At 55.2% G+C, this 55,704-nt stretch carries 49 protein-coding genes and 2 tRNA genes (1 of these 51 only partly in view); 29 read left to right on the top strand and 22 right to left on the bottom strand.

Going from position 1 to position 55,704, the window contains the following annotated elements:
* A partial coding sequence (locus tag SMB34_RS04525; RefSeq protein ID WP_037987932.1) for an MCP four helix bundle domain-containing protein occupies positions 1–1,398 on the bottom strand: 1,398 nt, incomplete at its 3' end.
* A gap of 493 nt (positions 1,399–1,891) precedes the next feature.
* Here SMB34_RS04525 and SMB34_RS04520 point away from each other — a divergent pair.
* The 15 genes from SMB34_RS04520 to SMB34_RS04445 all read left to right on the top strand — a co-directional run bounded on the left by SMB34_RS04520 (position 1,892) and on the right by SMB34_RS04445 (position 16,900).
* On the top strand, positions 1,892–2,638 hold the full coding sequence (locus SMB34_RS04520; RefSeq protein WP_007092141.1) for a YebC/PmpR family DNA-binding transcriptional regulator: 747 nt from the start codon (positions 1,892–1,894) through the stop codon (positions 2,636–2,638).
* 79 nt (positions 2,639–2,717) lie between these two features.
* Positions 2,718–3,236 (top strand): crossover junction endodeoxyribonuclease RuvC, encoded by a 519-nt coding sequence (gene ruvC / locus SMB34_RS04515; protein WP_037987931.1) that lies wholly within the window; start codon positions 2,718–2,720, stop codon positions 3,234–3,236.
* Positions 3,233–3,931, top strand: a complete 699-nt coding sequence (ruvA, locus tag SMB34_RS04510) for a Holliday junction branch migration protein RuvA (protein ID WP_007092139.1) — start codon at positions 3,233–3,235, stop codon at positions 3,929–3,931. Before ruvC ends, ruvA begins: the two co-directional genes overlap by 4 nt.
* Positions 3,928–5,004 carry a Holliday junction branch migration DNA helicase RuvB gene (gene ruvB / locus SMB34_RS04505; RefSeq protein ID WP_007092138.1) on the top strand — a complete coding sequence of 359 codons (1,077 nt, stop codon included), beginning with the start codon at positions 3,928–3,930 and terminating at the stop codon, positions 5,002–5,004. Before ruvA ends, ruvB begins: the two co-directional genes overlap by 4 nt.
* The gene (locus SMB34_RS04500; RefSeq protein WP_037987930.1) at positions 5,001–5,462 is read left to right on the top strand and encodes a YbgC/FadM family acyl-CoA thioesterase; all 462 of its coding nucleotides are present in this window, start codon (positions 5,001–5,003) and stop codon (positions 5,460–5,462) included. Before ruvB ends, SMB34_RS04500 begins: the two co-directional genes overlap by 4 nt.
* A gap of 7 nt (positions 5,463–5,469) precedes the next feature.
* A complete protein-coding gene (gene tolQ / locus SMB34_RS04495; protein ID WP_007092136.1) occupies positions 5,470–6,201 on the top strand; it encodes a protein TolQ in 732 nt (243 codons plus the stop codon).
* 1 nt (position 6,202) lies between these two features.
* Positions 6,203–6,658 carry a protein TolR gene (tolR, locus tag SMB34_RS04490; protein ID WP_007092135.1) on the top strand — a complete coding sequence of 152 codons (456 nt, stop codon included), beginning with the start codon at positions 6,203–6,205 and terminating at the stop codon, positions 6,656–6,658.
* A 6-nt stretch (positions 6,659–6,664) separates the two neighbouring features.
* Positions 6,665–7,621, top strand: coding sequence for an energy transducer TonB (locus tag SMB34_RS04485; protein WP_037987928.1), 957 nt, complete (start codon positions 6,665–6,667; stop codon positions 7,619–7,621).
* A 49-nt stretch (positions 7,622–7,670) separates the two neighbouring features.
* Positions 7,671–9,041 carry a Tol-Pal system beta propeller repeat protein TolB gene (gene tolB, locus SMB34_RS04480; protein ID WP_007092133.1) on the top strand — a complete coding sequence of 457 codons (1,371 nt, stop codon included), beginning with the start codon at positions 7,671–7,673 and terminating at the stop codon, positions 9,039–9,041.
* A gap of 129 nt (positions 9,042–9,170) precedes the next feature.
* A complete protein-coding gene (pal, locus tag SMB34_RS04475; RefSeq protein WP_007092132.1) occupies positions 9,171–9,668 on the top strand; it encodes a peptidoglycan-associated lipoprotein Pal in 498 nt (165 codons plus the stop codon).
* Positions 9,669–10,080: 412 nt separating this feature from the next.
* Positions 10,081–11,211: a tol-pal system protein YbgF gene (gene ybgF, locus SMB34_RS04465; protein WP_240478742.1), complete on the top strand. Its 1,131-nt coding sequence runs from the start codon at positions 10,081–10,083 to the stop codon at positions 11,209–11,211.
* Positions 11,212–11,221: 10 nt separating this feature from the next.
* On the top strand, positions 11,222–12,694 hold the full coding sequence (gene tilS, locus SMB34_RS20595) for a tRNA lysidine(34) synthetase TilS (RefSeq protein WP_051682127.1): 1,473 nt from the start codon (positions 11,222–11,224) through the stop codon (positions 12,692–12,694).
* Positions 12,695–12,780: 86 nt separating this feature from the next.
* Positions 12,781–14,724 carry an ATP-dependent zinc metalloprotease FtsH gene (ftsH, locus tag SMB34_RS04455; RefSeq protein WP_007092129.1) on the top strand — a complete coding sequence of 648 codons (1,944 nt, stop codon included), beginning with the start codon at positions 12,781–12,783 and terminating at the stop codon, positions 14,722–14,724.
* 13 nt (positions 14,725–14,737) lie between these two features.
* Positions 14,738–15,853 carry a dihydropteroate synthase gene (gene folP, locus SMB34_RS04450; RefSeq protein ID WP_037987922.1) on the top strand — a complete coding sequence of 372 codons (1,116 nt, stop codon included), beginning with the start codon at positions 14,738–14,740 and terminating at the stop codon, positions 15,851–15,853.
* A gap of 261 nt (positions 15,854–16,114) precedes the next feature.
* The gene (locus SMB34_RS04445; protein WP_037987920.1) at positions 16,115–16,900 is read left to right on the top strand and encodes a response regulator transcription factor; all 786 of its coding nucleotides are present in this window, start codon (positions 16,115–16,117) and stop codon (positions 16,898–16,900) included.
* Between the two features lie 15 nt (positions 16,901–16,915).
* Here the strand turns inward: SMB34_RS04445 and SMB34_RS04440 are convergent, their stop codons facing one another.
* Positions 16,916–18,901 carry a sensor histidine kinase gene (locus SMB34_RS04440; RefSeq protein WP_037987919.1) on the bottom strand — a complete coding sequence of 662 codons (1,986 nt, stop codon included), beginning with the start codon at positions 18,899–18,901 and terminating at the stop codon, positions 16,916–16,918.
* The gene (locus tag SMB34_RS20590) at positions 18,898–20,904 is read right to left on the bottom strand and encodes a sensor histidine kinase (protein WP_156962639.1); all 2,007 of its coding nucleotides are present in this window, start codon (positions 20,902–20,904) and stop codon (positions 18,898–18,900) included. The genes SMB34_RS04440 and SMB34_RS20590 overlap by 4 nt, the downstream gene beginning before the upstream one ends.
* A 279-nt stretch (positions 20,905–21,183) precedes the next feature.
* Here SMB34_RS20590 and glmM point away from each other — a divergent pair, with 279 nt between their 5' ends.
* From glmM to SMB34_RS04420, 3 genes are read left to right on the top strand one after another with little or no spacing between them, the layout of a single operon-like run.
* Complete coding sequence (glmM, locus tag SMB34_RS04430) at positions 21,184–22,533, top strand: phosphoglucosamine mutase (protein WP_037987915.1); 1,350 nt, start codon at positions 21,184–21,186, stop codon at positions 22,531–22,533.
* A 50-nt stretch (positions 22,534–22,583) separates the two neighbouring features.
* Positions 22,584–23,384 (top strand): bifunctional hydroxymethylpyrimidine kinase/phosphomethylpyrimidine kinase, encoded by an 801-nt coding sequence (thiD, locus tag SMB34_RS04425; RefSeq protein ID WP_037987913.1) that lies wholly within the window; start codon positions 22,584–22,586, stop codon positions 23,382–23,384.
* A gap of 29 nt (positions 23,385–23,413) precedes the next feature.
* Positions 23,414–23,770 carry a hypothetical protein gene (locus SMB34_RS04420; protein WP_007092122.1) on the top strand — a complete coding sequence of 119 codons (357 nt, stop codon included), beginning with the start codon at positions 23,414–23,416 and terminating at the stop codon, positions 23,768–23,770.
* A gap of 10 nt (positions 23,771–23,780) precedes the next feature.
* Here the strand turns inward: SMB34_RS04420 and SMB34_RS04415 are convergent, their stop codons facing one another.
* Positions 23,781–24,656: an AEC family transporter gene (locus SMB34_RS04415; protein ID WP_007092121.1), complete on the bottom strand. Its 876-nt coding sequence runs from the start codon at positions 24,654–24,656 to the stop codon at positions 23,781–23,783.
* Positions 24,657–24,873: 217 nt separating this feature from the next.
* Between SMB34_RS04415 and SMB34_RS04410 the strand changes: the two genes are divergently transcribed.
* Entirely contained in the window at positions 24,874–25,518 is a 645-nt protein-coding gene (locus tag SMB34_RS04410) for a D-glycero-alpha-D-manno-heptose-1,7-bisphosphate 7-phosphatase (RefSeq protein WP_051682125.1), read from the top strand.
* A 13-nt stretch (positions 25,519–25,531) separates the two neighbouring features.
* Here SMB34_RS04410 and SMB34_RS04405 read toward each other — a convergent pair whose 3' ends face one another.
* Positions 25,532–27,595 (bottom strand): tetratricopeptide repeat protein, encoded by a 2,064-nt coding sequence (locus SMB34_RS04405; protein WP_037987911.1) that lies wholly within the window; start codon positions 27,593–27,595, stop codon positions 25,532–25,534.
* Positions 27,596–28,095: 500 nt separating this feature from the next.
* Between SMB34_RS04405 and ilvD the strand changes: the two genes are divergently transcribed.
* Positions 28,096–29,949: a dihydroxy-acid dehydratase gene (ilvD, locus tag SMB34_RS04400; RefSeq protein WP_037987909.1), complete on the top strand. Its 1,854-nt coding sequence runs from the start codon at positions 28,096–28,098 to the stop codon at positions 29,947–29,949.
* Between the two features lie 73 nt (positions 29,950–30,022).
* Here the strand turns inward: ilvD and SMB34_RS04395 are convergent, their stop codons facing one another.
* The 6 genes from SMB34_RS04395 to SMB34_RS04370 all read right to left on the bottom strand — a co-directional run bounded on the left by SMB34_RS04395 (position 30,023) and on the right by SMB34_RS04370 (position 35,785).
* Positions 30,023–30,688: a LysE family translocator gene (locus SMB34_RS04395; RefSeq protein WP_037987907.1), complete on the bottom strand. Its 666-nt coding sequence runs from the start codon at positions 30,686–30,688 to the stop codon at positions 30,023–30,025.
* A 187-nt stretch (positions 30,689–30,875) separates the two neighbouring features.
* Positions 30,876–32,078, bottom strand: coding sequence for a M20 metallopeptidase family protein (locus SMB34_RS04390; RefSeq protein WP_037987906.1), 1,203 nt, complete (start codon positions 32,076–32,078; stop codon positions 30,876–30,878).
* Between the two features lie 51 nt (positions 32,079–32,129).
* Positions 32,130–33,110 carry a TRAP transporter substrate-binding protein gene (locus SMB34_RS04385; protein ID WP_037987904.1) on the bottom strand — a complete coding sequence of 327 codons (981 nt, stop codon included), beginning with the start codon at positions 33,108–33,110 and terminating at the stop codon, positions 32,130–32,132.
* Between the two features lie 22 nt (positions 33,111–33,132).
* Positions 33,133–33,948 carry a creatininase family protein gene (locus SMB34_RS04380; protein ID WP_037987903.1) on the bottom strand — a complete coding sequence of 272 codons (816 nt, stop codon included), beginning with the start codon at positions 33,946–33,948 and terminating at the stop codon, positions 33,133–33,135.
* A gap of 28 nt (positions 33,949–33,976) precedes the next feature.
* The gene (locus tag SMB34_RS04375; RefSeq protein WP_007092113.1) at positions 33,977–35,254 is read right to left on the bottom strand and encodes a TRAP transporter large permease; all 1,278 of its coding nucleotides are present in this window, start codon (positions 35,252–35,254) and stop codon (positions 33,977–33,979) included.
* Positions 35,255–35,263: 9 nt separating this feature from the next.
* Positions 35,264–35,785: a TRAP transporter small permease gene (locus tag SMB34_RS04370; protein WP_037987901.1), complete on the bottom strand. Its 522-nt coding sequence runs from the start codon at positions 35,783–35,785 to the stop codon at positions 35,264–35,266.
* A gap of 126 nt (positions 35,786–35,911) precedes the next feature.
* Here SMB34_RS04370 and SMB34_RS04365 point away from each other — a divergent pair, with 126 nt between their 5' ends.
* A complete protein-coding gene (locus tag SMB34_RS04365) occupies positions 35,912–36,829 on the top strand; it encodes a LysR family transcriptional regulator (RefSeq protein WP_037987899.1) in 918 nt (305 codons plus the stop codon).
* A 55-nt stretch (positions 36,830–36,884) separates the two neighbouring features.
* Here SMB34_RS04365 and ald read toward each other — a convergent pair whose 3' ends face one another.
* The gene (gene ald, locus SMB34_RS04360) at positions 36,885–38,000 is read right to left on the bottom strand and encodes an alanine dehydrogenase (RefSeq protein WP_037987896.1); all 1,116 of its coding nucleotides are present in this window, start codon (positions 37,998–38,000) and stop codon (positions 36,885–36,887) included.
* Positions 38,001–38,168: 168 nt separating this feature from the next.
* Between ald and SMB34_RS04355 the strand changes: the two genes are divergently transcribed.
* On the top strand, positions 38,169–38,627 hold the full coding sequence (locus SMB34_RS04355; RefSeq protein ID WP_007092109.1) for an Lrp/AsnC family transcriptional regulator: 459 nt from the start codon (positions 38,169–38,171) through the stop codon (positions 38,625–38,627).
* A 50-nt stretch (positions 38,628–38,677) separates the two neighbouring features.
* On the opposite strand, the gene SMB34_RS04350 is transcribed toward SMB34_RS04355, so the two are convergent.
* Positions 38,678–39,760, bottom strand: coding sequence for a M48 family metallopeptidase (locus tag SMB34_RS04350; RefSeq protein ID WP_037987894.1), 1,083 nt, complete (start codon positions 39,758–39,760; stop codon positions 38,678–38,680).
* Positions 39,761–39,772: 12 nt separating this feature from the next.
* Positions 39,773–41,038 (bottom strand): YjgN family protein, encoded by a 1,266-nt coding sequence (locus SMB34_RS20585; protein ID WP_051682124.1) that lies wholly within the window; start codon positions 41,036–41,038, stop codon positions 39,773–39,775.
* Between the two features lie 478 nt (positions 41,039–41,516).
* Between SMB34_RS20585 and SMB34_RS04340 the strand changes: the two genes are divergently transcribed.
* Positions 41,517–42,230, top strand: coding sequence for a TetR/AcrR family transcriptional regulator (locus SMB34_RS04340; protein ID WP_007092106.1), 714 nt, complete (start codon positions 41,517–41,519; stop codon positions 42,228–42,230).
* Positions 42,231–42,319: 89 nt separating this feature from the next.
* Here SMB34_RS04340 and SMB34_RS04335 read toward each other — a convergent pair whose 3' ends face one another.
* The 5 genes from SMB34_RS04335 to SMB34_RS04315 form a co-directional block, all read right to left on the bottom strand.
* On the bottom strand, positions 42,320–43,159 hold the full coding sequence (locus SMB34_RS04335) for an ABC transporter permease subunit (protein ID WP_007091765.1): 840 nt from the start codon (positions 43,157–43,159) through the stop codon (positions 42,320–42,322).
* Positions 43,156–44,085, bottom strand: coding sequence for an ABC transporter permease subunit (locus tag SMB34_RS04330; protein ID WP_037987892.1), 930 nt, complete (start codon positions 44,083–44,085; stop codon positions 43,156–43,158). The genes SMB34_RS04335 and SMB34_RS04330 overlap by 4 nt, the downstream gene beginning before the upstream one ends.
* A complete protein-coding gene (locus SMB34_RS04325) occupies positions 44,082–45,242 on the bottom strand; it encodes an ABC transporter ATP-binding protein (protein WP_007091767.1) in 1,161 nt (386 codons plus the stop codon). The genes SMB34_RS04330 and SMB34_RS04325 overlap by 4 nt, the downstream gene beginning before the upstream one ends.
* A 413-nt stretch (positions 45,243–45,655) precedes the next feature.
* Positions 45,656–46,759, bottom strand: a complete 1,104-nt coding sequence (locus SMB34_RS04320) for a polyamine ABC transporter substrate-binding protein (protein ID WP_007091768.1) — start codon at positions 46,757–46,759, stop codon at positions 45,656–45,658.
* 204 nt (positions 46,760–46,963) lie between these two features.
* A complete protein-coding gene (locus SMB34_RS04315) occupies positions 46,964–48,313 on the bottom strand; it encodes a glutamine synthetase family protein (protein ID WP_037987890.1) in 1,350 nt (449 codons plus the stop codon).
* A 270-nt stretch (positions 48,314–48,583) separates the two neighbouring features.
* On the opposite strand from SMB34_RS04315, the gene dgcN reads away from it, so the two are divergent.
* The 3 genes from dgcN (at position 48,584) to SMB34_RS04300 (ending at position 52,147) form a co-directional block, all read left to right on the top strand.
* Complete coding sequence (gene dgcN, locus SMB34_RS04310) at positions 48,584–49,588, top strand: N-acetyltransferase DgcN (RefSeq protein WP_037987889.1); 1,005 nt, start codon at positions 48,584–48,586, stop codon at positions 49,586–49,588.
* A gap of 1 nt (position 49,589) precedes the next feature.
* Positions 49,590–50,570, top strand: coding sequence for an N-acetyl-D-Glu racemase DgcA (gene dgcA, locus SMB34_RS04305; protein WP_037987887.1), 981 nt, complete (start codon positions 49,590–49,592; stop codon positions 50,568–50,570).
* 413 nt (positions 50,571–50,983) lie between these two features.
* A complete protein-coding gene (locus SMB34_RS04300) occupies positions 50,984–52,147 on the top strand; it encodes a GGDEF domain-containing protein (protein ID WP_037987885.1) in 1,164 nt (387 codons plus the stop codon).
* A gap of 823 nt (positions 52,148–52,970) precedes the next feature.
* Here SMB34_RS04300 and SMB34_RS04295 read toward each other — a convergent pair.
* Both SMB34_RS04295 and SMB34_RS04290 read right to left on the bottom strand, forming a co-directional pair.
* Complete coding sequence (locus SMB34_RS04295; RefSeq protein WP_007091774.1) at positions 52,971–53,540, bottom strand: GNAT family N-acetyltransferase; 570 nt, start codon at positions 53,538–53,540, stop codon at positions 52,971–52,973.
* A 41-nt stretch (positions 53,541–53,581) separates the two neighbouring features.
* A complete protein-coding gene (locus tag SMB34_RS04290; RefSeq protein WP_037987882.1) occupies positions 53,582–54,448 on the bottom strand; it encodes an N-formylglutamate amidohydrolase in 867 nt (288 codons plus the stop codon).
* 206 nt (positions 54,449–54,654) lie between these two features.
* On the opposite strand from SMB34_RS04290, the gene SMB34_RS04285 reads away from it, so the two are divergent.
* The 3 genes from SMB34_RS04285 (at position 54,655) to SMB34_RS04275 (ending at position 55,299) form a co-directional block, all read left to right on the top strand.
* Positions 54,655–54,731: transfer RNA gene (locus tag SMB34_RS04285), tRNA-Val, on the top strand.
* 17 nt (positions 54,732–54,748) lie between these two features.
* A tRNA-Val gene (locus tag SMB34_RS04280) sits at positions 54,749–54,825 on the top strand.
* Positions 54,826–55,038: 213 nt separating this feature from the next.
* On the top strand, positions 55,039–55,299 hold the full coding sequence (locus SMB34_RS04275) for a SemiSWEET transporter (RefSeq protein WP_007091776.1): 261 nt from the start codon (positions 55,039–55,041) through the stop codon (positions 55,297–55,299).
* Between the two features lie 15 nt (positions 55,300–55,314).
* Here the strand turns inward: SMB34_RS04275 and SMB34_RS04270 are convergent, their stop codons facing one another.
* A protein-coding gene (locus SMB34_RS04270; protein WP_037987960.1) for an ABC transporter permease crosses the window boundary here: on the bottom strand, positions 55,315–55,704 show its end. 753 nt of this gene lie beyond the right edge of the window; only the last 390 of its 1,143 coding nucleotides appear in the window; its start codon lies off the right edge, out of view — the gene reads right to left on this strand; it ends in the stop codon at positions 55,315–55,317.

The following is a 55,704-nucleotide window of genomic DNA, read 5'->3' as shown; positions in this document are numbered from 1 at the left end:
CTGAAGCTGTTCGGCGAGGGCGGCGATTTCACCAACCGCACTTTCGACTTCGTTTTGCAGGGTGTCGGCAAGGCCAAGCAGCTCGTCACGGAGCGCTTCGTTGCGTTCACGGTTCAGGCGTTCTTCTTCGGCCTGAAGTTCGCGCACCTTAAGGGCGTTGTCCTTGAACACCTCGACCGCGCGGCCCATAGCGGTGATTTCGTCATTGCCCTTGACCGGGACGTCGATATCAAGATTGCCATCGGCCAGTGTCACCATGGTGGTTTGCAGACCGGCAAGACGGCGCAGAAGGTTGCCACGGACATAGACCACATAAATGATCAGCGAGATCAGGATGGCGGCGATGGCGACAACGGCCAGTGCCGTCAGGCTCTGTTTTTCGACGACTTTTGCCTGTGTGGCGGCGTCATCGACTTCGGAGTTCAGGGCGGCGACCAGTTCGGAAACGCCGCTGCGCATTGCGTTGGCGTATTCACCGCTCTGGATGACCAGACGCTGGCTTTCTTCGGCGGCGGCAAGTTCGCGTTTGCGAAGCTCCGGCAGGCTGTCATCCCCGACCGAGAGCTTCTGCATCTTGTCGATCAGTTCGACATAGAAGTTCTTCAGGCGCTCGTTCCCGATGGAATCAAGGGCGGCCAGTGCATCGGCATAGGTGCCGCGAATACGCACCGGAATGATCGACAGACGCACGGCCTGCGTTTCGGTGGTTGACGCGATGATCATGTTGGCAGCAGACGAACCAAGACGTTCGATTTCCAGAACCGGTGAACGTGCGCTGATGGCCTCGTTCATCTTGATGAAGTTTTCAACGACTTCTTCGGTGCTTGCCGTGTATTTGGCGGACGGGTCGTCCTTTAATGACTGCGCATAGGCGTTGCCCTGCGCGATGTCATTCTGAGTATAGGACAGAACCGGTTTCAGCGTATCGCCATAGCGTTTTGCAAGGTCCTGGAACTCGCTTAGTTTTTCGGCCTTTTCGGTCGAAATGGCAAAACGTTCCTGGGTGACGGTGTGCAACTGACCAAGGGTGTCCTGCAACTGAATGCGGTTGTCATTGATCGTGGCAATCACGTCGGGCATGAAGCCGGTTGATTCGATTTCGTTGATCTTGTTGACCAGTTCCAGCAGGCGGAAATCAAGTTCTTCCTTGATGGCCAGTTCTTCATCTGTGGAATTGGATGCGACGATGCGCGGCGCAATCGCGACGATTTCCGCGCTTTCGGTCGCCAGTTGCTGTGCCGCAGCGATCGGCGGCAGTTTTTCTTCTGTAATGGTGGTCAGAGCTTCGCCGAACTTGTTGAAAGACACGGCACCCACAACGGCAGAAACCACCGCCATCAATCCGACCAATGCAAACGATATCAGAAGTTTGCTTTGGACCCCGAACTTAATTCCCATTCTGTCCTACCTTCTTGTGCTGTTTTCCCCGAGCGGCTTCTGTGTCCGTCCGGGTTTCTTGGATCAGGCAACGGGTGTTTTGTTCTTTTCGTCGCCCAGTTCGTAACCCCCGAAGAGTTATACTTTAGAGTTATTTTTTCTTATTAAGGGACATTATTGAAATATTATTCACAGAACTGCAAGGCGTAAGCAGTTCTGCGACAAAAAATCACGGTTAAATCCATAAGTTGTATAAATCAGAGGTGATGCGCCCGCGGTTTCGGTGCGCGCCGGTTGATGAATGCGGGCAGATGACGGATAGCTGGACCTTGAAGCGCAAACAGGATATAGGAGCGGTCGAAATTTCTGCCTGTCAGTTTGTCCGGTCCGGTTCGGTCCGCCGGACTGGCGCGCAATCATCGCGAGACCGGTCTGCCCGGGAAGATCCCGCAGTTACCGGCCGGTGCCCGATTTGCACTGATCGACAACACGAAAAGAATACAGGTTTCAGGTTATGGCCGGCCATTCCCAATTTAAGAACATCATGCACCGCAAAGGCGCGCAGGATAAAAAGCGCGCCAAAATCTTCACCAAACTCGCCCGTGAAATCACGGTTTCGGCGAAAATCAGTGATGATATCAACAGCAACCCGCGTCTGCGTGCAGCGATTGCCGCCGCGCGTGTTCAGAACATGCCCAAAGACAACATTGATCGCGCGATTAAAAAGGCGACCGGTGCAGGCGAGGGCGACAATTATGAAGAGGTCCGTTACGAGGGTTACGGGACGGCCGGTGTTGCCGTGATCGTCGAGGCGCTTACGGATAACCGCAACCGTACCGCATCCGAAGTGCGTGCCGCATTTGCCAAAAGCGGTGGCAACCTTGGTGAAACCGGTTCGGTCGGTTTCATGTTCAACCGTCTTGGCGAAATCGTTTATCCGGCCGACAAGGCCGGTGCGGATGAAATGTTTGAGGCCGCCCTTGAAGCGGGGGCTGCAAACGTGGAATCGGATGATGAGAGCCACGTCATCGAAACCGAGATCGAAGAGCTTAACAATGTGCGTGAAGCGCTGACCGAGAAGTTCGGGGACCCGGAAAGTGCGAAGCTTGTCTTCCGCGCGGTGACCGAAGCCGACATCAGCATCGATCAGGCACAGAGCATCATGAAGCTTGTTGATGCGCTTGAAGATAACGACGATGTCCAGAATGTCTGGACCAACGTTAACTGGACCGACGAGATCGCTGCTGCGCTTGATAACTGATTACGCTTGCTTACGCCCGTCATTCCCTTTTGAATGACGGGCGTATTTTATTTTGCTTATGATAATAAGGTGAGGCGACGTGGTCAGGGTTCTAGGTATCGATCCCGGTCTTCAACGCACTGGCTGGGGGGTGATCGACCTTACAGACAACCGGATGCGTCATGTTGCCAATGGTGTCGTGACCTCGACACAGTCGCTATCGCTGGCGGAACGGCTTGATCAGCTTCATAGCGGGCTTATGGACGTGATTGCGGCCTGGACGCCCGATGAGGCCGCGGTTGAGGAAACCTTCGTTAACAAAAACCCTGTTTCGACGCTTAAACTGGGGCAGGCGCGCGGTGTCGCGCTGCTTGCGCCGGCACGTTGTGGCATTCCGGTAACGGAATATACACCCAATGCCGTCAAAAAGACGGTGGTGGGTGCGGGTCATGCGGCCAAGCAGCAGGTTGAAATGATGGTATCCACCCTGCTGCCGGGATGTCAGATCCATGGCGCAGATGCGGCCGATGCACTGGCGGTTGCGATTTGTCATGCACAACATGCCGGAACCCGCGCGCTTGCGGGGATAACAGCCGGACCGGGGAGAAAATACAGGTGATCGCAAAACTTCGCGGAATTGTCGATTTCATTGGCGAGGACAGTGTCATCATCGATGTGAACGGGGTCGGATACCTTGTTTTTGCATCGCGCAGAACATTGACCATGCTGCCGCCAAAAGGCGGCGAGGCGGGCTTGATGATCGAAACCCATGTCCGCGAAGATCACATTCATCTTTATGGTTTTGCCGATAACGCCGAAAAGCAGTGGTTTGCCCTTTTGACGACGGTTCAGGGGGTGGGGGCCAAGGTTGCGCTGGCCCTTTTGTCGGTTTTAAGCCCGACCGATCTTTTGCGTGCGATTGCCGCGCAGGATACCACGGCCCTTTGCCGGGCGCCGGGGATTGGCCCGAAGGTGGCGACCCGTGTTGTGGGTGAGCTTAAAGACAAGGCGTCGCGCCTTAACCTTGGCCCGGTTGCGGCCCCGGCGGCACCTGTGGCACCGCCTGCCGCAACTTCGTCAAAAAAATCTGCAAAATCGGCCAAACCGGTTGCTGATGTGAGTATCGACACAGCCGATGCCGCGCCGGTTGTCGATGATGGCGCGGTTCTGGCCGATGCGGTTTCAGCGCTGGTTAATCTGGGCTATGGCCGATCCGAGGCATTTGGTGCGGTTGGCAAGGCCGCCCAGCAGGCCGGTGAGGACAAGACACTTGATACCCTGATCCGTCTGGGACTGAAGGAGCTTAGCGCGTGAGCGAGGAAGAAGACCGTTTGCTTAGCGGGGAACGCCGCGAGGAAGATTATCAGGACGGCTCTTTGCGCCCGCGTCGGCTGGACGATTTTACCGGTCAGAAAGAAGTGCGCGAAAATCTGGATGTCTTTATCCAGGCGGCGCGGGGGCGCGAGGAAGCCATGGATCATGTGCTGTTTTTCGGTCCCCCCGGTCTTGGCAAAACCACGCTTTCGCAGATTGTTGCCAGCGAGCTTGGCGTCGGTTTCCGGGCGACGTCCGGCCCGGTGATTGCCAAGGCCGGTGATCTTGCTGCCCTTCTGACCAATCTTCAGCCGCGCGACGTTCTGTTTATTGATGAAATCCATCGCCTGAACCCGGCGGTCGAGGAAATCCTGTATCCGGCGATGGAAGATTTCCAGCTTGATCTGATCATCGGCGAGGGACCGGCTGCACGTTCGGTGCGGATTGATCTGCCGCCCTTTACGCTTGTCGGGGCAACGACACGGTCGGGGCTTCTGACCACGCCGCTTCGTGACCGGTTTGGTATTCCGTTGCGGTTGCGATTCTATGAGCCCGAAGAGCTGGTCGAGATCGTGGCGCGCGGTGCGCGGTTGCTGAGTTTCGATATGACGCGTGAAGGGGCGATGGAAATTGCCCGCCGGTCACGGGGAACACCACGTATTGCCGGGCGGCTGTTGCGCCGGGTGCGTGATTTTGCGGTGGTTGCCGGAAAATCGCCGGTCGATAAATTCATCGCTGATGCGGCGCTAACGCGGCTTGAGGTCGATAATCTTGGCCTTGATAGCCAGGACCGCCGTTATCTGAACTGTATTGCCGGGAATTACGGCGGCGGGCCGGTTGGTGTCGATACGCTGGCAGCCGCCCTGTCGGAAGAACGTGACACGATTGAAGACGTGATCGAGCCGTATCTGTTGCAGCAGGGATTGATACAGCGCACCCCGCGGGGCCGTATGCTGGGCATCAAGGGATACAAACATCTTGGGCTGGTGCCGCCGCGCGAAGGCAATGGTGTGCCGTTGGCGGACCTGTTTGATCAGCGCGCGACCAAGGCCGCAGACGGGACAGAGGAATGACGGATAAGCGCGAAAACAGCCTGCTCGGTCATATCGAGGGCAAGCGGCATATTTTCCCGTTAATGGTGTTTTACGAGGATACCGACGCAGGTGGAATTGTATATCACGCCAACTATCTCGCCTTTGCCGAGCGGGCGCGTTCAGCGATGCTTAACCTGTTGGGCGTTAGCAATAGTAGCCTTGCAGAGCGCCACAAAGTTGCCATAGCCGTTCGACACTGTACGCTCGATTTTCGTCGGGCGGCCCGGTTGGAAGACAGGCTGATTGTGGATACTCGCCTGATCAAACTGGGGGGCGCGTCGCTGGGATTCGAACAGAAGATCATGCGGGACGACGAGGTGCTCGTGGTTATCGAGATATATCTCGCCTGCGTGTCGCTGCAAGAGTTACGGGCGCAACGGATGCCCGATGAATTGAGAACGGCTTACGCAACCTATCTGGATGTGAACGAGGACTGAAGAGAATATGGAAAATCAGGTGGTCGACGCGGTAACGCTGGGGCAGTCGGTCATGGCCCATGACATGTCCATGTGGGGTCTGTTCATGCAGGCCGGGATTGTCGTCAAAACGGTGATGATCGGGCTGATGCTGGCATCGGTTTGGGTCTGGGCAATTGTCATTGAAAAGCTGATCCGGTTGCGCAAATTGCGCGCCCAGGCAAACACGTTTGAAGAAGCCTTCTGGTCGGGCGGATCGCTTGAAGACCTGTATGACCGAATTGCTGATCAGCCGCGCGATCCGATGTCGGCGATTTTCGTTTCGGCAATGCGCGAATGGCGTCGTTCGAACGCGCGCGGGGTCAAGGGCGAAACAATGCGCGCCCGCCTTCAGCAGCGCCTGGAACGGTCGATGGAAATCACGCTGGGCCGTGAAATGGACCGGGTTGAACGTTATATGACCTTCCTTGCGTCTGTTGGTTCGACCGCACCGTTTGTCGGCCTGTTCGGGACGGTTTGGGGGATCATGGTTTCCTTCCAGGCGATTGCGGCGTCGAAAAATACGTCGCTTGCGGTTGTCGCACCGGGGATTGCCGAGGCACTGCTTGCAACGGCGATGGGCCTTGTCGCGGCAATTCCGGCGGTGGTGGCCTATAACAAGATTTCCAGTGACCTGAACCGGTATGGCAATCGCCTTGAAGCGTTTGTTGACGAGTTCACGTCGATCCTGTCACGCCAGCTTGACGACGCGAGAGACTGATATGGGCGCTCAACTCGCATCCGGATCCGGCGGAGGACGCCGCCGCGGTCGCCGCAGCAACCGCCGCCGCGCCATGAGCGACATCAACGTCACCCCGATGGTTGACGTGATGCTTGTTCTGCTGGTGATTTTCATGGTGGCGGCACCTTTGATGACGGTCGGTGTCGAAGTGGACCTGCCGGAAACATCGGCCGCCCCGATGACCGGCCAGGACGAACCGCTTGTCGTATCGGTCACGGGGGATGGCACTCTTTATATCATGGACAGTGAAGTCGCCCAGGACACGCTGGTCGAAAAGCTTTCGGCCATTACCGAGAATAAACGCGATACCCGTATTTTCGTGCGCGGTGACCGGGCAATTGATTATGGCCGTGTGATGGAAGTCATGGGCCTGATCAACGAGGCCGGGTTTAGCAAAGTTGCGCTGATCGCGGAGCTGCCCGCAAAGGGCAAGTAAACCGACATGTTTCGCAGTGTTCTGATTTCTCTGGCAGCCCACCTGGTGATCTTTCTGATTGCCTGGTTAGGCTTGCCGGAACTGTTCGAGGAAACGCCGCTGGAACTGCAATCGATTTCGGTCGAGGTGGTGACAGTCGATGAATTCTCGGCTGCTCCGACCAAGGCGCTGCCAAAGCCGAAAGCCGAAGAAAAGCCGAAACCGAAACCGGTTGCAAAGCCAGAGCCAAAGCCGGTTCCGAAGCCGGAACCCAAACCGACCCCGAAACCGGAACCCAAGCCTGCGCCAAAGCCAGAGCCCAAACCGGAACCGAAGCCTGAGCCGAAACCGGAGCCGAAGGTCGAGCCCAAACCACAGCCGAAACCGGAACCCAAACCCGTTCCGAAACCGGAAGTGAAGAAGGACCCGACCCCGACCCCGGAAAAGCCGAAACCAAAGCCGGTTGAGGCCAAAAAGCCAGAGCCAAAGCCGGAACCGAAGCCCGAACCGAAGAAGCAGCCCGACCCGGAGCCGAAGCGGACACTTGCCGATATTCTGAAGGATGTGCGCAAAACCGAACCGAGCGCACAGCCGACACCACAGGATACACCGGAAGATACGCCCGAAGACAATGCAAGCGAGGTGGTTGCGACCCGTCTGGACGCGCGTTTGACTATGAGCGAGCTTGACGCCGTCAAAAGACAGATCGAACGCTGCTGGAGCCCACCGGCCGGAGCCAAGGAAGCCGGGAACTTTGCGGTCGAAATACATGTTGTTGCAAGGCCAGACGGAACAGTACAAAAGGCACAAATCAGCAACTCCGGGGAGATTGGCGGCGATCCTTCTCGTCGTGCGATTGCAGAAAGTGCTCTTCGAGCTGTGCAAAATCCACAATGCAGTCCCCTGAAACTGCCGCTGGATAAATACGAAATGTGGCGCACATTCACGTTCAATTTTGACATGCGTGAAATGCTGGGCCTGTAATGAATAAAATCATAAGTCCCTCAAAACGCGTGGAAAATAGCGAGGCAGGATGACCATCAAGACCAACGCATCAAAACGAGATTGGGTTACACGCAGTCTGGCCGGACTGTGTGCCCTTGCCGTTGTCGCTGGCCTGGCCGTTGTACCCTCGGCACCGGCGCATGCCGAACTCCGTATCGACATCACCCGGGGTGAAGTCAAACCGATGCCGATTGCCGTTACCCGTTTCCCGGGTGAAGGTGTTTCGGAAACCGAAGTCGGTCAGAACATCACGTCGGTGATCAGTGCCGATCTGGCGCGATCGGGTCTGTTTGCGCCAATTGACGAAAAAGCCTTTATCCAGAGTGCCAGTTCGCTGGCGGTCAATCCGAACTTTGCCGAGTGGCGCGCGATCAATGCGCAGGCACTTGTCAATGGCCGGGTTGTTACCGAACCGAACGGGCTTCTGCGTGTCGAATTCCGCCTTTGGGATGTTCTGGCTGAAAACCAGATGGCAGGGGTGGCCTATCGCACCCAGCCGAACAACTGGCGGCGTATCGCACACAAGATTGCCGACGAGATCTATAAACGCATTACCGGGGAATCGGGTTATTTCGATACCCGTATCGTTTATGTCTCCGAATCGGGCCCGGGCGATAAACGCGTCAAGCGGCTTGCCATCATGGATCAGGACGGTGCGAACCACCGTTTCCTGTCGGACGGCAAGTTTCTTGTTCTGAACCCGCGTTTTTCTCCGACGGCCCAGGAAGTGGTTTATATGTCGTATTTCAACGATAAACCACGTGTCTATGTTCTGGATATCGATACCGGCGAGCTTGAATTGCTTGGCGATTTCCCGGGCATGACCTTTGCCCCGCGTTTTGCCCCAGACGGCAATTCCGTGGTGATGTCCCAGGCTTTGGACGGCAATAGTGAAATCTACCAGCTGGATCTGCGTACGCGCGAAAAACGCCAATTGACGCGGCATCCTGCAGTTGATACATCGCCGTCATATTCTCCTGATGGTTCGCGAATTACGTTCAACTCGGACCGTAGCGGATCACAGCAACTTTACGTGATGAATGCGGATGGAAGCGGTGTCCAGCGCATCAGTTTCGGTGGTGGTCTTTATGCCACACCGGTCTGGTCGCCACGCGGTGACCTGATCGCATTCACCAAGTCACAAGGAGGTCGGTTCTATATCGGTGTCATGCGTCCAGATGGCAGTGGAGAGCGGCTTTTGGCCGAGGGCTTCCTTGTCGAAGGCCCGACATGGGCACCGAACGGAAGAGTGTTGATGTATCACCGCCAGCACCCGTCCAGGGACGGGACCAAGGATCGCTATCGTCTGTATTCGATCGATTTGACCGGTTTTAACGAACGTGAGATCGTGACACCGGCGGATGGATCGGATCCGGCATGGTCACCCTTGATTCCCTGATATCTCAAGAGTATAGTCATCGCGAAGCACTGAATGCGATTCGCATTAATCGCGGGCATTTTCGGTGTCGCGAGACATGGAAAACACCACAATCGGGCGAATGCGTCCGGTGTTAAGGGGAAAACTTAAATGAAACTTCGGATTCTGAGTGTTTTTGCTGCTGCCGCACTTCTGGCTGCCTGTGAAACCGCACCTGACAGCTCGGCAACTTCTGCTGGCGAAGGTGTTTCGACCACCAATCAGCCGTCTTCCACTTCGAGCACGCTTTCGGAAAGCAGCCCGGAATGGTTCGCGGTTAATGTTGGCGATCGCGTATTCTTTGGCTTCGACAAATATGACCTGTCGGGCGAAGCACGCCGTACGCTGGAACTTCAGTCTGCCTGGCTGAAAAAATACCCGCAGTACAAAGTGGTTGTCGAAGGTCATGCCGACGAACGCGGTACCCGTGAATACAACCTTGCACTGGGTGAGCGTCGCGCGAACTCCGTGAAAGATTACCTCGTTGCGCTTGGCATCGATCCGTCACGTGTCGAAACCATTTCTTATGGTAAAGAACGTCCGGTCGCGCTTGGCCACGACGAAGAAAGCTGGGCTAAAAACCGCCGCTCTGTTTCGGTTATCCGTTAAGCGCGTGCAGGTGAAAGCCTGAATTTCAAGGCGCCTGTTCCGAAAGGGACAGGCGCCTTATTTTTGCCGCCTCAAAATGTTGCAACATAGGGTCAGAACCCCCTAATTTGATTGGAATGGCAGGTGTTATATTTGCGAACTCCGACGTCAAATCCCTCGTCCGGGATGCCAACCCGCACCGCGGGCTTTTCCTTGGATTTCGCAAATATAACACCTGTCCTTCGGATCAATCAGATTTGCACGGGCTACTTTGTCGCAAAACCTTGAAAGATATATATCTTCCTGCGATTTTGCTTCGCGTATCCGCACAAATCTGATTGACCATTTCAACCAAATTAAGGGGTTCTGACCCTGGATGTTCCTTGATGATACTGGGAATGTGATGTTCGAAATTACGACGAAGGACCCGAAAATGATCCGAGTTGGCCCGAAAACCGGTTATCGCAATGACGCCCTGCCGCACCAGATTTCCGCGGCGGCGCATTCACCAACCGTTGGGGGAAAACAGGGGGCGCTGCGCCGTCGCCCGGTCGGCTATTTGTCGGTGTTTGCCGTCGCGGCGCTGCTGGGGATGACTGTTCCTGGCGGTACACCGGTACGGGCGCAAGAATCCAACATGACCCGTCAGGTCGAACAGCTGCGCAAGGATCTTGATCTGTTGCAGCGTTATGTCTACCGCGAGGGTGTTCCTTCGGGTGGTGTTGCCGATGGTGGTTCAAGTGATGGAAGTCCGGCCGCGGCGCGCCAGCAGGTTCAGATCAACGAGATCGAACGCGCGGTGACCCAGCTTACCGGCCAGATCGAAGAATTCGACTTCCGCATTCGCAAGATTGAAGATCGCCTTGATCGTCTGGTTTCCGATGTTGATTTCCGCCTTGGTCAACTTGAAGGCGGCGCCAATGCTGGTGGCACGCAGACCGGTGCTGTTGCCCCGTCGGCAGCGGCCGGGGCCGCGGCAAACGGTGCGAGCGCATCGAATGCCCAACCAAATACCGCCGGTACGGGGCAACGGGTTGATGACCGTGGTACCCAATTGTTCGGTGTGATCGAGAATGAAGGTTCGCCGCCCTCTGTTCCGTCCGGCCCATCCAATACAGGGGCAGGTAGGCAGGCACCTGCCGCGGTCGCATCTGGTGGCGGTGGTGCCCTTCCGGCCGGGACACCGGAAGAACAGTATCGTTATGCTTTTGATCTTTTGCGCAAACAGAACTTTGCGGCGGCGGAAACCGCCCTTGCCGCGTTTGTCAAAAGCCATCCGGACAATGCATTGGCCGGTAATGCGCAATACTGGCTTGGCGAAACGTTTTATGTTCGCGAACAGTATGATCAGGCGGCTGTCGCGTTTACCGAAGGTTTCCAGACCTATCCCGATAGCAGCAAGGCGGCCGATAACCTGCTTAAACTTGGCATGTCGCTTGGCAATCTGGGCAAGAAGGACGATGCCTGCACGACATTTGGCCATCTGATTTCAAACTTCCCGAATGCGTCGGCGGTCGTGCTTGACCGTGCCCGTCAGGAACGCAAGAACCGCGGCTGTTCCTGATGGCAGTCTGATGGCAGACCAACCGGAAAATATGATCAATCCCGATCCGGCGTCCGATGGAACCCCATTGGACGCCGTTGTCTTTTCGCGCCTGATGAATGTTTTTGGCCCGTTTGAAGATCGGCCGAAAATTGCCGTGGCGGTTTCGGGGGGCGCGGACAGCATGGCGTTGGCGTTACTGGCGCATGAATGGTGCGGGGCAAAGGGCGGCGAATTGACCGCCATCACGGTTGATCACGGCCTGCGTGCGGAGGCGGCAGAAGAAGCGATCCGGGTTGGGGAGCAGCTTCGAAAACATGGCATTGATCATCGTATTTTGCGCTGGGACGGGGCCAAACCGCAAAGTGGTATTCAGGAAGCGGCGCGCAAGGCCCGCTATGACCTGCTGGACCGCGCGTTGGGGGAAATGGGCATCCTGCACCTTTTGGTCGCCCATCATCGCGATGATCAGCATGAAACGCTTGTGATGCGGCAACAGCGCGAGAGTGGCGTGATCGGCCGGGCCGGGATGGCGGCGCGGCGTTATCTGCGCAATGCCAGAGTGTTGCGGCCTTTGTTGCCCGTGGCCAAGGTTGATCTGATTGCAACGCTTCGGACCCGCCAGCAGGACTGGATCGAAGACCCGTCCAACCGCAATGTCCGTTTTGAGCGCGTGCGCATCAGACACAACCCGATGATGGACGACCCGAAAAAAGAGACGGTTCAAAGCGGTGCCGATGCACGCCAGACCGCGGAATACCGGATTGCCGATCTTCTGGCATCGGCGGTGCAGATTGCAAATTGCGGTATTGCGCGTATCGATTATTCGAAATGGCAGGATGCTGGCGGTGATGAAGTAACCGCACGCTATGGCCTTGGGCATATTGTCCGGGTGGTTGGCGGGGAAAATTATATGCCGGCACTGGGCGCGTTGACGGCGGCCCTGCTGCAAATCAACGAGAAGGAAGATGCGCGGGTCAGTCTGGGTGGATGCGTGTTGCATCGCCGGGGGGGCATTTTGCTGGTTTATCGAGAGATCGGGCGCGTGGATGCCCATCCGGTTCGCATTGATGCCGATTTGATGCGCGATGGTTTCGGACAGCGTTGGGACAATCGGTTCGAGCTGTTTTTCGCAGATCATGGCGCGGGGGCAACCGCGGATTACGGTGATTTGGGGCGGTTTGTGATTGCGCCGCTGTCGGCTTGTGATGCGTTTCACACGCGCGCCTTTCGGGCCGCCATTGGCAAAATCGCGCCATTTGTTGATCATTTGCCGCGCGCGGCCCTTGCATCCATACCCGCACTTTATGATAAAGAAGTTCTGCTTTCCGTTGGCGGGCTTGAGGTTTCAGGCATTTCCGACGTATTATCCGCCGCCGGTTGCCGCACGGCCCCGATGGGGGTAGAAAACGCAATCGGCATGCGATGGCGGTTTGCACCCCCGACACCTTTGTGGGAAAGTGGGTTTAAATCGTCGCCGAAACCCGACGTCCTACTTGCGTAAAGGTACCTTATCATTATCTGATGGTCAGGCCGTGCGCAGGGCGATTGCGCGTCATGGCGAACACAAATTGCGATCAGTAGCTTGGAATGAATATGGGAAAAAATCTCGCACTGTGGGTTATCATAGCCATCCTTTTGGTGGCTTTGTTTAACCTGTTTCAGTCGCCATCAGGACGGAGCGGCCAGTCAACGCTGGCGTTTTCGGACTTCCTGGCCGAAGTTGACAGCGGCCAGATTTCAGAAGTTACGATCCAGGGCAACACTCTTACAGCGCAAACCCGCGATAACCGGACCGTTAGTGTTTATACCCCTGATTATCCGAGCCTTGTCGAACGTCTGAACGACAAGGGCGTTCGTATTATTGCCCAGCCGGAAGAAAGCCTGTCGCCGCTTATGAGCGCGCTGATCAGCTGGTTCCCGATGCTGCTGATTATTGGTGTGTGGATTTTCTTCATGCGTCAGATGCAGGGCGGCGGCGGCAAGGCCATGGGCTTTGGCAAATCAAAGGCCAAGATGCTGACCGAGAAATCCGGTCGGGTGACCTTTGAAGACGTGGCCGGGATCGAGGAAGCCAAGGGCGAGCTTGAAGAAGTCGTCGACTTCCTGCGCGATCCGCAGAAATTCCAGCGCCTTGGCGGTAAAATTCCCAAAGGCATGCTTCTTGTAGGACCTCCGGGTACTGGTAAGACGCTTCTGGCACGTGCGATTGCCGGTGAAGCCAATGTGCCGTTCTTTACGATTTCGGGTTCCGATTTCGTGGAAATGTTTGTTGGTGTCGGCGCATCGCGTGTGCGTGACATGTTCGAACAGGGCAAAAAGAACGCCCCGTGCATCATCTTCATCGATGAAATCGACGCCGTTGGCCGCCATCGTGGTGCCGGTCTTGGCGGCGGAAACGATGAACGCGAACAGACCCTGAACCAGCTTCTGGTCGAGATGGACGGTTTTGAGGCCAACGAGGGTGTTATCCTTGTGGCAGCAACCAACCGTCCGGATGTTCTGGACCCGGCATTGCTGCGCCCCGGCCGTTTTGACCGTCAGGTTGTTGTACCGAACCCCGATCTTGAAGGTCGTGAACGTATTCTTGGTGTTCACGCCCGCAAGGTTCCGCTGGGACCGGATGTTGACCTGCGCACTGTTGCGCGTGGCACGCCGGGCTTCTCGGGGGCGGATCTGGCAAACCTTGTCAACGAGGCAGCGCTTCTTGCCGCCCGTCTTGGCAAGCGTGTCGTCACCATGGCCGATTTTGAAAACGCCAAGGACAAGGTGATGATGGGGGCGGAACGCCGTTCCATGATCATGACCGACGACGAGAAGAAGCTGACGGCTTATCACGAAGGTGGTCATGCGCTTGTTGCGCTGCATACCCCGGCATCCGATCCGATCCACAAGGCAACCATCATTCCGCGCGGTCGTGCGCTGGGTATGGTGATGCGCCTGCCGGAACGCGATCAGGTTTCCAAATCCTACGAACAGCTGATTTCCGACCTGGCGGTTGCCATGGGTGGCCGCGTTGCCGAGGAAATCATCTTTGGCAAGGACAAGGTCACCACGGGTGCATCTTCGGACATCAATATGGTGACGCAGTATGCGCGCAAGATGGTGACCGAATGGGGCTTTTCGGACAAGCTTGGCAATGTCAAATATGTGGATAATCAGGAAGAAGTGTTCCTGGGTCACAGCGTTGCCCAGCATAAGAATGTTTCGGAAAAAACAGCCCAGCTGATCGATGAGGAAGTCCGTCGTTATTCCGACGAGGCCTATGTTTTCGCCAAGCGGGTTCTGACCGAGCATCTTGACGATCTGCATGTTCTTGCCAAGGGGCTTCTGGAATACGAAACCCTGTCGGGCAAGGAAATCGATGCGCTTCTGCGCGGTGAGGAAATCAACCGTGCGGGCCATTCCAATGGTGGTGGCAAGGACGCGGGCGGCGGACGCCGTTCGACGGTTCCGACCACCGGTGGTGCGCGCAAGGAAAACCCGGGTGAAGGTGGCGGGGATTTGTCCCCGGAGCCACAGCCGGGCAGCTAACTGAAAGAGACTGATGGACAAGATCGAAGGATCGGTCCTGCGAAGCCCCGCCGATGTGCGGGGCTTTGCTGATTTTGACGGACCGTTATATTACGCACCTACCGGTTTCATCGACCATGCCGATGATCCCAATACGTTACCACTTGCCGGATCGCGGCGCGGCTTTTCCGCGCTTGAAATCATTCGCCGTCGCGACGGCGGCGGTGCCGAAAGCATGATCCTGCCGTTGCTGGCCCTTGAAGGCTGGGTCCAGAATTCCGGGCGGGTGGATGAAATCAATGATGTCCTGAACCGTCTGACAACCAAACGCGCCGATTTTGCCGGACTTGATATGGCGTCCTGTCATGTGATGGGCATTGTCAATGTGACGCCGGACAGTTTTTCGGATGGCGGCGATTACAACAGCACCGATCAGGCGATTGCGCGCGCGCGCGCCCTGGCGGCACAGGGGGCATCCATCCTTGATATCGGCGGGGAATCGACCCGGCCGGGGGCGGAAGCCGTGTCCGAAGCCGACGAGATCGCCCGCGTTGTTCCGGTGATCCGGGCCCTGGCCGAAGACGGCCATTGCGTTTCCATCGATACCCGCCATGCAAGCGTGATGGAGGCCGCGATTGAGGCCGGTGCGGCGATCATCAATGACGTGACCGGGCTTGAAGGCGATGAACGGTCGATGGAAGTCGCCGTGGCATCGGGAAGGCCCGTGATGCTGATGCATATGCAGGGCGAACCGGGCACGATGCAGGAAAACCCGCAATATGATTGTGCGGTTCTGGATGTGTATGACTATCTGCTGGACCGGATCGAAAGTTGCGAACGGGCCGGGATTGCGCGCGATCGTATCTGTGTCGATCCGGGCATTGGTTTTGGCAAGTCGCTGTCGCACAATCTGGAACTGTTATCGCGTCTGGCGATTTTTCATGGGTTGGGATGCCCGGTGTTGCTGGGCACGTCGCGCAAATCATTTATCGGCAAGATTGATCCGGCAGCATCCCCGAAAGAGCGGCTGGGCGGATCGATTGCATCGGCGGTCAATGGATGGCGGCACGGTGTTCAGATGATCCGGGTGCATGATGTTCATGACACGGTTCAGTCGATTTCGGTCGCGACTGCGACATCAATGGTATAGCTGTTTTTGGCCTGCAATCTATGGATGTATAGGTTGACCGGTTTGAACAACGAATTATAAAAGGCCCGCCGTTCTGGTGCATTTTCGGGTGCCAGAATTGCGGGTCTTTTTTGGTCCGGTGAATCTGGCAATTTCTGACAGATCGTGCTTGGGGCTTGCGGATTTTACCCAATCGCCACATACCATTAAAGATAAAGAGAATTGCGATCAGGAAGATCGCGCAAATGGTTGGTTTCGTGCAAACAGCGAAGGCGAAGTTGAATGAATGGATACAGCGCGCACGCGCGCGTTGAACAGCCGGAAAAGGCTGCGGGTCAGGAAACGATGGCGACTTGTGTTTTCGTGGTCGAGGACAATGCCGATCTTAATCGGGATTTGTGCGAATACCTCGAGATGTGCGGTTTTGATGTTGTCGGTTGTGAAACCGGCGCAGCGTTTCATCGCGCGCTGCAATCCAAAACACCTGCGGCGGTCATTTTCGATATCATGCTGCCGGATGCCGATGGCTATGAATTGGCCAAATATGCGCGCGCCAACCTTGATTGCGGCATCATGATGCTGACATCCCTTGCGGGGATGGATCATCATCTTACGGGGTACAAATCCGGTGCGGATGTTTACCTGACGAAAGACAGCCCGCTTTCGGTGATCGAGGCGGCCCTGCGCCCGTTGTTGCGCCGGGTTGGCAAAAAAGATGACGATGCGGTTGAATACCCGGAAAAAGACGGGGTCTGGACCCTTGATATGCTGAACTGGACGCTGAGCAATTCGGGCGGCGGTTCTTCGACTTTGACCGCGACGGAACGCACCATCGTGCAATTGCTGGTCGAAGCAAACGGGGCGTGGCTGACACGCCCGGAAATCGTCATGGCGCTGGGCAAGGCCGATACGGCCGAAAATTGCCGTAACCTTGATACGGCGATCCGGCGCGTTCGTCAGAAAGTCCTGCGCGAAACGGGCGATGAATTGCCGGTTCGGACCGCATATGGGCGGGGCTATGCCTTTACTTCGCCCGGTATCATTTTGGGTGCTGGCGAAACCGCCTGATTGACTGTTATCCGTTCAGATGTCGAACGACCCGGTGCTGTCTTCGCATGGCAGCAAGAGGCATAGCTCGATCCCGTCGGTGCCCTTGTCACGCAATTTGATTGATCCGCCATGTGCATCAACGATGCGCTGCGAGATATGAAGCCCCAGCGCATTCTGCATTGCGGTTGGCCCGATATCCTGGCGGAAGAGGGCGTCACTGATGCGCAGAATTTCCTGGCTGTTCAAATCTTTGCCGTGGCAGGGAATATCGATTTCTACCAGCCATTCGCCATTGCGACGGACGGTGATATGGATTGGAGATCCTTGGGCGTAGCGCCGTGCGGTTTCAATCAGGTTGGTGATCGCAAGCCCGACCAGTGTGGCATCGACATAGGTTTCAAGCTGTTCGGTCCCGACGCATTCCAGGGTGATTTCGGCATCGGCGCGCGATGTATCTGCGACAAAGTCTGTCAGCAGACGATTGACCGGCACCAGTTCGCGGGCCAGCGCAAAGTCACCGTCATCGATGCCATCCTTGTTGAGGAAAATATCCACCAGACGCGATAGTTTGCGTGCCTGATCCTGAATGCGCTGCAGGCGGTCGGTGACGTCGCTGCGGGCATCGCGCAGCCGAAGCAGCAGCATTTCGGAAGACCGTTGAATAACCGCAAGCGGTGTGCGGAATTCGTGCGAGAGCATGGAAATCAGTTTTCGCTGTTCCCCGACAAGCGATGTTGTTGCCGCGGTGACCCTGAGCATGTTCATGCGTTCCTTTTCGATCTGCGAAAGGCGGAAACCCATGAGGATGCCCATCGCGCACATATGGAAAAACAGTGTGAACTGATGCAGGCCAAGCCGGAACGGCGTGGCGGCAATCAACCCGGCATGGGTCAGTTGCAATAGCACGGCCCCGCCGATCGGGATCACAATGACAACCAGATAGACCCACAAAAGCCACTGCCTTGGTGCCCGGATGATCCGGTAGGCAACAATCAGGGACAGTGTCGTGAGTAACGCGGCATGCAGCGGCACGATATATGTGCCGTAAAGCGCATAAAAATCGGTGGTCACGGTTAGAGCGCAGGCAACCGAAAGCCCGCAATAGACTTTAGCGATCCGCGTGATCACAACATTCTGTTTGCCAAGATCAAGAATATAGAACCAGAGAAAAATGGAGGCAGCCGAGCCGACGACATTGGTCACCCCGACAATCAGATCATTGGCATAGGGCCATTCGGGTTGAATGACCGCGAGCACAAGCCCGTTGACCGCGGATGCCAGTGTGCCAATCAAAATAACGCAGACACCATATGTCGCAATCGCACGATCCCGGACGAGAGAGCCCAGAACGGTGTAAACCACGCCGAGCATCAGGATGACACCGAAATAGATGCTCATTGCCCCGTCGCGGAGCGTCAGACTGGAAATAAGCTGATCGGTTGGCCAAAGTTTGGCGATCAATAACTGGGTGCTGTTCGATTTGGTGCGGATGAAAAGAGTATAATCACCTGGTTCGAGTGGCGGGAAGCGGTCGACATGCTGACTGCCGCGGGTGGGGCGCAGGCCTGCCGAGACATGATCGCCCATATGGCTTTGCCACAGATGGCGCGATGTTCCCTGCCTGATCAGATAGGCATCGATGAAATTCATGTAGTTTGGCTGAATTTCAAGTTGCAGGGATTGTGTCAGGCCCTGCGGAACAGACAGTTGCAGCCGGTACCAGACGCTATCGCCCGTATAGCCAAAACTTGGCACGCCGGTACTTGGGGTGAAATCATCGATTGGCAGGTTCAAAACGTCATTGAGTGTCAGATCGTTTGTCCGGTCTTCAAGCCACAGAACGTGATCATGCAAATTCACAGGGGCCGCGATGCCCGGCAGAAGGGTCAGTTTGCCGACCTCCGTTGCCGTTGCCGTTGCTGTGGCCGGGGACAGCGGGGCCGTGACCGACAGCATGGTCAGTAGCGCCAGCAGGAGCCGGAAACAGAAAAGCATCGGTCTGTTTTTCGGATGGCTCATGACGCATTTTCCGGGTCGGAGGCCGGTGCCGTCGGGGGATCAAGATTGGTCGTGCGTGCCGCTTCAATGTTGTTTTTGGTCAGTTCGCGGTCATAGGGCAGGCGGATCAGGATGGTGGTGCCACCGTTTTCGCCGACGCTGACTGTCATGCGGCCCATATGCCCGATGATGATCCGGTTGGTGATATGCAGACCCAGACCGACGCCATGGGTGCTGCCCGATCTGTTGCCACGGTAAAATGCGTCGGCAACAAGCGACAGATCATCGGGCGAAATTCCCGGCCCATTGTCGGTGACGCGGATATAGACATTTCCATCGCTGCGGTGGGTGAATCCGATGCGAACACTGGCATCCGGGGCATATTTAAGCGCGTTTTCAATCAGATTGCATATCGCGCGTTCGATCAGGGTTCTGTCGATGCTTGCGACGGTAAAATCCACCTCTTCCAGCTCAATGTCATGATCGGGCGTCTCGCGCTGACGTCGGAGGACAAGGTCGCGCAGGAACGGTGCCAGAACGGTTGGTCTGGGGGAAATACGGAAATTGGTGCTATCAAGTGTTTCCTTTGTCAGGAACACATTCACCAGTTCAGACAGTTGGGTCGCATTTCTGCGAATGGTTGCTATACGGTTGGTTATGGCTTCCGGGGCGTCGCGAACATGAAGCGAAACCATTTCGGCGGCGCGCTGGATAATGGCCAGTGGCGTTCGGAATTCATGGGATAGCATGGTGATGAATTCGCGCTGCTCGTCGGCGAGCTGATTGGCGCGCGTACTGTTTTGAACGGCTGTGACGCGCTGGCTGGCAAGTGCGTATGTCCGGCCTGCCATGGCAATGCCGAGCAATAGCAGGTGCACAAGTGATGCCACCTGATAGCAGTTGCTGGTAAATCTGTTGGCCGGAACAAGGCCCATCAGCATCAGCAGATGCACGATTGCCGCAGCGGCGGGCAATCCCAATGCGACGAAATAGATCCGAAGCTTTCGCGCATCGGGCTTGGTCGCACCAAAATAGAACAGATAGCCATAGAGGATCAGCAGCACACCGATATGGAACAGGAAAAAGCTGCGCGCAAAATGGATGTACAGGTCGCTGACCGATGTCAGGGAACACAGGCTTGCAAGTGCCGCGTAAACCGCAAGAGCGGTGAATACGGTGCGCTTGTATTTGTCCAGTTCAATGATGTAGGCCCACATCATCACACTGGTCGCAAGCGAGAAGGCCGTGCCGGCACCGGTGATGGCATCACTGGCAAATTGCCATGTGCCGGACAGAAGAAGCTGGGCATAGCCAGAAATGCCCGCCGTTCCGGCAAACAGGGCCAGAACATAAAGCCCGTACCAGACAATCGCCCGGTCGCGGATCAGCAGACCCAGCGTGAAATAAACCATGAAGCCGATTAAAAGGATGCCAAGATAAAGCCCGTACAGAAACGTATCCTGCACGTTTTCGGTGATCAGGGATGTATCGGATTTTATAGACGCATTCAAAAGCTGGGCGCTGTTGCTTGAAACACCGATCACCAGCCAGTATTTTCCTGCCGGAAGGTTGGGCCATTCGCTTAGATGCTGGCGACCCCGGGCTTCGGATGGGTTCGGGGGGATATGATCCCCAACGACATCGTTCCAGACGGTTATCCGTGTATCGGCATCAAGGATCGCAAGCCTTATCCGGTTCAGATAAGGCGGTGAAATTTCAAGATAGCGTTTGAGTTCAAGCGGTTTTTCACCGTCTTTTGTGACAAGAATCTGCATCCGGTACCAGACGGCTTCAAGCGTGTAACCGGGGCCGGTTGATCCCATAAGCGGTGTGAAATTGTCTGCCGGGAGCATGGCGACATCGGCGGCTGTTCGAACCTGCCGTTTGGTTGACAGACGTTCGATCAGCGGTGCGAGGTCAATATCATCCTGATCGGCGGAATAGGATCCGATGACAAGTTCATGAGGGCCCATATTGGCAAGGGCAGGGCGGGGCATGAAAATCATCGCGATGATGACCTGCAATATGATCCCTGTGATATAACCCTTGCGGTAACCGGTTTTCCGCAAAATGCCCCCGATTTCGGAATATTCAAACGCTTCGTATCCTAGATACCGGGTTTTAAAAGCAAGGTCATGGCTTTTATAAGCGAAGGGTAAAGGACGCGATTAACGGATCGGTTGCTTATGAAAGGTATAATCGGTCACTTGCCGGTAGCATTGCGCGGACACTTTGATATAACCGGCAGTCAGGAAAAATAACCCGCACGCCGATGTGCCGGGATGGAAGCAGAGAAGACGAGCATGAGCCGTAAATATTTCGGGACCGACGGTATCCGCGGAACCGCCAACACCGCCCCCATGACAGCCGAAGTTGCGCTTAAGGTCGGGATGGCTGCAGGCCATTATTTCACGCGGGGCGATCATCGTCATCGTGTGGTGATTGGCAAGGATACTCGTTTGTCGGGCTATATGCTTGAGCCAGCCCTTGTTGCCGGTTTCACATCCATGGGGATGGATGTGATGCTGGTCGGGCCGATGCCGACCCCGGCCGTTGCCATGCTGACCAAATCGATGCGTGCCGATATCGGTGTGATGATTTCGGCTTCGCACAATCCCTATCAGGATAACGGGATCAAGCTTTTTGGCCCGGATGGTTTCAAACTGTCTGACGAGGTCGAGCTTGAGATCGAAGCCATGATGGATAGCGACATGTCCGCATTGCTTGTACCTGCGAACAAACTTGGCCGGGCGCAACGCATTGATGATGCGCCGGGACGCTATATCGAGGCGGTCAAATCATCGCTGCCGTCTTCGGTGACGCTTGAAGGGCTCAAGATCGTTCTGGATTGCGCCAATGGTGCGGCCTATTCCGTCGCCCCCAAGGTGTTGCGGGAATTGGGCGCGGATGTCATTGAAATCGGCACCAAGCCGAATGGCCTTAACATCAATGCCGAATGTGGATCGACTCACACCCAGACCATGTGTGACCGGGTGTTGGCCGAAAAGGCCGATGTCGGGATTGCCTTGGATGGCGATGCCGACCGCGTTCAGATGTGCGACGAAAAAGGCCAGTTGATTGATGGCGATCAGTTGATGGGCCTTGTCACCACGCACTGGAAACGCACCGGGCAGTTGCGCGGCAATGCGCTGGTTGCGACTGTGATGTCAAACCTTGGCCTTGAACGTTACCTTGAAAGCAATGGCCTGCGCCTGATCCGTACCAAGGTCGGGGATCGTTACGTTGTGGAACAGATGCGCGCCCTTGATTGCAATGTTGGCGGGGAGCAGTCCGGTCATATCGTTCTGTCGGATTTTGCGTCCACCGGTGATGGTTTGCTGGCATCCTTGCAGGTTCTGGCGGTTCTGGCTGATCGTGAAGGTCCGGTTTCGGAAATGAGCCGCGTGTTTGATCCGTTGCCGCAGATCCTTAAAAACGTGCGGTATGCGGCGGGTTCCGATCCGCTGTCACACAGCAGTGTGGTTGATGCGATTTCCAGTGCCGAACGGGCCTTTAACGGGGATGGTCGCGTCCTGATCCGCAAATCGGGAACCGAACCACTGATCCGTGTGATGGCCGAAGGCGATGACGCGATCAAGGTCGAACGGATCGTGGATGGCATTGTTGCCGAAATCATGGCTGTTGCGGGTTAAGGCAGCAGGACTATCTTGAGGCGAATATCAGAAGTGCTTGGAGGTCGATCATGAAAGGTCGCGTATTGATCATTGCCGGCTCTGATTGTTCCGGCGGGGCCGGAATTCAGGCCGACATCAAAACCGTGACTGTTCTGGGTGGATATGCCGCAACCGCGATCACGGCGCTGACGGTGCAAAATACCACCGGTGTTTTTGATGTTCTGGGCATTGATCCGAAACTGATCGTCCATCAGGCCGAAGTCACGATTGATGATATAGGGGCCGATGCGATCAAGACTGGTATGCTGCATAGTGTGCCGGTGATCGAAGCGGTTGCAAAATTCATCCGGGACAAAGCCGCTGATATTCCGATTGTTGTTGATCCGGTGATGATATCGCAAAGCGGATCGCGTCTTTTGAACGAAGACGCGGTTGATGCGCTGATCAAAAACATGGTGCCGCTGGCGACCGTCCTGACACCCAATATTCCAGAGGCCGAAGTGCTTTCGGGGAGGAAGATTTTGACCGAGGGTGACATGATCGAAGCCGCCCGCAAGATCGGTGAACTGGGGGCCAAGGCGGTGCTGGTCAAGGGCGGCCATGCCGACGGCGAGCGGATTGTTGATATCCTGTGGCGGCATGATGGTGATATCGAAGGGTTTGAGGCGGATCGTATTCCATCGGAAAACAACCATGGGACGGGTTGTTCGCTTGCCAGTGCGATTGCGACGGGGCTTTCGCAGGGCATGGGGCTTAGCGATGCGGTGGCGCGCGCGCGGGCGTTTGTGCGTGAAGCGATCCGCACGGCCCCTGATTTTGGCAAGGGCAATGGCCCGTTGAACCACGCGCATCCTGTTACTGGTGAATAGTCAGAATACAACCTCCGTCGGGATTTCTAATGGCTTTTAACATTTCGCACCGTACGAAGCGCCGGTTGTTCCTGATTGCGATCATCGCATTGGTTGCCGCAACCGTGGCAGAAGAATCACGGCGTTTCATTGCCGATCAGATCTGGACGGATGATGCCGCACCCTGGGAAAAGGTGACGGCGGTTTATTATCCCGATACGCAGAAACAAACCGATATCCGTATTTCGGATGCAAGGTTTGATGACGTTGCACAATGCCGAGAACATATTGCCAAGCTGGCAACTGAAAACGGGGATGCGGACCTGCAAAAGGGACGGTCAGAATGTGCCGTCGGGTTTTACCGCGATGGCACGGGCGAGGGCAGCTATCGCCTGATCATCGAATAGGACGCCGGACCTAAAGCACGTACCACAATAGGCCGGGCAGGGCGATGGCGGCAAGGAAGCTTGAACTGATGACCACACCGGCGACTTCTTCAGGTTCGCGGTTGTAAAGCTGGGCAAACAGATAGCAGAACACCGCAACCGGCATCGAACATTGCAGGATGACGACCCCGCGTTCGATCCCGGTAAGCCCCATGGCTTCGGAAAGGCCGACGCCAACCGCAAAGCCCATCACAAGGCGCAGCATGCTAAGTGCGGTGCTGCGCGCGAGGCTGACCGGGCGGAGGCGGGCAAGTGACACACCCAATGTAAACAGCATTAACGGAATGGTCAGCTGTCCGATCAGGTTGGTCGTGTTGTAAAGCCATGCCGGGACTTCGGTATTGGTCGCAAGGAAGCCGGTTGCAATCAGGGTTGCCGGGATGATCGGCATTTTGATGATCGATTTAAGCGAGAAACTGCCCGAAACGAACGCCACCCCAATGGTGAGCTGTAAAACTACGTAAACCGCAAAGAACGCGACCGACAGTGCCAGACCATCCTGCCCGTATGCCAGCATGCAAAGCGGCAGACCGACATTGCCGACATTCGGCCAGGTCAGCGATTGCAGATAGGTCCGCGGGGCCAGTTTGAAAACTTTCAGGATCGGCCAGCCGATCAGAACGAAAATGATGTTCGCGGCAAGGGCGGCAGTTCCCATCGATACCAGCGCATCCGCACCAAGATCAACCGTGGCAAGGGCGGCAAAGGTCAGGCAGGGGGTGGCAAAATAGGTGACGATGGATGTCACCAGTCCCGTATCGAAATGTCTGCCGGACCGTGCCCAGATATAACCAAGACCCGTGGTTATGAAAACCGGCGCAAGAATGGCAAAGATATCGGCAAACATGAAATTCAGTATCCCCAGATGGCTTGGCCCCGATGGCCCCCGGGTGAAATTGTCATGACCGATAGTCGCGGGGCAAGCGAATAATGGTAATACCAGTTGGTTTTCCGCATCGCGATAAGTCGACGCAAACCTGCGTCGTGAAAACTTGTCATTCCGGATGTTGATGGTGCATGTTAGCCCGTCCATCAGCCCCAGAGACAAAAAGACAGGGTCAGGCATGAGCCCCAGAAAATACGATTTCGTTCACCGCCATTTCATTGATCCGGCTCCGCGCTGGCGCGATCAGCGCCATCCTGTGCCTGCGGTTTTTCTTGATCGTGATGGGGTGGTGAATGAAGAAGTCCATTATCTGTCAAAGATTGACGATCTTGCCCTGATTCCCGGAACCGCCGCAGCCATCAAACAGCTTAATGATGCCGGTATTCCGGTGATGATCGTGACCAACCAGTCGGCGGTGGCGCGGGGCTATCTGACCGAGGCGGGCCTTCGTGACCTGCATGAGGCGATGCTTGCGATGCTGGCGCGTGCGGGGGCATCGGTGCAGGGGATTTATTATTCGCCCTATCATCCCGACGGGGTTGAGGGATATCGCCGCGAAAGCGAATGCCGCAAACCGGGCCCGGCCATGATCCTTGCCGCGGCCGAGGATTTTGTGATTTCGCTGGGCGATAGTGTTCTGATCGGGGATCGGATCAACGATATTCGTGCCGGACGTGCGGCGGGCACCCATGCGGTGATCGTTAAGACCGGGCACGGGGCAAAGGAAACAACCTGGCCCGAGGCGGCAGAGGCGGACTTTATCGCCGATGATTTGCAGGCCGCAGTGACCGAACTGTTCGCGCGCGGTGTTCTGGCGCGCTAGGGCTGCCAGGTGATCATAACGCACACCAGGTTTTCCACATATCCCGGCAGGATTCTTCAAGTTCGCGCGCGGTGGCTGCACCGTTCATGGCCTTGCTGTTTTTCATCCGGTCGCGCATGCCGGCCCGAATGGTGGTAAGGGCGTTGATGTCCTGTGTCAGAAGCACGGCCTTTTCGACGTAACCCTTTTGCGTTTCCGCCGCCAGCGCATCGAGCCCGATATCGGATAACAGGCAAAGCCCTGCGCGTGATGCCGGTGTTTCACCCGCCATTGTGACAAACGGAATACCATGCCACAGCATATCGAAATAGCGCGCGATATCGATCATCGGGAAGGGCGACAGTCCGATATCGATCCGGGCGTAAAGATCGGGTTTATCTTCGGGGCTGACCGCACCAATCAGATTGACACGATCCGTATGAAGCCCGGCCTGGCGCAGACGATCCAGCATCGTCTTTCTGGCAAAGGCATCGCCCAGAACATCATCCTGAACGACAAGGCGACTGTTCCTGACCTTGTTTAATATGCGCGCAAAGCAGTTCAGGCTGGCGTCACTGATGTTTGATAACCGGTCAAAGCAGCCAAAGGTCACGGCTTCGTCAATTGCGGCTGGAAGCAGGCTGAGCATGGCGGCATCATCCGAGCCGACATAGGCAAAAGGCCCCGATCCCAGATGCTGCACATTTTCACAAAAAAGCTTGTTTTCGGCCGGTTTGGCCGGGATCGCGCGATGATGGACAAGGATGTAATCCATCTGACTGATGCCCGTCGTCATTGGTGCGATGCTGGCCTGAACCGGGGCGGCGCGATGGGCGAATACCGTGATCGGCTGATCCGTCACCGGGCCGGTCAGGTCAAACAGGATATCGACCCGGTCCTTGCGGATGCGCTCAGCAATCTGAAGCGGGCTTTGGCCGTAAACCTCGCGCCAGCCATCGGCCATGACCTGCCATGAACGGGTGGTCTGATCCGGGCGCGGGGTGGCCGAATACAGAAACAGTTCGACCTCGTTGCGGTTCAGGTGCCGGGCGACCCCCGCCAGCAGGGCAAAGGAGGCATGTTCGCAAAAATGCGGTGACAGCCAGCCGATGCGAAGCCGTTTATCAATCTGTTTGCTGTTGATGAATTTCGGTTCGGGCATTGTCGGCATGTGGCTTCGTGCCCATTGGCGGGCCTGTTTAAGATATTCGACCCCGCCGATATCAGGCAGCCTGGCAACCGCTGCCAGAAGGGCTGTGTGGGCATCCGCATTTGCCGGGTGTTTTTCCACAAGCACGGTCAGTTCGGCAATCGCACTTGCGATATCGCCGCACCGCAATTCGATATCGGCAATTTCAAGATCGACTTCGATCCTGCCTTTGGCAAGGCGCTTGGCGGTTTTAAGGATCGCAATCGCCTTGGCATATTCGCCTTGTGCCGATAGGGCCCGCCCCAGCCCGTGCAAGGCGGGGACATGACGGGGATCGATGCTGAGCGCGCGTTGATAAAGGTTTTGTGCCATACCGGGATATCCAAGGCGCAGCGACACATCACCAACACGGCAAATCATATCTGGGGTGATCCCGGCGGCCTCGGCAGCGCGGTCAAGGGATGCGAGTGCTGCTTCTTCCTGCCCCAGTGCGTGCAATGCCTCGCCAAACAGCAAAAGTCCGTCAAAGTGATCGGGTTTCAGACCCAGCAACCGCCCCAGAAGGTCTACCGTCTGTCCGATATGTCCACGCGGCATTTCAAGGCGTGCCAGATGATAAAGGGCGGTCGGGAAATCGCCATGATAGCTGATGGCCTGACGGAATTCGTCAATCGCCTTTTCGATCTGCCCGGCCCGTTCCAGTGCAATCGCGAAATTGCACCGCACTGCCGGGTTGGCACCAAGTCGCGGCAGACAACTATCAAACAGTTCAAGGGCTTCGCGGTGGCGATCAAGGCTGGTCAGAAGAGTCGCCAGAAGATGTTCGACTTCGGGGTTGCCGGGCGAAAGCGACAGCGCGCGACGGTAAATCTTCTCGGCCTCGTCAGGACGGTTGCCTTCATGCGCGCTTAGTCCACGCCTGAGCAGGGTCTTGAGATCGGCCGACATCGATATGCTTTACCTCGTAAGCTGGACAGTCCTGATTGCTGTCATATCAATCAGCATGCAGAAAAAGGAACGTTCTGTCATTGCTTTAAAGCATTTCGTTCTTTGATCAAAAGGAATGATCGGGCCGGAAAAAGCATAAAAAAAACCCCGGGCCTGCGACGCAGGCCGGGGCGAGAATGGGAGTGGGAGAATCGCCTGGCGGCGATAATCACCTGTTAAGATATGGATTATGGTCGAGGTCGTCGCCTATCTAATGGGATAGGATTGCGGGTCTTTGGTGTAGGTTCGCCCCCGAGAGGTGATGGAATTCCCGAAACTTAACCCGATGAGTGAAAGTGCTGCCTTGGAAATGGTGGTTATCTTTCAGGTAGCATTCGTTCCATATGGCGCAAAAACACGAAATTTTCGGGCAAAAAACTGTCATTGGGCGCGAAGACTGTGCTAGAACCCCTAAATATGTAACAATGATAAACACCCCGCGAAGATAGAGAGGTTCGACCATGCCGGAATATCGGTCCCGTACAACCACCCATGGCCGCAATATGGCCGGTGCGCGCGGCCTTTGGCGCGCCACGGGCATGAAGGATGAAGACTTTGACAAGCCGATCATTGCGGTCGTCAACAGCTTTACCCAGTTCGTGCCTGGTCACGTTCACCTGAAAGACCTTGGTCAGATGGTGGCCCGCGAAATCGAAGCCGCCGGTGGTGTTGCCAAGGAATTCAATACCATTGCGGTCGATGACGGTATCGCGATGGGCCATGACGGCATGCTTTACAGCCTGCCGTCGCGTGAAATCATTGCGGATTCCGTCGAATATATGGTCAATGCCCATTGCGCGGATGCGATGGTCTGCATTTCCAATTGTGACAAGATCACGCCGGGCATGTTGATGGCCGCGATGCGCCTTAACGTTCCGGCGGTGTTCGTTTCCGGTGGCCCGATGGAGGCCGGGAAGGTCACCATTGATGGCAAGGAACGTCATCTTGACCTTGTTGATGCGATGGTCGAAGCCGCCGATCCGAAAATCTCGGACGAACAGGTTGCGGTTGTCGAACGGTCGGCATGCCCGACCTGCGGTTCGTGCTCCGGCATGTTTACCGCCAATTCGATGAATTGCCTGGCCGAGGCGCTTGGCCTTGCACTGCCGGGGAATGGTTCGGTGCTGGCGACGCATGCCGCGCGTCAGGAACTGTTCCTTGAGGCGGCGCGCACATCCGTCAAGCTGGCGCGCCGTTATTACGAGGAAGAAGACGTTACCGCGACCCCGCGGGGCATCGCGACGTTCAAGGCCTTTGAAAACGCCATGGCGCTTGATATCGCGATGGGTGGTTCGACCAATACGGTCCTGCATCTGCTGGCAATTGCGCGCGAGGCCGAGGTCAACTTTACCATGGCCGACATGGATCGTCTGTCGCGCCAGATCCCGCATCTGTCGAAGGTTGCGCCCTCGCATCCGTTATATCACATGGAAGACGTCCATCGTGCCGGCGGCATCATGCGTATTCTGGGCGAGCTGGAACGCGGTGGGTTGCTGCATACCGATGTGCCGACGGTTCATAGCAAAACCATGGCCGATGCCCTTGAAAAATGGGACATCCGGCGCACCAAGAACGAAGCGGTGCATAAATTCTTCCGCGCCATGCCGGGGGGCATCCCGACCCAGACCGCGTTCAGTCAGGAACGGTATTGGGATGATCTTGACCTTGACGAAAAAGAAGGCTGTATCCGCGATATCGAACATGCCTACAGCAAGGATGGCGGTCTGGCGGTTCTGTTTGGCAATATGGCGGTCAATGGCTGTATCGTTAAAACCGCCGGTGTCGATGCCAGCATCCTGAAATTTACTGGTCCGGCCGTGATCTGCGAAAGCCAGGACGAGGCGGTTGCCAAGGTTCTGGGGGGCGAGGTCAAGGAAGGCGATGTTGTCGTCATCCGTTATGAAGGCCCCAAAGGTGGCCCGGGCATGCAGGAAATGCTGTATCCGACCAGCTATCTGAAATCGATGGGGCTGGGCAAGGCCTGTGCGCTTGTCACCGATGGGCGTTTTTCGGGCGGGACGTCGGGTCTTTCGATTGGCCACGTATCGCCGGAAGCCGCGGCAGGCGGGGATATCGCATTGATCGAGCCGGGCGATATCATTGAAATCGATATTCCGAACCGGTCGATCAGGATTGCGGTTGATGATGCGGTTCTGGCGGCGCGCCGTCAGGAAATGGAAGCCAAGGGCAAGGATGCCTGGAAACCGGCCAAGCCGCGCAAACGCAAGGTTACAACGGCCCTTCGTGCCTATGCCGCGCTTGCAACCAGTGCCGATCAGGGTGCGGTTCGCGATGTGACGCAGGTCGAATTTTAAGTCGTCCAAACCATAACAGCCAAAAAGCCGCCCGGTTCGCCGGGCGGCTTTTTGTTCGGGGTATCAAGAATGATCAGGGTTTGCGCAGCGTGCTGAACCCATGCGCAAGGCTGTGGCCAAGGTTGGGCAGGGCATTGGCAATCGCCTGCACGGCAAAACCGATAAACAGAATTCCGGTGGCGCGCACGATCCAGATTTCATGGCGCTGATAGGCCCGGCGCAAAATGCCAAGCCCGACAATCCAGATCAGGATCAGATCGGCAATCAGAAACCCGACGGCAGAGGCCAGCAACAGCCCCGTCATGCTGTCCCAGCCAAGCGATGCGGCATCCTGTGCCAGAAGGGCTGTGAACATCGCGACCGCGACCGGATATCCCTTGGGATTGGTGATCCCGAAGATAAAGCCGCGTCGCCACGGACGGCGCACGGTAATATTGACCGCACCGTCGACCTTGCGCTTTGCGGTAACCGCACGGATGCCAAGCCAGAACAGATAGACCCCGCAAATCATCGCCAGAATATCAAACACCATCGGATCAAGGACGCGTGACCCGATGATCGCCACCAGCGCCAGACTGGCCCACATGATGTCCCCGGCAAAATGCCCGAACAGGAAACCGGCACTTGCCTTTCGCCCCTGTGCGGCACCAATGCCCAGCATCGCCAAAAAGGCCGGACCGGGTGTCAGGGTATAGATGGCGGCCGCGACCATCGCCCCGATCAGCATCGATATTTCCATGATCTTCTCCCCAATGCTCAGGACAAGATTAGCGTAGATGAATTTGTTTCGGCAAAGTGATTTCCGTTATACCGCCTGAAAAAAGGCCGGGTCATGAGACCCGGCCAAGTGAAAGACAGCAATATGCTCTGGAGGCTGTCTTTTTTGTCTGGCCTAAGGGAGATTTGCCAGACAGGTGGAGTTTGGTTCAATCCGATGTTGAAAGACGCAGGGCGGCGTTGGCGATCACGCGAACGGCGGTTGCGATGCAGGTTTCATCAAGATCGAAATTGCTGCGATGAAGCATGGTGGCGCGATCCGTTGCTTTGGAGCCGATGCGCAGATGTGCGCTTGGAATACGCGACGAAAATTCGGCAAAATCCTCGCTACCCATAGAGCCTTGCGGCAGGCAGATGACCTGTTCATCGCCAAGGATGTCGCGTGCGGTTGCGACAACCTGTTCAAGGATCGCCGGATCGCTTTTGACCACACCAACACCTTGCAGGAATTCGACATTGATCTTTGTCCGGGTGGCGGTGCCGACACCTTCGGCGATGCGTGTGATGGCATCCTTGGATGCGGTGCGGACGTCTTCGGAATGGGTGCGGATCGCGCCCTGAAGGATCACCGCATCGGGGATCTGGTTGCGTGCGGTGCCGCCTTCGATTTTTCCGATCGTGACCACCGCTGCGTTAAGGGGGGCGATTTCCCGGGAAACAATATTCTGAACCTGAGAAATGAATTGTGCCGCGGCAACAATAGGGTCAACGGAAAGATGCGGATGTGCCCCGTGCCCGGAAAGACCGGAAACCGTCACATCAAAAGGATCAGAGGACGCAAAGGAGACTTCGGGGTGCCAGCCGACCGAACCGCCGGGAAGCAGCGGCCAGTTGTGATAGCCCAGCATGATATCTGGCTTGTGTTTGTCAAAGACACCATCGGCAAGCATCGCCCGTGCGCCGCCAAGGCCTTCTTCTGCTGGCTGGAACAGGACCATGGCTCGGCCTTTGAAATTGTCGCCAAGTCTTGCCAGAACTGTTGCAACACCAAGGGCGATTGCAGTGTGGGCATCATGTCCGCAAGCGTGCATGACCCCCTTGTTTTCCGAAGCAAAGGGAAGCCCGGATTCTTCGGTGATGGGGAGCGCGTCGATATCGCCGCGAATACCGATAAGGCGGCCCGCCGCCGCAGGATTGATGATGGCAGCGACACCGGTTTTTCCAAAGCCGCTGCTATAGCTGATGCCAAGATCGTCAAGGTGGCTCTGAATTTTTGCAGAAGTTCTCTGTTCCTGAAAACCCAGTTCCGGATGGCGATGCAAATCCCGACGAATATCGATCAACTGATCGTTGATATCATCGACAATGGCATCGATCTTTCTTGCGATTTCGCTGGTGGCGCTTGGGGACATTCTTCAATCAATCCTTTTGGTGGCGGGCCGTGGTTTTAAGGGATCTCGGGGTTAGTCGAGGTCCTTCTGGCCGATTTCGGCAACTTTCTTGTAGACTTCCTCGCCCCACATTTTGGTGCCGAGTTCGTCACGAACCGACTGGGTCGCTTCGATGAAAGGTGCGATATCCGGGTGGGTGAAAACGATGCCGGCAGCTTCCATATCGGCGATCATTTTTTTTGTCTGCTCGGGCAGCATTTTTTCAATGACGGCATTGGATGCATCATTAGCCCGTTTCAGCAGTGCCTGATCTTCTGCATTCAGACCTTCCCAGAAGCCGTTTCCGATCATCACGTAAGCCGGTTTTTTGATGTAATCGACCATCGCGATGGATTTCTGGACTTCATAGAATTTCGCGGCATAGATGGTTTCGATCGGATTTTCCTGACCATCGACAACGCCAGCCTGCAGGCCGGTATAAACCTCGGCAAAGGCCATCGGGGTCGGGTTGGCACCAAGGGCGCTTAGGGATTCGACATAGTAATCACGCTCTGGTGCACGCAGTTTCAGACCTTTGAGGTCGTCAATGCTATTGATTTCGACATTCGCGCTAATCTGGCGCGGGTTGCGCGGCATGAAACCAAGAAGGCGGATTTCGCGTTCATCGATCAGCTTCTTGTTCCATTCCGCGCCGAAGTCGGTTTCAAGAACGGCGTTGTAGTTTTTCAGGTCCTTCATCAGGAAGGGGATCGCCAGATATTCAATGTCCTTGATCCCGGGATCGCCGCTGGCTGAAATCTGGGTGATACCGAGCGCAAGCTGGGTGAAAAGTTCACGCGGGGTGCCAAGTTGTTCACCGCCGTAAATCGTGACGTTGTAGCGACCGTTGGATTCTTCTTCTACGACACGTTTGAACTCAAGAGCGCCTTCATACTGGGCTTCGCCGGGATTGGCCCAGATGGAATAACGGATTTCTTCGGCCGCATTTGCATGGCCAAGGCCAAGAGTTGCCAGACCTGCTGCAAACAGCGTTGTTGTGAGTGTTTTACGCATATTCAAAACTCCCTGATGAAGGTTAAGTGCTGACTTTTGGGTTCTGATCGGAGAAGTGACGGATAAAGTCCGCGCAATATTCGACGAGGTAACTGACGATTTTTTCGCCTTTCCCGGCGCTCGATTGCGCCGGATCGCCCCCGGCAATGCCATTGCCGCAGCGATCGGTAACATCCACGGCAAGAGCGATTTCAACATCGCGGAAACGGACACCCGCCAGGCCGGCGGTTGGCAAACCAAGCATTTCGCCCTTGCTGTCCTCTTTGGATAAAAGGTCCATGCGCATCAGTTCGGGGAACAGATGCAGATAAACAGAGGTCAGCGGATCGCCTCCATGACCGAGTGCCTTAGCCCCCATTTCCGGATGCAGTTCTTTCCACATTTCGGCCGGGATCAGACGCCACATATTGAGGCAGGGAATCAGTAGGCCTTTTTCGCGTTTAATTTTGCGAATGACCTGATCGATCAGCGGATAGTTGCCGCTGTGGCCGTTCAGGATCACGATTTTATTGATGCCGTGATCGGTGAAGTTTTCGATCATGTCGGTCAGAATGGCGCTGAAGGTTTCCGGGCGCAGCTGGATGCCACCGGGCACCGTACGGAAATAGTCGGCATAGCCAAACGGCATGATCGGGGCGGCAATCGCACCTGATTTTTCGGCAATTTTACCGGCCAGAACATCGGTGAGCATGTAGTCACCCATCGGGGCGACCGGCCCCTGTTCTTCCTGGGATCCCAGTGAAATCAGAATTACGGGATCTTCGCTGAGGCGTTCGCGAAATTCGATGAACGTCATGTCTTTGAGCAAGTGCTTGCGCACAGCTTTAATGGCCGTCATTTGGGGCTCCGGTATCGATTGATGGCTATCAGGAACCGAACACGATGTTCGGCAGGAACAGGGTGATCTGCGGGAATGCCGCAAGCAAAATCACCGCGAAAAAGAGAGGGATGTAAAACGGGATCATCGCGCGTACCATTTGCGCATGCGAGATTTTGGCAATGTCCTGAGCGATGAACATCAGGATGCCAACCGGTGGCGTAGCCCCCCCGATGATGAGGGTGAAGACCATCAGAACACCGAAATGAACCGGATCGATTCCAAATTGCATGACAACGGGAACAAGGATCGGGGTCAGCACGATTTCAGCCGAAGAGGCCACCATGAACAGCCCGACAAGCACCAGAACCAGCAGAATGATCGCAAGAACAATGATCGGTTCGCTGGAAATGGTCGAAATGCCGATGCCGATGCTTTGGGGAACGTTTTCGCGTACCATGACCCAGCTGAAAGCCGCCGATGCAGCAACAATCAGCAAGATGCGACAACTGCCCAGACCAACATCTACAAGAACCTTGCCAAGCTGGCGCAAATTCATGTGACGATACAGAAGGCCAAGTACCAGACCGTAAAGCACGGCAACTGCCGCGGCCTCGGTCGGAGAGAACATACCCAGCAGGATGCCGCCGACAATAATGACTGGAAACAGCAGGGCAGGGCCACCCTCGACAATCGAGTTTCCGATTTCACGTATGCTGGCGCGTTCATAACGGGGATAGCCGCGTTTGCGGGCAATGAAATAGGTGAATACCATCTGGCTCAGGATGATTACCACACCGGGAATGATACCGGCCACCAGCAGGCGCCCGATGGAAACATTTGCAAGGGTGCCGTAAATCACCAGTGCGACGCTTGGGGGAATCATTGGGCCGACAAGCGCCGATGCAACGGTTACAGCGGCCGAAAAAGGTGCGGGGTAGCCTTCCTTTTTCATCGCCGGGATAAGAACCGAACCAAGGGCGGTGGTGTCAGCGGTTGCCGAGCCGGACATGCCCGAGAAAATCATGCTGGCAAAAATATTGACCTGTGCCAGGCCACCGTGAATGTGACCCACCAGCGCACGCGACATATTGATGATCCTGTCGGTCAGGCGGCAGGCATTCATCAACTCGCCCGCAAGATAGAAAAACGGGATCGCCAGAATAAGGAAGCTGTCGATTGACGCCGTCATGCGCTGTGTCAGCATCCCGGCATCGATGCCGGTCAAGTAAAGATAGGCAGTGGTGGTGACGCCCATTGCAAAAGCCAGTGGCATACCGGCCAACAGCAAAACAACGAGGAGGGCGAGAATAATTGCGATTGTCATTTCTGGCCCTTACAGCATCGAGTTTTCGTCATTTTCGGTTCGCACATTGCGAAGCCGATCAGACAGGAAAAGACGGGCAAGGATGACAACAAGCATCAGTATTCCGCCAACGGTCGCGGCAAGACGCACCGTACCGGCAGGCAAGGGAAGGATGCTCATTTCCTGAAAGTTTTCGAGTTTTACAATACGAAAGCTTTTCCAGGTCATCACGCCAAGGAAGGCCAGTGCCAGAATCTGATTGGAAATGCGGATTATCTTTCTGACTTTTTCCGGCATCAGATTTACGAAAACATCGACGGAAAGATGACGTCCCTGCCAGCACACAACGGCAGCACCGATAAATGTCATCCAAACCACGAGTAATCGGCTTAGTTCGTCGCTCCATAAAAGCGGACTGTCAAAGAAGTATCGAAAGACAACCTGTGCAAGGGTCAGTATCACAATGATTGCCAGCGTGGCGCCGGTCAGGATTTTTAGCGGAAGCGCAAGGTCGAGCCTTCGCTTCGGCAATGCCGGTTCAGTTGATTGCATCTCTAGCCTCTCCATCATGGCCCTGCGAGCTTCTTGTTCGGCTTTTTGGCAGGGCGCCTCCTGAGACTATAAAATCAGCCGGACATTAATCTTGTCAAATATATAAATGGCGTATATTTATATCTGATGAGTATCAATAATCGCGTTGAATTACGCCATCTGCGTTATTTTATTTGTGTGGCTGACGAAATGCATTTCGGGCGGGCCGCCGAACGTCTTGGCATCGCGCAGGCCCCGCTTAGCCAGCAAATCAAGCAGCTTGAGGAACGGGTTGGCGGGCAACTTTTTGAACGCACGACCCGAAGTGTTCGCCTGACGCCGGCGGGAGAAGTTTTCCGTGAAAAGGCGTTGCTGGCGTTATCAAGTGTCGAGGAGGGAGTCGAGGCCGCCCGTTTCGTGATGGGGCAGGCAAATCGCAAGCTGACGATTGGTTGTGTTTCACCTGCGATTTTTACATGTCTGCCGGAAATCCTCCGGATGTTTCATGCCAAATGCCCGGATACGCGGATTGATATCAAAATACTGACGACCAACGAGCTGCTTGATGCGATGATAGAGGGGCAGGTGGATGTTGCCTTTATTCGCCCGCCAAGGGCCAAGGCCAACCTCAATATCATGAATTTGTTCAGCGAGGCCTTTGTTGGGCTTGTTCCGGCGGATCATGTGCTTTCCGGAAATAAAACGCTGTCGCTAAGCGATTTTACGGGGCTGCCATACATTGCCTATGCGCCGATTTTGGGGGTCAGTTACCAGAACGTGGTCATCCAGCATGCACGTGATGTCGGGGTATCTTTGGACATCGTTGAAGAAGTTGGTCACACATTGGGAATCGTGGCACTTGTTGCCGCGGGAATGGGGGTTGGCGTGGCGCCGAGCTGGGTTACCCATACACCCCATGTCGGCGTTGCCTATATTCCAATGCCGGAATTACCAGCCGATGCGGTCAATCTTGCATTGGCATGGCCCGAAGACACAATGTCGCGGGTCATTGATGAATTTGTGCAATGCGCACGTGCCTTTGTTCGCGATCTGAACGGCTTGTAAAATGGCCGCCCCGGCAAACGAGGCGGCCATTTGTGTATGATGCAACGCCGCTTGGTCAGGTGAGGACTTTTTGCAGCGGAATGTACTCGTACCCAAGATCACGTGCGACGGCCTCATAGGTGATGCGGCCTTCGTGAACGTTTAGTCCTGCGGCCAGATGGGGATCTTCCTGGCAGGCTTTTTTCCAGCCCTTGTCAGCAAGGGCAAGGGTGAAGGGCAGGGTTGCGTTGTTGAGCGCAAAGGTCGATGTGCGGGCGACCGCACCGGGCATGTTGGCAACACAGTAATGCACCACGTCATCGACGATATAGGTCGGATCGGCATGGGTGGTGGCTTTGGATGTTTCAAAGCAGCCGCCCTGATCAATCGCGACATCGACAATCACCGAACCCGGCTTCATTGTTGAAAGCTGGTTCTTATGGATCAGTTTCGGTGCCGCGGCACCGGGGATCAGGACGGCACCGACAACCATGTCGGCATCATAGACCAGTGCCTCGGTATCATCGATGGTGGCATATTGCGTTTTGATGCGCGGGCCAAACACATCGTCAATATAGGTCAGGCGTTTGACATTCTTGTCGAGAATGATGACGTCCGCGCCCATGCCCGCGGCAATGCGGGCGGCATTGGTGCCGACAACGCCGCCGCCGATTACAACGACCTTGGCCGGGGCAACACCGGGCACACCGCCTAGCAACATGCCACGCCCGCCATTGGCCTTTTGCAGGGCCGCTGCACCGACCTGCGGTGCCATGCGCCCGGCAACTTCGGACATCGGGGCCAGTAATGGCAGGCCACCATTTTTATCGGTAACGGTTTCATAGGCAATCGCCGTCACCCCGGATTTGATCAGACCGGCGGTCTGTTCCGGATCGGGCGCCAGATGAAGGTAGGTAAACAGAAGCTGCCCTTCGCGGAGCTGCTCGTATTCGACTTTCTGCGGTTCCTTGACCTTTACGATCATTTCGGATTTGGCAAAGATTTCGGCCGCGGTATCGACGATTTTTGCGCCGGCGGCGACGTAATCATCGTTGCTGCAACCGATACCGGCACCAGCATTGGTTTCGATGATGACGTCATGCCCGTGGGCCGTGGCTTCACGCACGGAACTCGGGGTCAGGCCGACGCGATATTCATGGTTTTTGATTTCTTTCGGAATGCCAATCAGCATTGTTTCTCTCCCGGACAAACGTGGCGATGATAACGGTTTTCCCGTTTTTAGTTATCTATGCAGGATACCCGAAAATTGTGGCAATTTCCCTTCAATCATCGGTGAGTTTGATGGTATTAATGCTATATAATTTTAAAAAATCCGCTTCAGGCAGGGAGAATATTCGAAATGCAGATGGACGAACGTGACCGGATGATCCTGCGGCTGCTTCAGCGCGACGGTCGTATCAGCAACGCCGAACTGGCCGAAAAGGTCAATTTATCGGCGTCGGCCTGCTTGCGCCGTGTCAGGCTTCTGGAAGAAGCCGGTCTGATTGATCGTTACACGATGCTGCTTAATCCGGCCCGCATCGGCAAACCGGGCAATGCATTCGTCAATATCTCGATTGCACGCCAGACCCGTGAGGCGCTTGAAACCTTTGAAAAGGAAATCCAGTCGGTCCCGGAAGTCGTGGAATGTTACCTTCTCGCGGGGCAGAGCGACTATCTGGTGCATGTGGTTTACAGCAATACCGCCGACTATGAACGCATCCACAGCGAAGTCCTGACCCAGCTTCCGGGGGTGGAGCGGGTCCAGACCATCATCACCCTGCGCGAAGTCAAACGCACGACCGAATTGCCGGTCTGATCCACTCAAGCGAGGCGGGCAGGTTTATGGCCTGTCCGGTTCCAACGTGATTAGTCGCAGACCGTTTGCAAGGCTTTCCAGTCCTGCGGATTGATATCAAGCGTACCTGTGATGTCGCTTTGTTCAAACAGGTCGATCCGACCGGTCATTTCCGGGTGCGAGCTTAGGATTTCCGGCAGGAAACTGGCAATTTCGGCATATCTGCTTTCGGTGGAGATTGTGCGAAACAGCTTTGCCGTGCTTTGGGTTTCGATGCTGGCGTCACCCATCAGTTCAAGGGCAAAGTGATCGGCATCGGTTTCCATGTCCCGGGAATAGCTTTGTTCCATGACAAAGCCGACCGGAAGGTCGGCCCCGCCGGTCATCAATCGGACAAGCTGGCCAAGCGCGATACCTGAAAACAGTTTTTGAAGGCCATGCTGCATTTCCGTATGGCCGATTTCATGGGCCAGAACGCCAGCCAGAGCTTCGGGATTTTCCGCCTTTTTTATCAGTTCGGAAAATACAATGATCTGCCCGCCGGGCAGGGCAAGGGCGTTTTCGATATCGCTGCGCAGTACGGTGGTTTGGTAGTCATATGTCAGTGCGCCGGTTTGTTCAAAGCGGCCCAGAATGGTGGTGATGACCTTTTGTGCGGGATCGTTGATCGCACACGCACTTGTCCCGTCGCGGTCTTCGCCCATGATCGCCACGATCTGTTCGCGCGCATTGCGTCCCATATCCATTTCCATGGAACGTGGATACACCGCGATGACCAGATCAATCATCAATGGCATGCCCTGCCAGATCAGCAGGGCGATTGCCGCGGAGAAACCGATGATACCAGACGCAAGCAGGACTTTTGCCCTTGTGGCCCCTTCGTCCACGGCAAGTCCGGGCAGGTTTTCGACAATGAAGGCCTTGGAGTGCGGATCGTCAAAAATCAGGCGAAATCCATCATCCTTGCGCTTTCGCAAACGAAGCGGTTTTCTCTTTTCGATCTTTTCACACAGATAAACACTGTCTTTTGACAGCACCTGTTCCCCGCCGTCTGCCAGATACAGGGTAATGTAACGGTCGGATATGCCGACCGTTACATTCGTTGCCAACGATGTTTTACCGTCAAAAAGACGGGCATTGGGCAAGCTGTTCATCAAAATGCCTTGTTAAATCCCGCCCAGATCAAAGGCTTCTGCAAGACCTTCGCCGGTGCGCGGGACGTTCTGTGCATCCGTGTTCTGATGCAGTTCTGCGATGTCACCGTCATATACCAGCGATGAAACATGCAGTGCCAGCATCGGATGGGTCAGCCCGACAAATGTCAGGATGCCGAAGACAGGTGTTGCAAGCAGCATCAGGATAAAGAACGGTGCCAGGATCGCCAGAACCTGTTCCGGTGGCATATAGGATGCCGCGTTATTTGCAAGGATCGAGAATGCGGCAAAACCACCGGTGACCGACAGCAGGGCAACAAAGACAATCCCCGCCAAAACCATCAACAGCAGGAAGCGTAGCAACAGTTTGATATATTGCCCGGTCGCGAGCGTGCTGCCAAATTGCAGGCCTGCAAGGGTGGTGTTTTCGCTTTGATACCGGAAGCACCATACATGGTACCAGGCCATCCCGAAGACGATCACGAGATACGGAATAAAGGCCAGCGGCACGATATAAAACGGGGAGTGCGTAAAGTTAACCGCCGCCGCAATAATGCCGCCCGATATGGCAATCGCGACCAGACACAGGAGCCAGGTCAGGATCCACTTTTTGAAGGCAGGGCCGAATGTACCGGTAAAGCGTGCCTGATGGTCGCCGATCCAGGTGTTGTTGGTTTCATAGCGGGTCAGCGTGATAAAGCTGAGCGGCATCAGAATGCCCAGCGACAGGATGGCTGCCAAAAAGCTGCCAAAGCCGATCAAGGCATATTTGAAGGACGAACCGCCCAGTTTTCCGCGAATGCCGCGCCAGAAGGTGCGGCTCATGCGATAGCGCGTGGCGCGATAGATCGCGACAAAAATCAGAAACAGAATGACGGCATACATCACGATAATCTGCAATCCCTGCATGGCCGGGGGCAGTTGGGCCGAGATAAAGCCCAGCAGCAGGGACGCGGGGATAAAGATGACCGAGATAATCAGGAAGCCAAGGAAAAGTTCCAACCCGCGACCGGTATATTCCAACGCATCACCATCAATGACGATGTTGCTCCAGATATCGCGGCGCATCCGGGTTTTGGCCCAGAAACGGAATATGCCCAATGTCAGGATGGTCCAAAGCGTGTTCCAGCAGCAAAGTTTCAGAACGTCCTGCCAGCGACCGTGATATTGAATCTGGCCGTTATGGTATTCGGCGTTTTCGCTGTTTTCAGCAATATCTGCCGCCGCCTGAGAGCCATTATTGGCTTCAGGAAGTTCATTTTCGTCGTGTGTGCTCATAGTCCCCTCGGTTCTAAGACCAGTTTCAGGATCAGTGGTGAAAAATGACACCGCTTGTTTTCGCGGATTTTAATCTTCCCCAAGTTTGATTTAACGTGGTTTATCAACAAGATCACCCACTCAAAAGGTTAGGGACGCCCAATCAGGGCCATTTTTGTTACCCGAAGGAACGGGTGGTTGAATGGTTTTGGTATGAAGGCTACCCATCAGGTATTTCGCGCTTGCCGCAAGCGGGACTTCGCAGCCGCAGCGAATCAAATCTGTACAGATTCGCGATTTTTGTTCGCAAATACGTTTCTCGATTGCTGTGTGGTGACTATTGTTCATCTAACGCGCGCTTAAAAAATGCAGGCGAACTGTTTGTTACATCGACGTTTCTTTGATTTTATCTATCGAAAGTCACCGCGCGATTTGACTTTTGAATGAATTAATAGGCATTAATATAAGTTCAGGGAGAATGTTGGGGGAATAATTCTCTATGGAAAACGAATGTCTTGTTCGTGCGCGTAGCCACGAGCAAAAACTGAAACGTAGAAACGATATACTTGTCGCAGCCGAGGCGCTTTATCTTGAGGGGGACGGACAACTGCCATCGGCAGCCGAAGTCGCCAAAAAGGCCAGTCTCGCCAAAGGCACGCTGTATCTTTATTTTTCAAGCAAGGAAGCCCTTTTTCTGGAAGTCCTGCGCGGGTTCCTGAAGGGGTGGTTTGAAAACAACCTTGAAGTGATTGAACAGGAAGCGTTGCGCCGTCCCGAAGAACGGGATTCAGCACGCGTTGCACAACAATTCGTGCAGTATCTTGTCAAACGGAAGCAATTCCTGCATCTGGCGTCCCTGTCACAAGGGGTTCTTGAGCAGGGGACGGACGATGAAGCGGTTCTAAGCCATCGAAGATTTATTTCTTCCATGGTGAAACGGACGGCAGATGCCCTGTCCGAGCTGTATGCCATCACGCCAGAGAATGCCAACAAGCTGATGCGGACATCCTATGCATTGGTGATTGGCATGTGGCAGATGTCACAGATTCCGGAACGTGTTGCCGAACTGATGCGTCAGAACGCGCTTGATAATCTGATTATCGATTTCAGTGTGGCAACCGAAGAAGCGGTGGTGTCGTACTGGCGTGTTCTTGCGCCGGGTATGAAATGTCGTGAATTCCTGCGTCAGATGGAAGAACAGAACCGGGCCTGATTTCGGTTTTGCCATCGGCTTTTCAATCAGCATCATAAAAAAAGCAGCACCCGCGAAGGTGCTGCTTTTTTGCATTGGGCGACATGACATCAGGTATCGATTGTCGTCTGGTTCATGGATCGGGTCCGCGCCCGTTCTGACCGCAGGATCAGCAGGCTGGAAATCACGATCATCACCGATACGGCAAGGATGATCAGTGTCGCGAGCGCGTTGATTTCCGGCGAAACACCCAGTCGCACGGATGAGAAAACCTTCATCGGCAGGGTGGTGGAGCCCGGACCGGCGACGAAGCTTGCAATCACCAGATCGTCCAGCGATAGGGTGAAGGAAAGCAACCAACCGGCCAGAAGGGCCGGCAGGATCATGGGCAGGGTAATGACAAAGAAAATCTTTGCCGGTTTGGCGCCAAGGTCCATCGCGGCTTCTTCGACCGAGGTATCCATGCCCGCCAGTCGCGATTGCACAACAACCGCGACATAGGCCGCACAGAAGGTCGTATGTGCGATCACAATCGTGGTTACACCACGCCCGGCTGGCCATCCGATCAACTGTTCAAGGGTGACAAACAGCAATAGCAGGGACAGGCCGGTGATGACTTCGGGCATCACAAGCGGGGCGGCAACCATGCCCGAAAACAGGGTGCGGCTTTTGAACCGTCCGAAACGGGACATGACAAGCCCGGCCGGTGTGCCAACCGCAAGGGCCAGCGTTGCCGACATCACCCCGATCCGAAGGCTGTTCCAGGCGGCATCGATCATGCCGTCATTGGAAAACAGCGATACATACCATTTGAACGAGAAACCGGTCCAGACGGTGACCAGCTTGCCCTCGTTAAACGAGTAAATGATCACAAGCAGGATCGGCACATACAGAAATGCAAAGCCGAACACCAAGGCGCTTAGAAGGAAAGTCGAACGTTTGCCGGTCATTGTCCGTTTTCCTCCTGCTTGGTCTGGATATGCTGGAACCACATGATCGGTACGACAAGGAACAGCAGCATCGCAATCGCGACCGAGGATGCAATCGGCCAGTCACGGTTGGCAAAGAATTCGTTCCAAAGCGTTCGACCGATCATCAGGGTATTCGGCCCGCCCAGAAGTTCCGGGATGACAAACTCGCCGACGGACGGAATGAACACCAGAAGCGATCCGGCCAGAATGCCAGGCATCGATAGGGGCAGGGTCACCTTCATGAAGGCTTTCCATGGCTTGCAGCCAAGATCAAGGGCGGCCTCGATCAGGCTGACATCCATTTTTTCCAGCGTGGAATAAAGCGGCAGGATCATGAAGGGCAGGTAAGTATAGACAATGCCGATATAGACCGCGAATTCGGTCTGACGCATGATCAATGGCTCGGAAATAATGCCAAGGTTCAGCAACAGCGCATTGATCAGCCCCTCGCGGTCCAGAATGCCGATCCAGGCATAAACGCGGATCAGGAAGCTGGTCCAGAACGGCAGGATCACCATCATCAGCAGCACACTGCGAAGCGATCCTTGCGCGCGTGCAATGCCATAGGCCATCGGATAACCGATCAGAAGCGTGATCACGGTTGAAATCGCAGCAATCCGGATCGAATTCAGATAGGCCGATATATAAAGACTGTCGCTAAGCAGAAACAGGTAATTGCCGAAATTGATCGTGATATTGACCCCTTCGTCAATCCACGTGAACAGCGCGCTATAGGGCGGCTGGGCATATTCGGCGGTGGCGAAGCTGATTTTCAGAACGATCAGGAACGGGATCAGGAAGAACAGCATCAGCCAGAGATAGGGCAGGCCGATCACAAGGACCCGGCCATGCTTGAGCATCAGGCGATCATAACGTTGTTTCAGGGTTGGCTTGTCACTGCTCATTGATTCAGAACCGAAGCAGCCCCGGCCTCCCACGTTACCCAGACGCGATCTTCCCACGTGTAACGTGGTTCGATATGGCGGCTGGAATTGGGTTCGGTGACCTTGATGCGGAAACCGCTATCAAGGCGTACGTGATAGGTCGAAAGCCCGCCAAGATAACCGATTTCTTCGACCTTGCCAGACAGGCAATTATATTTCGTATCGGTCGGTTTTTCGGTCAGCAGGCGCAAGCGTTCCGGGCGAAGCGCGATCCAAAGTGTCGCCCCTTCGTGGCCCTGAACGGCGTGGTCGATATAAATTTCACCACCGGCATCGTCGGAATGAATGACGGCGTATTTTTCGTCATCATCGACAAGCGTTCCTTCGATCAGGTTGACCTGACCGAGGAAGTTCGCGGTAAAGCGGCTGTTGGGATATTCGTAAAGTTCGAACGGGGTGCCAAGCTGACGGATCACACCTTCATTCATCACCGCAATGCGCGATGCCATTGTCATGGCTTCTTCCTGATCATGGGTGACCATGACAAAGGTGGTGCCGACCTTTTCCTGAATGTTGACCAGTTCGAACTGTGTCTGTTCGCGCAGCTTTTTATCAAGTGCGCCAAGCGGTTCGTCGAGCAGAAGAACCTTTGGCTTTTTGACAAGGGATCGCGCCAGAGCAACACGCTGGCGCTGCCCGCCGGAAAGCTGATGGGGTTTGCGTTTGGCAAACTTGGTCATTTGCACAAGGGCCAGCATATCGGAAACCAGCGTGCGGATTTCCGATTTCGGCAATCCGTCCTGATGCAGGCCAAAGGCCACATTCTGTTCAACTGTCATGTGCGGGAACAGGGCATAGGACTGGAACATCATGTTGGTCGGGCGTTCATAGGCCGGGACGCCTGCCATATCGACACCATCGATGAAGATTTTGCCCGCTGTCGGTTCCTCGAACCCGGCCAGCATCCGCAAAAGGGTTGTTTTGCCGCAGCCCGATCCGCCCAGAAGGGCAAATAATTCATGCCGGTAAATATCAAGCGACACATCATCGACGGCATAAAAGTCGCCGAACTTCTTGGTCACATTCTCGAAACGGATAAACGGGACCGCTTCGGGATTGTTCCAAGGCTGAGTCTTGTGCACATCCTCGTGTGCTTTCTGCAAAGCCCCCTGCGACACCAAGCTTCTCCCCTTGTTTGTTGTCGAGATATACCCAAAACATCGGGCGACATGCCCGGCTATGCATTCGAGCGCGGTTGGCCGAAGCTTGCCGTCCGATGTTTTGGTTCTGCCTGATTAACAGGATGAAGCAATTCCACAATCTGTAAAGAGGGGTGTGCGATATTTCGAACGTTTCGTGGTTGAAATTGCGATAAATGGCGGAAAAGTCAGCAGAGGTGTTCAGAAAATGTGCATTGTTGGCGGTTTCATCTTCGTTTAGCGCGGCTTTGGCACCCTGCGCAATTTCAAGCACGTCATCACGAGTCACAATTCGCAATGTCACAAAAAAGGGGCGCTGCGAACTGTGCAGCGCCCCTTTGGGCATGTCTGATATTAACCGGACCGATTTACTTGATCGATCAATGGATCAATTACTGACCGGTTTTAAGCTTGGTCCACAGACGGGTACGGGTCCGAAGTTCTTTCGAGCCCGGCTCGATCTTGGAACGCAGGCGTTCCTTGACTTCCTGCGACGGGTAAACACCCGGATCGGCTTTCAGATCTTCGTCGATGAATTCCATGGCAGCCTCGTTCGGGCTGGCATATTCGACATAGTTGGCAAGATCGGCACCGACATCGGCGCGCAGGATGTAATCAATGAATTTGTGGGCCAGATCCGGGTTCGGCGCATCGGCCGGAATCATCATCACGTCAAACCAGATCAGGGTACCTTCCTTCGGAATCACGTATTTGATCTCGTTGCCATTGCCGGCTTCTTCGGCGCGAAGGGCGGCCTGGCCAACGTCACCCGACCAGCCGATCGATACGCAGACGTTACCATTGGCAAGGTCGTTGATATATTGCGAGCTGTGGAAATAGGTGATGTAGGGACGGATTTTTTCGAGTTCGGCCATTGCGGCTTCGATATCCGCGGTCGACTGTTTGGAATCCGGCTTATCAAGATAGAAGTTGACGAGCGGCACGATTTCGCCCGGATCGTCAAGCATGGTCAGACCGCATTTTGACAGTTTTTCGGCATATTGCGGATCAAAAACCAGCGCCCAGCTATCGAGCGGGGCATCGTCACCCAGAGCTTCCTGAACCTTGGCAACGTTATAGCCAATGCCGTTGGTGCCCCAAAGGTACGGAACAGCGTAATCGTTGTTCGGGTCGTATTTGGCGGTCTGGTTCAGGATCACCTTGTCCAGATTGCCAAAGTTTTCCAGTTTGGATTTGTCGACTTTCTGGAAGATGCCTGCCTGGATCAGGCGCTGTGCATCGGCCAGAGTCGGAACGACAAGGTCATAACCCGAATTGCCAGCCAGCAGTTTGGCTTCGACAACCTGGTTGCTGTCATAGACGTCGTAATTGACCTTTACGCCATATTCCTTTTCGAAATTGGCGACGGTTTCTTCGCCGATATAGTCAGACCAGTTATAAACGTTAAGGACTTCCTGTGCCGATGCGCTTGCGGCAAAGCCCGAAAGGGCTGCGGCAAGGACAACCAGGCTGGAAGATTTAAGAAGTGATTTCATTTCGCTGAGCCTCCCATGTGGCAGCGTTTGAAAATTTGAAGGTCCTGTTATTGCTTTCTCCAAGACCCTCATATCCTTCGAATGCCTCAGGTTTTTGTCAAATACAAGATGGATTTTTGGGCATTTTTCGCATCAAGTGAAAAATTAGGCATTCATCATGCAACATTCTTGCGCCAGAGATGATGCCCTGGCGCAAGAATTCAATCAAACGTTCAGCAGAAGGTGTTCACGCTCCCACGCGCTGATCACCGTCTGATAGGCATCCCATTCGGCTTCCTTGACGGCGAGAACGGCGGCCGAAAATTCTTCGCCCAACAGGTCTTTTAGCGGTTTGCACCGATGGAATTTGGCCAGTGCTTCGTGGATGTGACGGGGCAGGGAATGCGCCCGGTCATAACCCGACCCTTCGATCTGGGCGGTCGGATCGACTTCCTCGATAATACCCAGCAGGCCACAGGCAAGCGATGCCGCAATCGCCAGATACGGGTTGGCATCGGCCCCCGGAATGCGGTTTTCGATACGGCGTGCATTGGCCGGGCCGTTCGGCTGACGCAGGCCGACAGTCCGGTTATCAAGTGACCAGTGCATGTTGATCGGGGCATCCGACCAGGGCTGCAAACGGCGATAGCTGTTCATGTTCGGAGCCAGAAGCGGCATGGCAGCAGGCAGATAACGCTGCAAGCCGCCGACATAGTTCAGGAACATCTGCGAGTTATCGCCATTGTCATCGGCAAACAGGTTTTTGCCTGTCTTGATGTCGACGACGCTTTGATGGATATGCATGGCACTGCCCGGATGGTTGCCCATCGGTTTGGCCATGAATGTGCCATAGACCCCGTGCTTGAGCGCGGTTTCACGCAGCGTGCGTTTGAACAGGAAGGCCTGGTCGGCCAGTTCAAGCGGCGCGCCGTGATTGAAGTTCATTTCAAGCTGGGCGGGGCCCGACTCGTGGCTCATGGTATCTGCGTCGATATTCATGGCCTCGCAATAGTCGTAAAGGTCTTCGATCAGTGGATCGAATTCGTTGATCGCATCGATGCCAAAGGCGTTCGATGCCCGTTCCGGTCGGCCCGAACGTCCGATTGGCGGTTCAAGCGGGTTGTCCGGGTCGGTGTTTTTTGCCACCAGATAAAATTCAAGTTCCGGGGCAATGATCGGTTTCATGCCGCGTTCTTCAAAGGCCGCCAGGACACGTTTCAGAACGTGGCGCGGTGAGATCGACACCTCGTCGCCACAAAAATGATAACAGTCGCAAATAATCTGTGCTGTCGGTTCTTCGTACCACGGCACGACGCGAATGGTTTCCGGATCGGGGACCATGACAACGTCTTTTTCCGCCGGGTCGAGAAACGCGTCGGTTTCTTCCGGGTAGCCCCCGGTGACCGTCATGGAAAAAATTGCCTCGGGGATGGCAAGGCTTTTGGCTTCAAGCCCGCGCAAAAACTTTTGCGTTGGCAGAACCTTGCCGCGTGCCACCCCGGACATATCTGGGACAATACATTCGACTTCTTCAATTTTGCGGTCAGAAAGCCACTTTTTGAGATCGGTACTCATGTGTAGTCGGACGCTTTCGCGCCAGTCCTTCAAAATTGCATTTTCTTGCTTTTTCCGGGCGTTTCCCGGTCAAATTCACAAGAAAGGAGGTTTGTCTTCGATGAATTCAGAATGTTTTTTTGTTATTTGCTTCGATATTCGAATTTTGTGCGAGTATTTCGGTGGATAGTCGAAGATATCAATTCATATATCTGGATGGCTCCCACCAAGTTGCGTTATAGTCGCGTCAGATTATAAGGGCAGCGGTTGGACGCTGGTCAAGGAGGTAAAATGAAAATCGAACATCCGTATCTTATGTTTCTTGGTGATGCACCCGACGAACTGGCGGCAAAAACCGCGATTGGCATCAAGCAGTGGCGCCCCGAATGGTGTGTCGCACAGCTAAGCCTTCCGGGCTGTCAGGCCGATCTTGGCCTGCCGGAAATGTCGATTGCCGAAGCCAAAGCCGCCGGTGTCAAAACCATCGTTCTGGGCGTTGCCAACCGTGGCGGTATTATCGGACCGGCATGGATGGAAACCCTTCTGGCAGCGATTGATGCCGGGATGGATATCGCCAACGGTCTGCATACGCGCCTGTCGACGATTCCCGAACTGGTCGAAGCGGCCAATGCTAAAGGCGTGAAACTTTTCGACGTTCGTCACTTTGATGGCAAGCTGCCGGTCGGTAACGGTGAAAAACGTCCGGGCAAACGCGTTCTGGCGGTTGGGACTGATTGCTCGGTCGGGAAAATGTACACCGCCCTTGCGCTTGATGCGGAAATGAAAAAGCGCGGCATGAAGTCGACTTTCCGTGCCACCGGCCAGACCGGTATTTTCATCGCGGGCGAAGGCATTTCGGTTGATGCCGTGATTTCGGACTTTATTTCCGGCGCGGTTGAAACCATTGCGCCGGCCAACGAGCCGGACCATTGGGACGTTGTCGAAGGGCAGGGCAGCCTGTTCCATGCCTCGTTCGCCGGTGTATCCATGGGGCTGATCCATGGTTCGCAGCCCGATGCCATCATCGTTTGTCACGAACCGACCCGTACCCACATGCGTGGTCTGCCGGGCTATAAGTTGCCGGACCTGAAAACCACGATGGACGTCAACCTGATGCATGCGCGCCTGACCAACCCCGATTGTGTGGTTGCCGGTTTTGCGATCAACACCAAGTCGCTTGACGATGCGGCGGCCAAAAAGCTTCTGGCCGAGGTCGAAGCCGAATTTGGCCTGCCATGTGTGGACCCGGTTCGGACCGGTGTTGCATCGATCGTCGACAAATTGCAGGAGATCTGATGTGCCGCGCATAAGTGTCACATCTGAAGTCTGGCCGCTGCGCGGGGCGTTCAAAATCTCGCGCGGGGCCAAGACCGAGGCCCATGTCGTCAAGGTCGCCCTGACCGACGGTGAATATACCGGATATGGGGAATGCGTTCCCTATGCCCGTTATAACGAAACCGTCGAAGGCGTCATAGCCGATATCGAGGCCCAGGCTGATGCCCTTTCGCGTGGTATGACGCGAAAGGAATTGCAGGACGCGATGAAGGCCGGTGCGGCGCGCAACGCGGTTGACTGTGCCTATTGGGACCTTGAGGCAAAGCGATTTGGGCGTCGTGCCTGGGAACTTGCCGAACGCAAGGCACCCGAAGGCCTGATTACGGCTGAAACGCTTAGCCTTGATACGCCTGATGCGATGCGTGAAGCCGCGCGCAAGGCGGCGTCTGCACCGTTGCTCAAGCTTAAGCTTAACGGCGAAAACGTTCTCGAATCTGTTCGTGCGGTTCGTGAAGGCGCGCCGACATCGCGTTTGATTGTTGATGCCAACGAGGCATGGTCGATTGCGCTGCTTGAGGATATCGGTGCGGAGCTTGACGCGCTTGGTGTGGAAATGATCGAGCAACCGCTGCCCGCCGGGCAGGATGACGGTCTGATTGATCTTGATTGTCTGGTGCTGCTTTGTGCCGATGAATCGATCCATACCGTTGCCGATATTCCGCGTTTGTCGCAGCTTTACGACATGATCAATATCAAGCTTGATAAAACCGGCGGTCTGACCGGCGCGCTTGAGCTTGCCGATGCTGCCGCCAAGGTTGGCATGCAGATCATGGTCGGCTGCATGGTAGGGACATCGCTTGCGATGGCACCGGCGATGATCGTTGCCGCCGATGCCCGCATTGTTGATCTTGACGGTCCGCTATGGATGGCAAAAGACCGTGAAAACGGTCTGGTGTTTGACAAGGGCGTCATGGGGCTTCCTGATCGCGCCCTTTGGGGCTGATTTCCCAGGGCTAAGCCTGAAATTCTTTTGATTTTTGCCGCCATACCGGTTTTTCGGTGTGGCGGTTTCTTTTTGGTGCGGCTTATGATTTCGGGATGATGCGAGTCGCGACCATTTTGCAATTCGCGTTACGGTTTTAAGGGTGCTGTTGTTGTGAAAAACAACTTAGGGGCGCGAAAATACGTTAATTATTGTGTTAAAACAGGTGGTTGTTTTTATTTTTTCTCTCTTAATTAGTTAAAAATTAATTCAAAAACAGCGTGCCACCTCTTCTGGATAGTTGAATTGCCGGTTAAATCAGGGAACGATCATGCAGTTATTCGGGGCTGCAGTGGCTCCTTCGCATTGATGAGTTGGAGCTGACCCGCGTGCTATCCGGTCCCCGAAGAGATAGTCGACGCTTCGCAGGGCCCTTGCGATGTCGATATCGTGATTTTCTTTATACGCCCCGGCATGCAGAACTTCTGCATCTGCGGCGTAAGGAATCGGTACAGCTAACCGCGCGCTTCGCGGCCTTTTTCATCCTCGTTCTGCTGGCGCTTGTCCCGATCTGGGATGGGGCTTATGGTAATGGCTTCTGGCAATCGCAAGCCGTGATCATGCGCCTCCTTGTCATGGGGATTGCGGTTGTGGTGCTGCTTAATCGGGCGGTCAGTTCGAAATGGCGTCGCCGTGCGCCTTATCTGCCGATGCTGTTTCTTGTGATTGCCGCCGCCCTGCTGTGCGGTTTTTCGGGGCTTGATCTTGCGGCGTCGCCAAAGATGCTGACCTCGCACAGTTTCCTGCTTCTTGGCATTGTTGTCCTGATTGCCATCATGCCGCTGACACTGGCCGAGGCGGGAATAATGGTTTCTCCGATCATTGTGTTGCTGTTCTTTGGTGCGCAGGGGCCCGTTGCAGGCGGTTATGTGCCGGTTGAAATGATTTTGCCCGTCTTGCTGCCGCTTGCGGTGATGGCTGCCATGGTTCAGCTTTATCGAACGATTGTTGCCGCGCAGGAAATTGCGATTGATCCGCTGACGGGGGTCTATACCCGTGCCTTTGGCATGGAAATGCTGCGTCTTAATTTTGAAGCCGCCTATCGCAAGCGAAGCCCGCTTACCGTGGCCTTTGTCGATCTTGATGACTTCAAGAAAATCAATGATCAGTTCGGCCATGATTACGGTGACCGCATTCTTGAAGAAGCCGGGCGCAATCTGGCGCATCGGTTCCGGAGCACGGATTTGGTGATCCGCTGGGGCGGGGAGGAATTCCTTGTTATTCTGCCTGACCTGACATTGGCGCGTGCCAATGAAGTCATGCATCGCGTCATGGCGCCGGGTCTTGCCGATCTTGCCAATGGTTTGACCCAGCAGGCAAGCTACGGACTGGCCGAGCGTATCGAAGATGTCATTTCCCAGCCGCATAACCTGATCGACCTTGCCGATCAGCGCATGTATGACGCCAAAAAACGCCATGACCGCGAACAGATAGTTGCTGATGGTCTGTCGGGTCGCAAGATTTCCGGGGCTGCTGCCAACACGTCATCGGCGCGTGCGGCCGATGCCAGCAAGGTCGTCAATCAGACCCTGAATTAACCCCGCGACCTTTGCGGCCTTTTTGAAGGTCCGGCATAAGGTTCTTCTTCTTGTTCTGCTTATTCCTGGATTTTGACAGTCGCCGCTTTTGGGGGCGTCTTTTTTGCGAATCTGCTCCAATTGGTCATGTTGCGGGGCAATTTTACCCGATTGTATTTTTCGGGATTCCGCGATGTTGATGGGTACGAGACCGCGTAAATGAGATTTTCTGCGGGTTTGGAGCAGATTCTCATGATGGGAATCGAAAGCCGAATTTTCGACTCTGCTGATGGAATCGCAGTGTTTCCGCCATTCCTGATTACAACTTTTGATCAGATTTGCCGATTTTTCGGAAATGAACCGTGGTGCGGAAAAATGGGGATGCTGAAAAAATGACCGCATCTGGCCGGGATTCAGTTCGAAAAAGTGTCAGTTTGGTGAAATTTTGATCAAAAAAAGTGCATTAATTTTTTTGATAAAAAAATAGTCAAAAACGTGTTGCGTTCGCCCGATCTAATGGGTAATGTCTATTTGTGCGCTGCGGTAGGACGCAGTGCATTCCGGCGAGCGACTTGTCGCTCGTTTCTTGGACGTTTCCTCCCTAGACTTGGGCCGCTGTCACAGGCGGCCTTCTTTTTTGCCTGAATTCCAGGGTTTTACAGGTTTTCCCGGGGTGCGGGAATTCGCGCCGGAAATATCATTATGTCGCCTGCGCGGGATTGTGCGGTGCAACTCGCGCCATGGTGAAGGGTGAATGCCATTCCCCATCGGCATCAAAAAGAAAAGGCACCGTCTGTCTGACTGGTGCCTTTGTTCGCGTGTCCCAAGGTTTTGGCGATAGGGGTTATTTCTCCCGCCCTGGATCGCGTTCCGGGAAGTTGCCATCCCCGTCACCAAGGCCGCGCTGCATGATCACGCTATCGACCCAGCGGCCAAGTTTGAATCCTGCCGACTGCAATGTGCCCGCCACTCGGAAGCCCAGGCGCGCGTGCAACCCGATAGAGGCGACATTGGCGCTATCGCCGATCACGGCGACCATCTGGCGATAGCCAAGGGCCGTACAGCGTTTGATCAGTTCGGAAAGAAGCGCGCGACCGGCCCCCTTGCCGACCACATCGGGCGCGATATAGATCGTGTCCTCGACCGTAAAGCGGTACGCCGGGCGCGGACGATAGGCCCCGGCATAGGCAAAGCCTTCGACGCGGCCATCAATTTCCGCCACCAGATAGGGCAGGCCGCGTTCGCGGACATGCTGCCAGCGGGTTGTCAGTTCGGCGATTTCAGGCGCACGTTCCTCGAACGAGGCCAGGCCATGCAGGACATGGTGGCCGTAAATTTCGGTAATGCGGCCAAAATCCTCTGGCTCGGCATCGCGGATCACAAGATCCTCCAAGGGCGCGGCACCATTTGGCATCGGTTTTCCTGATGGCGTGGAAGAAACGGGGCTGGATGTCATCAGAAGGGATTCCCGTCAAGATCGTGGAAGCACGATATCAGATGCGTCATCTGTTCGCGCAGGGTGTCAAATCCGCGATGGGGCGTGATCGTGTCTTCGTCCATGTAAAGCGAGCGTGAAAGCTCGATCTGCAGGCTGTGCACGTTGTTTTCCGGTTGCCCGTAATGTCGCGTGCAAAAACCGCCTGCATATGGATCATTGTGCGACGGGGTAAAGCCCAGATCGCGGACACGATCTTCGACAAAGCGCGTCAAAGACGGATGGCAGGAACTTCCATAGCAATCGCCCAGAACCAGATCAACGCGGTTTTTGCTGCTGTCGACAGAATCACCGGGCATGGAATGGCAGTCAATCAGGATGCAATAGCCAAACTGATCGCGCGTTGCATCGATCAGCTTGCGAAGCGCACTGTGATAGGGGTGATAAAAGGTATCGATCCGGTGCATCGCCTCGGCGACCGGCAGGCGGGTTTTGTAAATTTCGATCCCGCCGCTGACGACGCGCGGGATGGATCCCAGTCCCGAGAGGGCGCGCATCGAATGAATGTCGGCGTCCGAGGGCAGGGGGCCGTCAAACATGCGCGGGTCAAGTTCCAGCGCCCCGCGATTGACATCGACAAAGGCACGCGGAAATGTCGCGCACAGCAGGGGGGCGCCCAGTTTGGGCGCACTGGCAAACAATTGATCGACAAAGGCATCCTCAGACGCGCGCAGCGCAAACGAATCAATGCGCGCAATCTCGATCAATTCCTGCGGATAATGGCGCCCGGAATGGGGCGATGCAAACACCACCGGCAGGGTTTGCCGGGATGGCAGGATGACGGTTGCCGGTCCATTGCCGGTAAGATCCGATGGCAACTGGTTCATTGTCGTTTGTTATGTCTTCCCTAAACTGGATGATGATCATAGCAACAGCGATCCATCCCGTCCCCCATAGATGAAGATTTTTTGTCAAAAATCCAATTGAGGGGTTGCACCTTTCACGGCCTTGGGCTAAATACCGCCTCGCCGTCACAAACGGTGCTGGCCAAGCCTTCTGCCTTGAAGGCCGGTCAGATGAAAGATGGGTAAGAGGGCCTATAGCTCAGTTGGTTAGAGCGTTCGCTTGACATGCGAGAGGTCACAAGTTCGAGTCTTGTTAGGCCCACCATCTTTCCCCAAATACAGGGGCCTATAGCTCAGTTGGTTAGAGCGTTCGCTTGACATGCGAGAGGTCACAAGTTCGAGTCTTGTTAGGCCCACCATTTCCTCCCCGCCGGTTTCCGAGCGGGGTTTTGTGTTTCTGGCCCCAGAAACCGTTCATTTCCCAAGGTTATCAAGGCTTCCAGCGCATCATGATCGGCCCGGATATTTCCCGCTTGAAGTCGTGTGCAATATGTGTTGAATGCATTCAAACGAGCGTTCTGTTTCGGTCTGATGCCTTGTCATTCGGCCCGATGATCTGACGGAGGCCTGCCATGATCATGTCTTTTGAAACCGCCCTTGGCCTTCTTGCCGGATCACTGACCACGATTGCCTTCCTGCCGCAGGTCATCCGCACCTGGCGCACCCGCTCGACCGCTGATATCTCGCTTGTGATGTTTCTGATCCTGTGCACCGGGATCGCGCTTTGGCTGGTTTATGGTCTGGTCCGTGGCGACTGGCCGGTGATCATTGCCAACGGCTTTACCCTTGTCCTGGCCTCGACCATCCTGTTCTTCAAGCTGCGCCACGGATAATCGGGGCTTCCGGCGCTATCGCATTGCCGCGATGCTTTTGCGGAACCTGATTGCGCTGAAGGCGAAGAACAGGGCGGCGATCACGAAGACGATCAGAAATTCCTGCCAGACGACATCTATCCCGGCATCGCGATACAGGATCGCCTGTGCGAAGCTGACAAAGTGGCTGGACGGGACGAATTGCATGATGTTCTGAAGCGTTTCAGGCATGCTTTCAAGCGGCGTATTCCCGCCTGACAACATCCGCATCGGCAATACGACAAGGATGAAGAGAAGCCCGAATTGCGGCATTGATTTCGTCATGGTCGCAAGGAAAATGCCAAGGGCGGTGGCAAAAAACAGATACAGCATGGTTCCGGCAAAGAACAGCAGCTTGGAACCGATGATCGGCACGCCAAGCATCAG

This window comes from Thalassospira permensis NBRC 106175 (genome assembly GCF_000714555.1).
Taxonomy (GTDB): Bacteria; Pseudomonadota; Alphaproteobacteria; order Rhodospirillales; family Thalassospiraceae; genus Thalassospira; species Thalassospira xiamenensis.
The sequence above is the reverse complement of the archived record's forward strand: the minus strand, read 5'-3'. Positions and strand labels throughout refer to the sequence as shown.

Coding starts and splice junctions, on each gene's coding strand:
- SMB34_RS04420 (WP_007092122.1), top strand. CDS start 23,414: ATGGCTTTTAACATTTCGCACCGTACGAAGCGCCGGTTGTTCCTGATT.
- ftsH (WP_007092129.1), top strand. CDS start 12,781: ATGAATATGGGAAAAAATCTCGCACTGTGGGTTATCATAGCCATCCTT.
- SMB34_RS04520 (WP_007092141.1), top strand. CDS start 1,892: ATGGCCGGCCATTCCCAATTTAAGAACATCATGCACCGCAAAGGCGCG.
- ald (WP_037987896.1), bottom strand. CDS start 38,000: ATGCTGATTGGCATTCCGAAAGAAATCAAAAACCATGAATATCGCGTC.
- SMB34_RS04275 (WP_007091776.1), top strand. CDS start 55,039: ATGATCATGTCTTTTGAAACCGCCCTTGGCCTTCTTGCCGGATCACTG.
- dgcN (WP_037987889.1), top strand. CDS start 48,584: ATGAAAATCGAACATCCGTATCTTATGTTTCTTGGTGATGCACCCGAC.
- SMB34_RS04385 (WP_037987904.1), bottom strand. CDS start 33,110: ATGCGTAAAACACTCACAACAACGCTGTTTGCAGCAGGTCTGGCAACT.
- SMB34_RS20585 (WP_051682124.1), bottom strand. CDS start 41,038: ATGAGCACACACGACGAAAATGAACTTCCTGAAGCCAATAATGGCTCT.
- SMB34_RS04500 (WP_037987930.1), top strand. CDS start 5,001: ATGACGGATAAGCGCGAAAACAGCCTGCTCGGTCATATCGAGGGCAAG.
- ilvD (WP_037987909.1), top strand. CDS start 28,096: ATGCCGGAATATCGGTCCCGTACAACCACCCATGGCCGCAATATGGCC.
- SMB34_RS04335 (WP_007091765.1), bottom strand. CDS start 43,159: ATGACCGGCAAACGTTCGACTTTCCTTCTAAGCGCCTTGGTGTTCGGC.
- SMB34_RS04315 (WP_037987890.1), bottom strand. CDS start 48,313: ATGAGTACCGATCTCAAAAAGTGGCTTTCTGACCGCAAAATTGAAGAA.
- SMB34_RS04405 (WP_037987911.1), bottom strand. CDS start 27,595: ATGTCGGCCGATCTCAAGACCCTGCTCAGGCGTGGACTAAGCGCGCAT.
- tolQ (WP_007092136.1), top strand. CDS start 5,470: ATGGAAAATCAGGTGGTCGACGCGGTAACGCTGGGGCAGTCGGTCATG.
- SMB34_RS04340 (WP_007092106.1), top strand. CDS start 41,517: ATGGAAAACGAATGTCTTGTTCGTGCGCGTAGCCACGAGCAAAAACTG.
- SMB34_RS04395 (WP_037987907.1), bottom strand. CDS start 30,688: ATGGAAATATCGATGCTGATCGGGGCGATGGTCGCGGCCGCCATCTAT.
- SMB34_RS04410 (WP_051682125.1), top strand. CDS start 24,874: ATGAGCCCCAGAAAATACGATTTCGTTCACCGCCATTTCATTGATCCG.
- ybgF (WP_240478742.1), top strand. CDS start 10,081: ATGATCCGAGTTGGCCCGAAAACCGGTTATCGCAATGACGCCCTGCCG.
- SMB34_RS04445 (WP_037987920.1), top strand. CDS start 16,115: ATGAATGGATACAGCGCGCACGCGCGCGTTGAACAGCCGGAAAAGGCT.
- SMB34_RS04355 (WP_007092109.1), top strand. CDS start 38,169: ATGCAGATGGACGAACGTGACCGGATGATCCTGCGGCTGCTTCAGCGC.
- SMB34_RS04380 (WP_037987903.1), bottom strand. CDS start 33,948: ATGACGGCCATTAAAGCTGTGCGCAAGCACTTGCTCAAAGACATGACG.
- glmM (WP_037987915.1), top strand. CDS start 21,184: ATGAGCCGTAAATATTTCGGGACCGACGGTATCCGCGGAACCGCCAAC.
- SMB34_RS04390 (WP_037987906.1), bottom strand. CDS start 32,078: ATGTCCCCAAGCGCCACCAGCGAAATCGCAAGAAAGATCGATGCCATT.
- SMB34_RS04365 (WP_037987899.1), top strand. CDS start 35,912: ATGAGTATCAATAATCGCGTTGAATTACGCCATCTGCGTTATTTTATT.
- SMB34_RS04370 (WP_037987901.1), bottom strand. CDS start 35,785: ATGCAATCAACTGAACCGGCATTGCCGAAGCGAAGGCTCGACCTTGCG.
- SMB34_RS04290 (WP_037987882.1), bottom strand. CDS start 54,448: ATGAACCAGTTGCCATCGGATCTTACCGGCAATGGACCGGCAACCGTC.
- thiD (WP_037987913.1), top strand. CDS start 22,584: ATGAAAGGTCGCGTATTGATCATTGCCGGCTCTGATTGTTCCGGCGGG.
- SMB34_RS04330 (WP_037987892.1), bottom strand. CDS start 44,085: ATGAGCAGTGACAAGCCAACCCTGAAACAACGTTATGATCGCCTGATG.
- tolR (WP_007092135.1), top strand. CDS start 6,203: ATGGGCGCTCAACTCGCATCCGGATCCGGCGGAGGACGCCGCCGCGGT.
- folP (WP_037987922.1), top strand. CDS start 14,738: ATGGACAAGATCGAAGGATCGGTCCTGCGAAGCCCCGCCGATGTGCGG.
- SMB34_RS04375 (WP_007092113.1), bottom strand. CDS start 35,254: ATGACAATCGCAATTATTCTCGCCCTCCTCGTTGTTTTGCTGTTGGCC.
- tolB (WP_007092133.1), top strand. CDS start 7,671: ATGACCATCAAGACCAACGCATCAAAACGAGATTGGGTTACACGCAGT.
- SMB34_RS04440 (WP_037987919.1), bottom strand. CDS start 18,901: ATGAGCCATCCGAAAAACAGACCGATGCTTTTCTGTTTCCGGCTCCTG.
- SMB34_RS04485 (WP_037987928.1), top strand. CDS start 6,665: ATGTTTCGCAGTGTTCTGATTTCTCTGGCAGCCCACCTGGTGATCTTT.
- pal (WP_007092132.1), top strand. CDS start 9,171: ATGAAACTTCGGATTCTGAGTGTTTTTGCTGCTGCCGCACTTCTGGCT.
- SMB34_RS04350 (WP_037987894.1), bottom strand. CDS start 39,760: ATGAACAGCTTGCCCAATGCCCGTCTTTTTGACGGTAAAACATCGTTG.
- tilS (WP_051682127.1), top strand. CDS start 11,222: ATGGCAGACCAACCGGAAAATATGATCAATCCCGATCCGGCGTCCGAT.
- SMB34_RS04415 (WP_007092121.1), bottom strand. CDS start 24,656: ATGTTTGCCGATATCTTTGCCATTCTTGCGCCGGTTTTCATAACCACG.
- SMB34_RS04320 (WP_007091768.1), bottom strand. CDS start 46,759: ATGAAATCACTTCTTAAATCTTCCAGCCTGGTTGTCCTTGCCGCAGCC.
- SMB34_RS04295 (WP_007091774.1), bottom strand. CDS start 53,540: ATGCCAAATGGTGCCGCGCCCTTGGAGGATCTTGTGATCCGCGATGCC.